Source organism: Pararhizobium sp. PWRC1-1, assembly GCF_049897905.1.
Classification (GTDB): Bacteria; Pseudomonadota; Alphaproteobacteria; order Rhizobiales; family Rhizobiaceae; genus Pararhizobium.
In genome coordinates, this window is record NZ_JAFCXE010000007.1 from 168,429 (window position 1) to 225,045 (window position 56,617).

The window sequence follows — 56,617 nt, forward strand, 5'->3', positions numbered from 1 at the left end:
CTGCTTCGCCCAGGCCGAAAACGACCAGTAGGGCATGCCGAGACGGCGGCGAATGGCCGCCAGCCCGATATTGATGACGATCGCCATGTCGTAGGCCCAATCGCCGAGATAGGCGAGCAGGCGGGCATTGCGCACCACAACGTCGAACTCGTCGCCATGCAGCACCAGATATTTACGCCCGTCGGCAGCCTCGTGCATGTGGCGCTGGGCAACCTCGATACCGCCGAAATGCACGCCCGGGAAATCGCGCATGAACTCGTCGTGGTTGCCGGGGATGTATATGATACGGCTGCCCTTGCGTGCCTTGCGCAACAGTTTCTGGACGACGTCGTTGCAGGATTGCGGCCAGTACCAGCTGCGTTTCAGCCGCCATCCGTCGATGATATCGCCGACCAGGATGATCGTCTCCGCCTCGGTGACACGCAGGAAATCGAGGAGATAATCGGTCTTGGCGGCTTTTGATCCCAGATGAACGTCGGAAATGAACAGGGTCCTGAAACGCCGGGGTTCTTGCTCTTTCTCGGTCATGCTGCCTCGCAACGGTCTATCGTGCCTCTCTTATGAGCCTTCAAAAACAGACTCTTGTTTCAGGAGAATGACAGCCTGTGGAACCAGCCGTAACACCGGAGAAACACCTGTTCCCGAAAAGCGGTGATAAACGCCCGTTTCGAAACTGTACGGAGCCGCCGTTTCATGCAAAAAGAGCCGCGACGAATAGGTAGGGAATGAGAATATGAGCACCGGCGACAAGGCCAAGACCCCAGCGGCTCCTGCAAGCGGCGACCTCGATGAACAGGCACTGTTCTTCCACCGCTATCCACGCCCAGGAAAGCTCGAGATCCAGCCGACCAAGCCGCTTGGCAACCAGCGCGATCTGGCGCTCGCCTATTCCCCAGGCGTTGCCGCCCCCTGCCTTGCCATCCGCGACGATCCCTCGACCGCCGCCGACTATACCGCGCGCGCCAATCTGGTCGCGGTGGTCTCGAACGGCACGGCGGTCCTCGGCCTTGGCAATATCGGTCCGCTCGCCTCCAAGCCGGTGATGGAAGGAAAGGCCGTCCTGTTCAAGAAATTTGCCGGTATCGACGTCTTCGATATCGAGATCGATGCGCCTGAGATCGACCAGATGGTCAATGTCATCTCGGCCCTGGAGCCCACCTTCGGCGGCATCAACCTGGAAGACATCAAGGCGCCGGAATGTTTCGAGGTCGAACGCCGGTTGCGTGAGAAGATGGATATTCCGGTCTTCCATGACGATCAGCACGGCACCGCGATCATCGTTGCCGCAGCCATCCTCAACGGCCTCGAATTGGCCGGCAAGGACATTTCCAAGGCCAAGATCGTCACGTCCGGTGCCGGTGCTGCAGCGCTCGCCTGCCTCAATCTCCTCGTGACGCTCGGCGCCCAGCGCGAAAACATCTGGGTGCACGATCTCGAAGGCCTCGTCTATGTAGGCCGCGAAGTGCTGATGGACGAGTGGAAGTCGATCTACGCGCAGGACAGCACAAACCGCGTTCTGGCCGACAGCATTGCCGGTGCCGACGTCTTCCTCGGTCTTTCGGCCGCAGGCGTATTAAAGCCGGAACTGCTGGTCCAGATGGCGGAAAAGCCGCTGATCATGGCGCTGGCCAACCCCAATCCCGAAATCATGCCGGAAGTGGCGCGCGCAGCCCGCCCCGACGCGATGATCTGCACCGGCCGGTCGGACTTCCCCAACCAGGTCAACAACGTCCTGTGCTTCCCCTATATCTTCCGCGGCGCGCTCGATTGCGGTGCCCGCACGATCAACGAGGAAATGAAGATGGCGGCCGTGCGCGCCATCGCAGCCCTTGCCCGCGAAGAACCGTCCGACGTTGCCGCCCGGGCCTATTCCGGCGAAACGCCGGTGTTCGGCCCGGATTACCTGATCCCCTCGCCGTTCGATCAGCGCCTGATCCTGCGCATCGCGCCGGCCGTCGCCAAGGCAGCCGACGACAGCGGCGTCGCCAACCGGCCGATTGCCGATTTCGACGCCTATCTCGACCAGCTCAACCGCTTCGTCTTCCGCTCCGGCTTCATCATGAAACCGATCTTCGCCGCCGCCAAGAATGCCCAGAAGAACCGGGTGATCTTTTCCGAAGGTGAGGACGAGCGCGTCCTGCGCGCCGCCCAGGTGCTGCTCGAAGACGGTACGGCCCGCCCGATCCTGATCGGCCGCCCGCATATCATCGAGACCCGCCTGAAACGCTATGGCCTGCGCATCCGCCCGGACGTCGATTTCGAGGTGGTCAATCCGGAAGGCGATCCGCGCTTCCGCGACTATGTCGATGACTATTTCGCGCTGGTCGGCCGCCTCGGCGTCATTCCGGAAGCAGCCCGGACCATCGTCCGGACCAACCAGACCGTCATTGGTGCCTTGGCTGTCCGCCGCGGTGAAGCCGATGCCCTGATCTGCGGTGTCGAAGGACGCTATAGCGCCCATCTTCGCGCCGTGTCCCAGATCATCGGCAAGCGCGAAGGCGTATTGGATTTCTCGGCGCTCAGCTTGCTGATCTCGCAGCGCGGCGCCACTTTCCTCACCGACACCTACGTGACCTTTGATCCGACGGCCGAGGAAATCGCCCAGAAGACGGTCATGGCTGCCCAGGAAATCCGCCGCTTCGGCATTACCCCGCGCGCAGCTCTCGTATCGCACTCCAATTTCGGCTCGCGGGATTCGGAAAGCGCCTTCAAGATGCGCAAGGCGATGCAGATCGTCAGGGAGCTCGCCCCCGATCTGGAAGCCGACGGCGAAATGCATGGCGATTCCGCCATTTCGGAAACCTTGCGCCGCCGCGTCATGCCCAATAGCACGCTCGCTGGCGAAGCCAACCTGCTGGTCTTCCCCAATCTCGACGCCGCCAACATTACGCTCGGCGTCGTCAAGACGATGACCGATAGCCTGCATGTCGGACCGATTCTTTTGGGAACGGCTCTTCCGGCACATATCCTGTCGCCATCCGTCACCTCCCGCGGCGTCGTCAATATGGCGGCACTCGCGGTTGTCGAAGCCTCCTATCCAGCCTGATTGAAATCGATTGAGCCGGTGCTGAAACCGGCTCAATCGAAATGCAAATCCAGATAAAAATACAATTTCTAGTTTAGTGTATCAAAATAATACATTTAACTAAAGATTGCACTGGACATAGGCATAAAGCGTTATCATGCTGAAACCCACAAAATAACAGGGTATTGCAGCATGGCTGACCAACAGGCATTCTTTGACCTGCTGGACATTATGGAAAACGAGAAACTCGTTGAACCTAAACGATTTTTCGACCTGATGCGCAGCACGTTCAGCATTGCAAATCTGCTATATCTGGACGTCGACGTCCTGACGGCAGGTTTTGTTATCCACAGGCTGCACCACACTTTCAGCGCACGTAGCCTCAGAACCTATATGGACAAGCGCTACCAGCGTATCGATCCGATCCTGCGAATGACAATAGGTGGTGTGAGGCCTGTGGATTGGGCCACCGCCCGCAAACTTCATCCGGATAGTGAGCCTCTTTTCTCTGCAGCAACGCAACTCGGCCTTGGCCTCGAAGGGATTACCCTGCCTCTCGCCACACCGACCCGGCGGCTGGCCTTTCTGGCGATCCAGGCCGATGTTCCGGCTGGCGAATGGCCGGCCTACAGGCGTTGCCATCTGCGCGATTTTCAGCTTCTGGCCAATCTCTTTCATGCCTCACTGCTTGAAAGTGACCATGAAATGCAACTCCCCGAGGAGTGCGCCAAGGCTTTGACGCATCGGGAAACAGAAGTGCTCGGCTGGGCGGCGGCCGGCAAGAGCTATTGGGAAATTGGAACAATACTCGGCATTTCCGAACGTACCGTCCGGTTTTTCATGACCAATGCCCGGCGCAAGCTCAACGTCGTCTCCAACACGCAGGCCGTTGCGCAGGCCGTCCGGCGCGACCTCATCCCGGCTTTTTGATCTTTTTCGCTGCCGCCTAGCGGTAGCCCCGCCGCCCCTCTTTCCCATGAATGCAACGAAATGCGTGCGTCCAAAAGGACGCACGCATTTCGTTGCATATCGGCGTGCATTAGAAACCTGTCACTACCGACAGTTATGCCCGCTGCCGATACCTGACAGCATTTGCTCTCCGCATTCATACACAGGAGCAAATGATGATCAGAATTTTCAACCGCAACACCGGCAAGCAAAATCCAGGTGATCTCGATGCCATGTTCCAGCTGCGCAAACGCGTCTTTCACGATTTGCTGAAATGGGACGTATCGGTTCGCGGCAATTGGGAAATCGACGACTACGACGACGCCAACCCGCTCTACGTCCTGTCCTATTCGGACGAGACCGGCCATTTGCGCGGCTCGCTGCGCCTCCTGCCGACGCTCGGGCCGAACATGCTGGATGATACATTTCCGATCCTGCTCGGTGATAATCCGCAGGTGCGCAGCGCCTCCGTCTGGGAGTCCAGCCGGTTCTGCATCGATCCGACCATCTCGCAGGATCGCGGCTCGAACCAGGTGACGATCGCAGCGGCAGAGTTGATGTGCGGCGTCGGCGAACTGGGGTTGTCCTCCGGACTCAGCCATATCGTCACTGTCACCGATGTCTTCCTCGAGCGGATGTTCCGGCGGATGGGATGCCCCGGCGAACGGATAGGCGAGCCGCAGCGGATCGGCTCTGTCTATGCCGTCGCCGTTGCCTGGGAAGTCACGACTGACCTTTTGGACAGGATGAAGACCGTCGCCGAAATCGGCGGATCCGTGCTGGAGCGGCCGATGTCGCTTGAAATGGCCAGGGCCGCTTGAAATGGTCTCTCTGGCACAAGAGCCGACGATTGTGGCTCTTCCGCCGCGCCCGGTTCATTTCGTACCGGCATCGTTAACGCTGGTGAGCGGACTGCGTTGCAGCCCCCTCGAATGGCGGTATGATAGGCAAAAGTCAGAGTGTGCGGGATGTTCCCGTGCACCCGGCAGAACGCCGGCATGCTCAGGCGAGAGAAATACGTGGTTTTCCGTTCGGTATCCTTCGCAGCGCGTATTGCGCCGCTCCTTCTGGTCATGGCAGCCACCGCCAATGCCTCGACGGTGTGCGAACGCCTGAATGCCGACCTTGCCAGCCTGCCGAAGATCGTCGCCTCCAACGCCAATCTGCGTGATTATACCGGAGCAATCTCACGCCAGAACCTTGATTTGCGCCAGGCCCGCAGCGATCTCCGGCGGATGGGATGCAGTTCCGGAAGCATGATCGTTGTCGGGGGCCCAAACGAGGATGCCTGCCAGAGCTTGGCTGAAGAAATCTCGCAAATGGAAATGGACCTCGAAACGCTCAAAGCCCGCAGGCAAAATCTCCTGGAGGGCGGCGCCAGCGAGATGACCCGGCGGCGCATCCATGCAGCGCTCGCTGTCAATCGCTGTGACGAGGAACAGGACGAAGTCTTGAGGGCTGCGGTCGAGGAACCCGAAACCCATCGCAATATCCTTGAGGACCTGCCGCCGGTCAGCGAAGACTACCGGGACCAGCAGGGGGCTGATGTCACCGATTTCAGGATGCAGCCCGATAGTTTTGGGCCGCATGACAATTTCGGGCCGTATGACGGATTTGGGCCGGGCGCGGACTATCCCGGCAGCCTGCGGACACTTTGCGTGCGCACCTGTGACGGGGCGTTCTTCCCGATCTCGTCGAATTCATCGCCCGCCGATTTCGCGCGCGATGCCGAAACCTGCCAGCGGCGTTGCCCCGGAACGGAAACAACGCTCTACTATCATGCGCTGACGACGGAAGAGACGGATCAGATGGTCTCCGCCGCGACCGGCGAGCCCTATGCCGAACTGCCGACAGCTTTCGCTTACAAGACCCGCGATCTCAGCCAACCCGGCCAATGCGGCTGCCGTCCGGTGGGACAAACCGCCATCCAGCAGAGTACACCCGGCAACGGCAAGGGCGTCGTCGATCTTCGCGCTAAAAAGGCGGATGGCACGCAGGCAAAGAGCACCGTCGCCGACCGGCCCTACAATCCGCAGGATAACAAGGTTCGCGTCGTCGGTCCAAGCTTCCTGCCCTCGCAGGAAACCTCGATCGACCTCAGGCATCCCGCTGGCCCAGGCTACCAGCAGCAGCAGACCAACTGATCATTCGCTTTGTCTGACGCCCCAGGCGTCCTCGAATACCAGATCGTCAAGGGACAACCGCTGTCGCCAGCCTTTGACGGCCAGTTCCGGCTCTGAATACAGCCTATCGACGTAACCGAGGCACAGCCAGGCGATGATCTCGATATGATCGGGAATGCCGAGAACGTCCTTGATATCGTGCTCGTGGAAAATGCTGACCCAGCCGACGCCGACACCTTCGGCGCGCGCGGCAAGCCACAGGTTCTGCACGGCGCAGACGGTGGAAAACGCATCCATGCGCGGATTGTGCGTCCGGCCAAGAACGACCTTTCCTGCACGGGTCGGATCACAGGTCACACAGATGCTGACAGGCGCCTTGCGGATACCTTCGAGCTTCAGCGACCGGTATTTGTCCTGCGCCTCGCCCTCAAACATCAGCGCGGCTTCCTCGTTGGCCCGCTGAAAGGCCTTGAAGACACGGGCGCGGCGGTCCTCGTCACGGACGACAATGAAGTTCCATGGCTGCATGAAACCGACAGAAGGCGCGCTGTGGGCGGCGGCAAGCAGCCGCGCGATCACGTCGCCCGGCAAAGGCTGCGGCAGGAACTGGTCGCGCACGTCGCGGCGGGTTTCGATGGCGCGGTAGACGGCGGCGCGCTCGTCCGATGAAAATGCGTCCGCCCTCACAAGGCGGTCTTGCGGTTCAATCTGCATCGTTTGATCCCCAACAATGCGAAACCTCCCGCCGTCCGCGCAGGTTTGGTCTATCTCGTCAGGCCGGTCTTCTGACTGCGGATCAACCGGCTTTGCAACCTTCCCGGATCAGATGAAGATCCAGTGGCATAATCCTGAAAAATCTCAAGATTCATCTATGCAAAGCCGTCCCCGTTACAGCGCTGGGCACGTCCCGGATTTTCACCGGATTCCCGATTCTCCCGCTAACGCAGGCACCTGAACGAGACGATATGGACATGGTGGGCCGCCAAATGCAAGGCGGCCCACCATGATCTCATCACATGGCCGCGACCGGATGCGGCGAACCGTCATAGGCGCCCCAGATCGACTGATCGAAGCAGATCACCGAGCCGGTCATCAGACCGGATTCACCGGAAGCCAGATAGGCGCAGGCACGCGCCACCTCGGCCGGATCGACCAGACGGCCGAAGGGCTGGCTTGCCGCTGCCTTCTCCAGCCAGTCGCTGGCCGCACCATGATATTCGCGCTGGATACGATCCTCGCCTTCCGACGCCATCCAGCCGATGTTGAGGCCATTGACGCGGATCCGGTTACGCAGCACAGCGTAGGCGGTGTTCTTGGTCAGCGTTTCCAAAGCCCCCTTGGAGGCGCAATAGGCTGCAATGAACGGCTGGCCGGCCTTGGCCGACATCGAGCCGATATTGACGATGGTTCCCTCGATCTTCTCCCGGCGCATGACGTTGATCGCCTCCTGCATCAGGAAAAATGGTGCGCGCACATTGACGGCGAACATCCGGTCGAACAGTTCCGGGCTGGTATCGAGGATCGTGCCGCGGTCGGTGATCGCCGCGGCATTCACCAGCGCATCGACCCGGCCGAATTCCGTGTCGCAGGCGGCCACCACCTTGCGCGCATCCTCCACCCGTTCGAGATCGGCCTGCACATAGACGACCTTGGTGCCGGTGGCCTTGCCGATTTCGGCGGCCTTGGCCTCGCCCTTGGCGGCATTGCGGCCACAAATCACGATGCCTGCCGCGCCGCGCTCGGCAAACAGCGTCGCGATCGCCGCCCCCAGCCCTTGCGTACCACCGGTCACGATCGCGATCTTGCCGTCCAGGCGGCCATAGTCATTGCTCATTGTTTTTCCTCCGTTTTTGATGTCGCCGATGCCAAAAAACTCCCGCCCGGCATTCGGGCAGGAGTTCAAATTGTAGGATATGGTTCCGTTAGCTGAGCTTCTTCTCCGACTGAGCTGCAAGCGCCGCGCTAAAGGCGGCCTCCTCCCAGCCACCCGACAGCGCTTCATGCATCAGCTGCGCCTGCGTCTTCGGGGCAAGCCCGCCAACGGGCGGGTCCCGGTCGAGATTGGTCGGGAAGGAATAGCCCTCGGCACAGGATGCGATGGCGCAAGCGGCTTCACCGCCAGACAGCCGGCCGTCCGCAAGCATTGCCTTCAAGGCCGGATAGAGCACGGCGCTCATGCGCTCCCGATTGACGGTTTCCATGGCCCGGCCGAACGCGGAGGAAACCTGCAAAAGGTTTGCAACACGCTTGATACCCTCGGAACGGTTGGTTCCGGCCGCATGGAAGAGTGCCGGATTGAAGAAGACCAGATCCCCCTTCGACAGGGGCAGCTGCACATGGTTGCGATTGAAATAGTCGCGAAACTCCTGGCGCTTCAGCGCCAGATAGCCCGGAACATAGGTCTGGCTGTAGGGCAGGAACAAAGTCGGCCCGCTTTCGAGCGGCATGTCGCAATGAGCAACCGCACCCTGCAGCGTCAGGACCGGCGACAGGCGATGGACATGCGCCGGAAACTGCTCGATCACCGATGATGTCTGAAAGCCGAGATGGTAATCCCGATGCGCCGATTGTGCCGCTCCGCCCGGATTGACCCTGTTGACCTGCGCGGTCATCTGGTAGTTTGGCCCGAGCCAGGCTTCGCTGACCAAGGCGATCAGCGCATTGCCATAGTAGGCGGCAAAATTCTGCGGGTCGCGCAGGCAGTGCTTTTCCAGCGAATTCCAGATCCGGTCATTGGCGCCCGGCTTGGCAAAATGGTCGCCGCCGCCGCTATTGGTCCGATGCTGCTCGTTGATGATATCGTCAAAAATGCGGCTTGCCGCATCGATGACGGCCGCGTCCTCAAACGCCCGCTTCAGCACCATGACACCAGGCCCTGTCGCAAATGCCTCGCAAATTTCGGCCAGCACCGCCCAGCGCCCCTCGCCCGAAACCGCGGCCTTCAGCACACTGGCGCTGTCGTAGATCAAAACGTTCTTCTCGACGGCCGCCGCATGCGGATAGTCGGCAAGCTGCGTCGTGCGCTCCACCTCGGCGCGGAAATCGTCAAGGTCGCAGGCGACTTCCGTCAGCCAGACCCGGTCCGCACGCTGCGTCAACATATTGTCGGTCTTCATCCCATTTCCTCCCGCCGGATGTCTGTCGTTGACCGCACTATACGCTGAGGAAAAAGCTGATATAGAGCAGAAATACCTCAAAAAACCATCAGAATGGAGCGACGGTGGCCCACGAATTTCTGGTCAAGGACATCGCTTTTCAGGCCGGCCTCAGCATCGCCACCGTCGATCGCGTCCTCAACGGGCGCCCTGGTGTGCGCAAACAGACAGAACTGCGCATCCACGCCGCAATCCGCGAGTTGGAGAAGCAACAGGCCGGCATCGAGGTCCAAGGCCGCAAATTCGGCATCGACATCATCATGGAAGCGCCGGATCGGTTCACTGACACCGTCCGAGACGCGTTCGAAAGCGAAAGCCTGACATTTCTGCCGACGATCTTCCGGTCGCGCTTTCATTTTGCCGAAACCATGCGCCCGCAGGAGATCGTCCAGTTGCTCGACCGGGTGCGCCTGCGCGGCACTGACGGGGTTGTCCTGAAGGCACCGGATGTGCCCGAGATCAGCGCCGCCGTGGCGCGGCTCGAACAATCCGGCATTCCCGTCGTCACGCTGGTGACCGACCTGCCCAATGCGCCACGCACCGCCTATGCCGGAGCCGACAACAGGGCTGCCGGCGAAACAGCTGCCTACCTGATCGGCGAACGCTTTTCCGGGGAGCCGGCGATCGTCCTTGCTACCCTGTCGAGCAGCCGGTTCCGCGGCGAAGAAGAACGGGAAATCGGCTTCCGCCGCACCTTGCGCAACCGTTATCCGTCGATCGGCATCGTTGAAATCAGCGAGGGGTTTGGCCGCGACGAAGCAACCGGCGCACTGACGGCCGAAGCGCTGTCAAACCATCCGGGCATCAACGCCGTCTATTCGATCGGCGGCGGCAATCGTGCAGTACTGGCGGCCTTTGCCGCAGCAGACCGGACCTGCGCCATCTACGTGGCACACGATCTCGACGCCGGAAATCTCGACCTACTCCGGGCGGGAAAAATCCATTTCGTCCTGCATCATGATTTGAAAGCGGACGTGCGCACCGTCTTCCGGGCGATCATCAGCCGCCGTGGCGCTCTGGCCGCACCGGGCGGCGCGCGTCTGTCAGCCGTCGAAGTCATAACACCCTACAACATCCCGCTATCTCTGCGATAAGTTACGCGGCCTGTTCGGTTTGCGCGGAACGCTCTGCATGGATCAGGTCATCGGCGGTCTGGACGCGATTGCGGCCGCGATTCTTGGCCAGATACAGCGCCTGATCGGCCAGCGGCACGATTTCACGGGCGATTTTCCCGTGTTCGGGAGCAAAGGCCAACCCAATGCTGCTGCCGACGCGCAGCAACCGTCCCTCGAACGGCACCGGCAGCTGCGCATCGACGATCAGCGCGTTGGCAAGCGTCATCACGTCGGCGCGCGAAACCGCGTGATTGACAATGATAGTGAACTCGTCGCCGCCGAGCCGCGCAACGACGCCGCGATCCGCGACACGATCGGCAAAACGCACGGCAAGTGCCTTCAACACCGCATCGCCGGCCGGATGGCCATAGGTGTCGTTGACCACCTTGAACTTGTCGAGGTCGAGGCAAAGCAGCGAGAACGGGCGATCCTTGACCTTGGCAAGCGAGGCGTGCAGGACATCGTCGAAACCGCTGCGGTTCAAAAGGCCCGTCAGCCGGTCATGCTTGGCAAGGTGACGGTTTTCCGCCTCGCTGTTCTGCAGAGCAGAAAACACCGCGCCGAACCGGGCTGCGATGAAAGCCATGATCAAGGCTGCCAGCATCGCAATGACGATCACGCTCGGCAGTGTTTCGGAGCGAACGAAGCTGCCGGGCGCGCGGGGCGTCCAGGCCGCAACCATGCAAGCGGGCTGCGAGCAATCGCTGACCGCGACGTGAATTGAGCCTTTCGGTACCTGGCGCAGCGGCGAAAAACCGAGATTGGATATACCGAGCCGGTCCTCCATGTCGCGGATCATGCGTTCGCTGAACGGCTTGATGGTGATCATCAACACCGGCTTGCGGCGGCCGGCTGGAATGCCCATTGTCTTGGGAACAACGGCCTGAACGACGACGATGCTCATCTTGCCTTCGATCATCCGCAGATCCGCGGCATGAATGTTTGGCAAGGGCGCGATCAGAGCATCCTTGTCGCTTTCGGCCGATTGCAGCGACCAGCCCCCGCCCTTGGCAACCAGTGCCGCCTCGTAGAGATCGTTCGCCTTCTCGATGAGATCATCAACCCATTTCAGCGTGCGCCCGCCCACCTCAGTATCCACTTTGCGGCCGTTTTCCACGGCCAGCAATGTCCGGTCGGAAGCGTCGGCAAAGATCATCCAGGAAAAACCGAAATCCCGCCACAGCCAGTCGGTCAGCTCTTGCTTGACGAAAGCATCGGTGAAAGTGCGGTCGGCAAGCTCTGCGAAGCTCTTGTCCCAATAGGACAGTTCGGCCTGGTACTGCACGACCGCATCGACCTGATGCTGCATCTCGCTTTCGACCAGTTTTCGCTCTGCGGTCAGACCGAACCGGTCCGCCTCGGTGACGGAACGGTTGAGCACGAAGGCAAGGCTGGCGACAATCAGCAAGGCGACCAGCGTGCAGGCCGTATGAATACCCAGAACTGCCCTGCTCGAATTTCGCTTTTTCGCCCCAAATGCCATGCCCGCCTCACCGGTCCTATTCACCAAACCTGCCCCCAGGTTTCATGCGTTTATTGAGACGGAGCCTAGGAAGTGTGGACTCTTAGGATTCCCAAATTAGCGCAGATATGATTCAAGGCTGTCTTTTGGAGACCGTCATGGGTGTTCTCGACCGTTTGATTCTTCGTGATGATCAATGGGAGCGGATGTCGCGACACATTATCGGTGACGATCGCACACGCGGTTCTTCAGGCCGTGACAATCGCATGTTCGTTGAAGCGGTGCTGTGGATCGTGCGAACAGGCTCGCCCTGGCGTGATCTTCCGGATGTGTTCGGTGATTGGAACAGCGTCTTTCGCCGCTTCAGCCGCTGGAGCCAAAAGGGGGTCTGGTGGCGTCTCTTCGAGGCGATGTCGGATGATACCGACTTCGAATACCTGATCGTCGATAGCACTATCATTCGCGCTCACCAACACGCCTCCGGTGCAAAAAAGGGGCTGAAGATCAGGCCCTTGGCCGCTCTCGCGGTGGCCTGAGCACCAAAATCCATCTGGCGGTGCGTGGTCTGGGATGCCCTGTGCGCTTCGTGCTCACCGCTGCTCAGAAAGGCGATGCACCGCAAGCCGATGCCTTGATCGAAGAGCTTCCAGCCGAGGTCGTCATGGCCGATACAGCCTACGACAGTGACCGGTTCCGCAAGACGATCACCGGCAAAGGCGCGAAAGCCGTCATCCCAAACAATCCGTCTCGCGCCCGGAAATATCCGCTCGATAAACAGCTCTACGCCCAGCGGCATCTGATCGAGTGCTGCTTCGCCAAGCTCAAACAATTTCGGCGCATAGCCACCCGATACGAGAAAACCGCCCGAAACTATCGAGCGATGATCGCTCTGGCAGCAACAATACTATGGCTCAAATAACTGTCCACACTTCCTAGCAAGAAAAGCGGAAGTTTCATTTAAACAAGCTGGTTGGAAATCCGTTAATTCCCAGGCGCCGGCTCATAGCGCACGAAGGCGAACTCCTTACCATCGGGAGACCAGTTGGGAACATTGATCGTGCCCTGCCCGCCAAACAGGTCAAACAACACACGCGCATTGCCGCCATCCGGATCCATCAGCCGCAGCCGCACGTCGAGATCGCGCGGATGATCGAAGACGTCACCGTCATAGGAGATGACCAGCAGGTGCTTGCCGTCCGGCGACGGATGCGGGAACCAGTCGCCGTAGTCGCAGTCGGTAATGCGTGTGACATCCGAACCATCGGGACGGACGCGCCAGATCTGCATCCGGCCGGTGCGGCTGGAGTTGAAATAGATCCATTTTCCGTCGGGGCTGTAGTCAGGCCCGTCATTGCGCCCCTCGCCAAAGGTCAGCCGTGTCTCTTCGCCGCCTTCAACCGGTATGGTGTAGATATCGAAGACCTGATCGCGGATGCCGCAATAGGCAAGCATCTTTCCATCCGGCGACCAGCCATGCCAGTAGGACGGCCGGTTCTGCGTCACCTGTCTTGGCAGGCCACCATCTGCCGGAAGCGTGTAGATCGTTGAAGCGCCATACTCGGTCTTGTCGCTGATGACGATGGTCTTACCATCCGGCGATATGCCGTGATCGTTGTTGCAGGTGCGCGCAAAACCTGTGTCGATCAATTGCGGCTCGCCGCCGGAAAGCGGCAAGCGATAGAGCAAGCCGTCGCCGTTGATCACCAGCGACTGGCCGTCAGGCGACCAGTTCGGAGCCTCGACCAGCTGCTCCGTCTGCCAGACCACGCGGGATTCACCGCTGGCAATCGTATAGATCTCGACCGAACTGCGCATAGCGTGGCCTCCAATGACGGGTCTAGCGGTCGCGGAACCGGTTGGTGATCGGGTAACGGCGGTCGCGGCCAAAATTCTTCTTGGTGATCTTCACGCCCGGTGCCGACTGGCGCCGCTTGTACTCGGCGATGTAGAGCAGATGCTCGATCCGGTGCACCGTCGCCTCGTCATGGCCGCGTGCAACGATCTCCTCGGTGCCCATTTCCTTCTCGACCAGGCATTCGAGGATATCGTCGAGCACCGGATAGGGCGGCAGCGAATCCTGGTCCGTCTGGTTCGGGCGAAGCTCGGCCGAGGGCGCCTTGTCGATGATATTTTTCGGGATGACCTCGCCGGACGGCCCGAGCGCGCCGGGCGGCACCGTGGTGTTGCGCCAGCGCGAAAGCCCGTAGACCTGCATCTTGTAGAGGTCCTTGATCGGATTGAAGCCACCGTTCATGTCGCCGTAGAGCGTCGCATAGCCGACCGACATTTCCGACTTGTTGCCGGTGGTCACCACCATCGAGCCGAACTTGTTGGACAGCGCCATCAGGATGGTGCCGCGCGTGCGACTTTGCAGGTTTTCCTCGGTGATGCCCGATTCGGTTCCTTCGAACATCTCGGACAGCGCGCTCAAAAAGCCCTGCACCGGTTCTTCGATCGGCACGATATCGTAGCGGCAGCCGAGCGCCTTGGCGCAGTCCTCAGCATCCTTGAAGGAACCCGACGACGTATAGCGATAGGGCAGCATCACCGTGCGGACGCGTTCTTCGCCCAGCGCATCGACGGCAAGCGCCGCACAGATCGCCGAATCGATACCGCCGGAAAGGCCAAGCACGACATTCTTGAAGCCGTTCTTGTTGACGTAATCGCGAAAGCCCAGCATGCAAGCGCGGTAGTCGGCTTCTTCCTGCTGCGGTAGCCTCGACATCATGCCCGGCTGACAAACCCATCCTTCACCGTTCTTGCGCCATTCGGAGACGGAAATGCTTTCTTCGAACTGGCTCATCTGAAAGGCGATGCTCTTGTCCGCATTGAAGGCGAAGCTTGCACCGTCGAAAACCAGCTCGTCCTGGCCACCAAGCTGGTTGGCAAAAATCATCGGCAGGCCGGTCTCGATCACCTGGCGAAGCACCACCTGGTGGCGCACATCGATCTTGCCGCGATAATAGGGCGAGCCGTTCGGCACCAGCAGGATCTCGGCGCCACTTTCGGCCAACGTCTCGCAAACGCCAAGGTCGTTCCAGATTTCCTCGCAGATGGGGATGCCGAGCCGAACCCCGCGGAAATTGACCGGACCGGGCATCGCGCCTTCGGTAAAGACACGTTTCTCGTCGAACTCACCGTAATTCGGCAGATCGACCTTGTCGCGAACGACCAGAATCTGGCCGCCCTCCAGAACGGCAACGGAATTATGGCGTCCTGCTTCGCCCTGCCGCGGATAGCCGACGACGACACCTGGACCGCCATCGGCGGTATCGGCTGCCAGCGCATCGACAGCCTTCTGGCAGGCTTTCAGAAATGCCGGCTTCAGGACCAGATCCTCCGGCGGATAACCGGAAATGAACAATTCTGTCAGGAGAAGCAGGTCGGCGCCGCTGCGCGCCGCGTCAGCGCGAGCTTCGCGTGCCTTGGCAAGATTGCCGGCGACATCGCCGACCGTGGGATTGAGCTGGGCAACAGCGATACGGAACGTCGTGGAAATGGTCTTTTGCGCGGTCATGAACAGGCCTGTGCTTGATCTTGCTATCGCGGATGTGAGGCATCCGCGGAGCTGTTTATCGCATTCCGCACCAAAATACCCCGTGCTTGCGGCCAAGTCAGAAAAAAATCCGCTCTAACCCGGAGATGGGTTGCTCATTGCGGCTCGCAACCCCGCCGTTCAGGCCGTGGCCGATTAGCAATAAGAGCCGAAAAAGTCAGTGGAGAACACCACTTGAATTATTCATCCTCCGTTCAAGATGACGTCTGTATGACATTAGGACGACAGTTTTATGAAATCGGAGACGGCCTTGGCCATTTTTGAATCGGCAGCAATCGCTGCCACCGCTTCCAGGGCCTATGGTCCGCAAATCGGTTTCGGCGCCCGCCATGCCAAGGCACTGTCGATTGCACGGCATCTTTCGCTGTCATTGCTTCTGTCTATCACATTGATTTTCTGCGTTGAATGGATTGCGCGCAATTCCGCGACGGAAGCGGCACTGTTCTTCCTCGACCCGGCGCGCCCGGCATGGACGACCGCCGGCGTGTTCTTTCTGCTGTTCCTAGCACTCGATGCCCTCTTCGCGCGCGAAAATTTCGGGGCCATCCTGATCGCGCCGCTGGCACTGGTCCCTGCGCTCGTCAGCCGGCAGAAGCAGATCTTTTTGTCCGACCCGCTTTATCCGACGGATTTCCTGTTCGGCCGCCAGATCATGGAGCTCATGCCCGTTCTCGTCCGCGACCGTCCCTGGACGGCTGTCGGGATCGTCGTCGGCCTGATTGTCGCGATTATTGCCCTCGCCTGGCTTGTCCGTTTCGCCTGGCGCCGTTTTCCGGCACTCACCCGGCGCCAGCGCCTGGCGCGGTTTGCCGTCGCCCTGCCACTGCTTGGCGCTTTCTACCACATGATGGACTACAACAATTTCTCCTGGGTGCGCGACCGCCTGCAGGTCATCCCGATCATGTGGGACCAGACCGAAAACTACCGTCACAACGGCTTCACCATGGCGTTTGCGCTCAACCTTCCGATGGCCAACGTCACGGCGCCTGCGGGCTACATGTCCGATGCGATTGATAAGATTGCGACCCAGCCGGTGCCGGCCGGCACATCCCATCGCGGCAAGCCCGACGTCATCGTTCTGATGAGCGAATCCTTCTGGGACCCGACCCGCCTGCCCAACGTCAAGCTGTCGCCCGATCCGATGCCGACCATCCGCGAGATGCAGTCCGGCAATGTCTTCTCGCCGGAATTCGGCGGCATGACAGCCAATGTCGAATTCGAAGCCTTGACCGGCTTCTCGAATGCCTTCCTGCCCTATGGCAGCATTCCGTATCAACAGTATATCCGCAACCCGATCCCGTCGCTGGCCACCTTCTTCCGTGGCGAGGGCTACGTGTCGCGCGCCGTACACCCGTTCCAGAAATGGTTCTGGAACCGCAGCGCTGTCTACAAGGCGTTCGGCTTCGAGCAGTTCAGGTCGGAGGAGAACCTGCCGGTGATGCAGAAGCGCGGCATCTTCGCCTCGGACGAATCGCTGACCAAGGAGATCATCCGCCAGGCCGACCAGCTGCGCGACCCGTTCTTCTTCTTCACTGTCACCCTGCAGGGCCATGGTCCCTATGAGGCCAACCGTTACGCCAAGAACACCATCAAGGTCGAAGGCAATCTTCCCGCTGCCGACAAGCAGGTGCTTGAAACCTATGCGCAAGGCATCAAGGAGGCCGACGACAGCCTGAAGATGCTGATGGACTGGGCCAAGGAGCGCGACCGCGAAACCATCATCGTCCTGTTCGGCGATCACCTGCCGCCGCTCAACACCGTCTATCCGAACACCGGATTCATGAACGACGTTACCGCCTCGCGCAAAGGCTCGCTGGAGCAGATGAAGGCACAGCATGAAACGCCGCTGGTCGTCTGGTCGAACAAGACCGGTCCGGTCAAGGATATCGGCACGATCAGCCCGGCCTTCCTGTCCTACCAGATCCTCAAGCAGGGTGGTTTCGAGCATCCCTATTACACCGAGTTCCTCGGCAATATCTTCGACAAGTACCGGATCATCGACCGCTACATGCTCGTCGATGCCGCCGGTAAGGAAACAGCCTCCTGGGGACGCCAGAAGACCATCCCGCCCCTCATCCGCGATTATCGTTTCCTGCAGCACGACATGATGTTCGGCCAGCGCTACGGCACGGACCGGTTCTTCCAGTCGCATGCCGATCTGTTTGCGAACGCAATGTAAAAAGAAGCGGGGACGCCGGGCCTTCGGCGTTTCCGCAAATCACCGTCATGGGCTAGAACAGGGCAACGTTTTCTGACGGAGCCAGCCCATGTCGCACCTTGACGAAATCTCCCACGTGCTTTTCGGCAAGCCGAGCAGCGAACTTGGCGATATCGAGCGCCGTGTTCTTCATCGCTCCAAAGAGCGCAAGATCGTGTCTCAGGATACTAACGCCGCCTTCGTTGCCGGACAGGGCTTCGGCGACAGGATGGCCGATAGCATTGCCCGTATCGGCGGCTCCTGGGGTTTCATCATCGCTTTCCTGATCTTCCTCGCCGTATGGGCCGTGGCCAATACGATACTGCTGACACGGGATGCATTCGACCCCTACCCGTTCATTTTCCTCAACCTGCTCTTGTCGATGATTGCTGCCCTGCAGGCGCCGATCATCATGATGTCGCAGAACCGGCAGGCGATGAAGGATCGTTTCGACGCTTCGAAGGACTATGAGGTCAATCTCAAATCCGAGGTCGAACTGATTTCGCTGCACCACAAGATCGATACCGTTCTGCTGCGCGAAATCGCCGAGCTTCGCGCCGATGTCGGCCACCTGCAGGAACAGCTTGCGCAATACAGGGATACCGGCAACCCGCAAGCCTAAGCTGCCCGGCCATCCTCCTTGTTCACCTTTCCCCTGTCTCATTTTGCTCCTGATATCCTCCGGGAGGGCTCTATCGAACGAAAATGGCACAACCCTTAATATGTAAATTGCAATAAATAAGAGCGGAACACTAAAAGACGCTTTATTAGCGCGAAAGAAAATTAACGAATGAAGCACACTATATAAGTGTAAAACGATCAGAATTCGGATCGTGCATAAACCTGGGAGTGCGTTTGATGTCTCTCATAAAGGCAATGCGCAAAGATAAAAGAGGCGCCGCTGCGCTCGAATTTGCGATCATCGCGCCGCTGTTTTTCATGACTATTTTCACCATGATCGGCTACGGCATCTATCTCAGTGCCAGCCATGCGATCCAGCAGATCGCCGCGGATGCGGCGCGAACAGCTGTCGCGGGGCTATCGGAAACCGAGAGAAAGAGCCTTGCCAATACATTCATCCAATCGGCCACGTTGGACTATGCCTTCATCAACAAGAAGAAGCTGACGATCGACGTTGAGGACGATGTCCATAACCTCAATCAGTTCACCGTCACGATCGCTTATGATGCCAGTGACTTGCCAATCTGGAAGCTGTTTTCGTTTGCAATGCCCGATGAACAGATCAAGCGCTACGCGACCATCAGGTTAGGAGGAATCTGACATGGCTTATACCCTACTCAAACACGGCGGCATCTTCACGAACACATCCGGCAACATCGGTATATCCAGTGCCCTCGTTCTCCCCCTGCTAGTCCTGTCCCTCGGACTTGGCGTCGACTACGGCTATCTCACGCTGCAGAAACGGGAGATACAGGGCATTGCAGATCTGACCGCCATCGTCGCCGCCTCCGATCTGTCAAACGTCGAAAGTGCAGCCCTCGATCATTTCAAGACCAATGGGCTCAACCTGGCACTTGAAACCAAGGGCGGATTGATCCGCGCCGATGGAAAAGTGATCCCCGACGACCTGAGCGCTCTCAAAAACGGCATCGTCACCATTGTGAAGGGACGCTACGTTCCCGACCCAGCACTTTCAACCGGCCAGCGCTTCATCCCCAACGCCTCCCCCTCGGATGCAGCCCAGGTCTTGATCGAAAAGCAAGGGACCCTTCATCTTGCCGCCATGTTCAGCGCCCCGCCAACGATGAGCGCGATGGGCACCGCTGCCAGTACCAAGCTCGCCGCCTTCTCGATCGGCTCGCGGCTCGCGAGCTTAAATGGCGGCATCCTCAATCAGCTGCTCGGGCAGATGCTCGGCACGACGATTTCCCTCAAGGTCATGGATTACCAGGCACTCGTGGATGCGGATATCAATGTCCAGCCCTTCCTGAAGAGCGTCGCCACCCGTCTGAACCTGACTGCGGCAACCTATGATGATGTATTGAAGGCCAATCTGACCATGCCGCAGCTCCTTGCCTCGATGCAAGCCGTCCAGGGGCTTGCCAGTACGGCAACATCAGCCTTGAAGGCTCTGGAAACGGCCAGCCACAACAACAAGAAGACCTTCACTCTGTCGCAGATCCTCAACATCGATCCGAAAAAAGGACTGAAAGTCGATGCCGGATCAAACTGGCAGATGAAGATCAGCGCACTCGACATCGTCTCGACGGCAGCAGCACTTGCCAACGGCAAGAACCAGATCTCGCTTGCAGCCATAGCGGGCCTCCCCGGCATCGCCTCCGCCAGCGTCAAGCTCGCCATCGGCGAGCCGCCGGTCACGACGCCGGCGCACCGGCTTGGTGCTCCGGGCTCCGCCGTGCGCACCGCGCAGACCCGGCTTGCCATCGAGGTCAACATCGATGGGCTATCACTCCTGGCCGGCTTGAAGATCAAACTACCGATCTATGTCGAAGTCGCCTATGCGGAAGGTAAGCTGGCCGATATCCGTTGTTATGGCGGCTCCAATACAAATGCCAGCGTCTCCATCGATGTTGTTCCGGGCGTCGCGGAAGTGGCGATCGGTACGGTCGACCCGTCGGTGCTGTCGGACTTCAGCGACGACGCCCGGGTCGAAAAGGCCCGGATCGTCGACTCTGCGCTGCTCAAAATCGACGGTATCGCACATCTGGAGACCAAGAATATGCAGCCGCAGCGGTTGACTTTCAGCCCATCCGAAGTCGCTGCAAATGCCGTCAAGACTGTCTCGACCAAAGACATCCTGACCTCGGCAACGCAGACCCTGCTCAATAACCTCGATGTCGATATCCAGGTGCTGTTCCTGACACTGGGCAGCCCCAAACTTGTACAGGCGGCACTTGCACAGACATTGGGCGCCGTCACTCCAGCAATCGATACGCTTCTGTACAACGTACTCCTCGCCGTCGGCGTCCGCGTCGGCGAAGCAGACGTCCGTGTGACCGGCGTCAACTGCCTGCAGCCGGTTCTGGTCCAGTAAACGTCACACTCTGGTTTCTCTTCCTCCTGACCGGACGGTAACTTTGCCATCCGGTCTTTTTTTTGAATAAAATACGTCGAAGAGCCGTTCTGTCTTTTGACTTCCTTGCTGAAACTAACGATGGACTTGAAACGTTTTGCGAGTGACATATGCCCATAATACGGCCCTGGTCGATTCCCGGCCCGACACAATACCTCAAGGGACGTGCACGAAAATCATGACCGGCATACAGCCATCAACGATCGACAATCCTGATCCAGGTTCTGCCACCGGCTTAGACGCATTTGCAGCGAACCCTGCATTGCTTCCGGTGCTGCAGCAGGGTGCGCGGCATCTGATCGAGCTGTATGATCATTTTCCAAGGATTGCCCGGCTGGTCGCCTCACAGCAGAAATGGCTGCTTACCCAGGCAGCATACGCCTTGCATCTGCAACGCGATCCGGCTGACCCGCTATCCGGCATCACCGCCTCAAGGCTTCTCGACAATGTCGTTGAATTTGGTGCCGCAAGCCGAAACACCGCAACCGCTTTTCTGGCCGAACTGCTGGCTTACAAACTCATCCGCGACGTAGCGGTTTCGACCAGCAAGCGCAGCCGCCCGATGGAACCGACGGAGACCAGCCATGAGGCTATGGGCCTGTGGTTTCGCGGCCAGATGCGAAGCCTTGACCTGCTCGACGGAGGGGACCGTGTGGTGCAACTTGCGGCCACGCCGGAGATTTTCCACAAAGCGCAGCCGCTGGCAGCAAAATGGCTGATCGCCGACAGGGAATGGCGCGAACCGCCTGTCAGTATTTCGACCTTTGTCTGGACGGAATATGGCGGCCTCATCCTCGACGACTTTGTCGCACGCATCATCAATCCGGAGCCTGTGGATGGGCTTTACTGGGTCGAAGACCTGCGCTTTGCCGAACTCTCCAGCCATTATTCCCTGTCACGCACCCATGTCCGCCGCCTGTTTGCCCGTGCGGAAGCCCTGGGATCGCTGGGCTGGCAGGATCGCAGCGCCACCAGAAACAGGATATGGGCAACGGCAGCCTTCATCGAAGACTACAAGCGCTGGCAATCCATCAAGTTCTGCGCGCTGGACCGCGCCTATCACGAAGCCTTGCGCCTGATCAAAACGGCTGCCCAGCCTCCAGACAGACGCTGATCCGTCATCAACAAATCAGATGCGGGATTGGGCGAATTTCGGCAGATCGTCGGTGATTTCATAAAAATCGCCCTTGTCGGCGCAGAAGATATGGTAGCCGATGGACAAGTTCGTCGGCTCATCGAAGACCCCCGCCATGATCGACGAATAATCATCGCCATCCCTCTTCCAGAACAATGCCGAGCCGCAGGTCCTGCAAAAACCGCGGCGGGCATCCGGGCTAGAACGATACCAGGTGACGTTTTCAGCGCCCTCAAGCTGCAAATCACTATCGGCGATATTGGTGGCGGCATAATAAAGCCCCGTCTGCCTACGGCATTGGGAACAATGACAGGCGATCACTTCGCGCAGCGTCCCGCGTGTCCGGAAACGCACGGCGCCGCAATTGCATGATCCGGTATTCTCTTCTGTCATGTCCAAACCCTTGAAATCCTGTATTGGCCCGCCCCCGCGGCCATGAAAAAACCGGGTCAGCTTCGTCAGCCAACCCGGTTCTGTCAATTTCAATTCGCTCAAGCAGCAATCAGCAGCGCTGATCAGCCGTTGACGACCATCCGCTTTTCGTCGCGGCCGCCCTTCATGCGCTCGGCAAGCAGGAAGGCCAGTTCGAGCGCCTGGTCGGCGTTGAGACGCGGGTCGCAATGGGTGTGGTACCGATCACCAAGGTCGGCGCCCGACAACGCACGGGCGCCGCCGGTGCATTCCGTCACGTCATTGCCGGTCATCTCGATATGGATGCCGCCCGGATGCGTACCCTCGGCGCGGTGGATCTGGAAGAAGCTTTCGACTTCCGACAGGATGCGCTCGAACGGACGGGTCTTGTAGTTGTTGAGCGTGATCGTGTTGCCGTGCATCGGATCGCACGACCAGACGACCTTGCGGCCTTCCTTCTCGACCGCGCGGATCAGGCGCGGCAGGTTTTCTGCAACCTTGTCGTGGCCAAAGCGGCAGATCAGCGTCAGACGGCCGGCTTCGTTCTGCGGGTTGAGCAGGTCGATCAATTCGATCAAGCCGTCAGCCGTCAGCGACGGACCACACTTGAGCCCGAGCGGGTTCTTGATGCCGCGGCAATATTCGATATGCGCGTGGTCGGCCTGGCGCGTGCGGTCGCCGATCCAGATCATGTGGCCCGACGTGGCATACCAGTCGCCCGAGGTCGAATCGACACGGGTGAGCGCCTGCTCGTAACCAAGCAGCAGTGCCTCATGGCTGGTGAAGAAATCGGTCTCGCGCAGGTTCGGATTGGTTTCCGGCGTGATGCCGATCGCCTTCATGAAATCCATGGTTTCGGAGATCCGGTCGGCGAGCTTGCGGTAGCGCTCGGCCTGCGGGCTTTCCTTGACAAAACCGAGCATCCACTGGTGCACGTTGTCGAGATTGGCATAGCCCCCCATCGCGAAGGCGCGCAAAAGGTTGAGCGTCGCAGCCGACTGGCGGTAAGCCATGATCTGGCGCTCAGGATCCGGAATACGGGCCTTCTCGGAGAATTCGATACCATTGATGATATCGCCGCGATAGCTCGGCAGCTCAATATCGCCCTGCTTCTCGATATTGGAGGAGCGCGGCTTGGCGAACTGACCGGCAATGCGGCCGACCTTGACGACCGGCTGCTGGGCACCAAACGTCAGCACGACGGCCATCTGCAGGAACGCGCGGAAGAAGTCGCGGATGGTGTCCGCGCCATGTTCGGCAAAGCTCTCGGCGCAATCGCCGCCCTGCAGGAGGAAACCCTTGCCTTCCGAGACATTGGCTAGCTGGCTCTTCAGACGGCGCGCCTCACCGGCAAAAACCAGCGGCGGATAGGTCGCGAGCTGCGCTTCGGCGGCGGCAAGCACTGCCATATCCGGGAAGTCCGGCACCTGCTGGATGGGCTTCTGCCGCCAGCTGTTCGGGGTCCAATTCTGTACCATGATACTCACCTGTTCATCAACCGGTCTTCTTCGCCGGCATGGTCTCCGAAAGTCCGGGGCTTATAGACCTTGTCAGGCTGCTTGTATAGCCTTGCGAGCAGGCTGGTGCCCCTGCCACGCACCATGTCAGAAATCGGGAAATCCAATCGAGCCGCGCCCACTCGTCCCGCTCCAACGGGTCCGCCAACGGATCGGTTTTCGTCCGTGTGATACGCCTCGTTTCCGCGTCGGCGGCCATCATCCATTCCGGGTTCATTACGATCCTCCTTGTCCGCTTGCGATGCCCGACAGGTAATCGTTTGTGGCAGGCGACCGTAGAAGCACGGCTGAAACATGCGTTTCACGCGTGTTGGATGCCATGCCCCGTCGTCTGCGCTATACTGCCCGTAAAAGGAGCCATCCATCTTGAACGAAGTCGATTGGAACGATCTGAAGCTCTTCTTTCACGTGGCGTCGGAAGGCGGGCTCGCCGGGGCTGCGGCTTTGGCCGGATTAAGCGCGCCGACGATCGGCAGACGCATGCTGGCGCTTGAGCGCACCATGGGACGCACATTGTTCATTCGCAGCCAGCAGGGTTACCGTCTGGCGCCCGACGGCGAGGTGCTGATTCTGCATGTCGAGACCCTGCGCAAGACGGTGTCCGAAATTACGCGCTGGCACGGCGATGCCTTCTCGCTTCCGATCGTGTCCATCGGCGGGGACATCTGGCTCGGCGGGTTCGTGGCCTCACGCTCGATGGAGCTTCGTGGAAAAGCGGACGGCTTTCGCCTGTGCTGCAAGCGGCTGTTGCCGGAAGAGGATCTCACCTTCCGCCACGGCATGATCGCGATGTTTTACGAACAGCCGCGCAGCGGCAACTTTGCCGTCAGAAAGTCGGTCAATGTTGCCTACAGCGTCTACCGCTCAAAAGAAGAGCGGTGGAACGGTGATCTCCCATGGATATCGATGGGGACGGAAGTTGCAGCGTCAGCGGCCGAGAAATGGGTATTCCGCCACCATGAACAGAACATCCATAGCTGGACTAATGCACCGGAGCTTTTGCTAAAACTCATCGGCGCTGGAGCCGGGCGCGGTGTTCTCCCCCTGTTTTTAGGCGATGCCCTGCCCGGCCTGATCCGCGACGGCGAGCCGATAGAAGAGCTGACGCATCCCGTCTGGCTCACCGTCAATGACGATGACCGGCAACGGCCGGAGGTGCGCCTGACGCTCGACCGACTGGCCGATTTGCTTAAGCGCAACGCCGCGCTGTTTTCCGGCCAGGACACCACGGCACCCCGACAGCAAAACGCCCTTACTGCCGTTCCCCGTTCCTGATCCGGTAGCTCGGATTGTACATCGTCACCAATTCTTCCGACGCTGTCGGGTGCACGGCCATGGTGCGATCGAAATCGTCCTTGGTGCAACCGGCTTTCAGCGTAATTGCAAGCAATTGCGCCATTTCGCCAGCCTCGTGGCCGAGAATGTGAGCGCCGAGAACCTTGCGGTCAGTTGCATTGACGATCAGCTTCATGATCGTCTTTTCGCTGCGCGCCGAAAGCGTCGCCTTCATCGGCCGGAATTCCGCCCGGTAGATTTCCAGGTCGTCGAATTTCTTCGCGGCCGCGTCTTCCGACAGCCCGACCGTACCGATTTCCGGCTGCGAGAACACCGCAGTAGCGATCAGATCATGATCAGGGGATGTCGGATTGCCCTTGTACTCCGTTTCGATGAAGCACATCGCCTCATGGATCGCCACAGGCGTCAGCTGAACGCGGTCGGTCACATCACCCAGCGCATAGACGCCAGGTGCGCTGGTGCGCGAAAACGCGTCGATGATGATCGCGCCGCGCTCGTTGACCGCAACGCCCGCCGCCTCAAGGCCAAGCCCCTTTGTGTTCGGCACGCGCCCGAGCGCCAGCATCACCTGATCCGCGGTCAATGCGCCGTGCTTCATCGTCTCGGCCACCAGCCTGCCGTCGGCATTCCTGGTGACGGACTGGATCAGGTCCTCGCACAGGATACGGATACCCTTCTGTTCCATCGCCGCATGCAGGCCGCGCCGCATGTCCTGGTCGAAGCGTGACAGGATTTCCTTGCCGCGATAGATCAGCGTCGTCTCGACACCGAGACCATGGAAGATATTGGCGAATTCGACAGCGATGTAGCCGCCGCCGGCAATGACGATCGATTTCGGCAGCTCCGGCAGATCGAAGGCTTCGTTCGAGCTGATGCAGAGTTCGTTGCCCGGCAGCGCATCGTGCGGCGTCGGATGACCGCCGACGGCGATGACGATCCTCTCGGCCGTCACCGTTCTGCCGCTGTCCAGCAGCTTGATCGTGTTCGGTCCGGTCAGCTCAGCCCTGGTGTGCAGGATTTCGGCTCCGGCATTGGCCAGCCCCTTCTGGTAGAGCCCCTCCAGCCGGGTGATTTCCTTGTCCTTGGCGGCAACCAGCTTTTTCCAGTCGAACGTGCTTTCGCCGACGGCCCAGCCAAACCCTTCGGCATCCTCGAAATGCTCGGCAAACTGCGAGGCATAGACGTAGAGCTTCTTTGGAACGCAGCCACGGATGACGCAGGTGCCGCCATAACGGAATTCCTCGGCAATCGCCACCTTCTTGCCCATCGCTGCGGCAAGCCTGCCGCTGCGCACGCCGCCGGAACCGCCGCCAATAACGAAGAGGTCATAATCGAAAGAAGCCATGATGAAATACTCCCGGCAGGGTCATATGCGAAGGAAGGCGGGCACGGGTAAGGCGGCGGTCGCGAAGGACGGATACGGCGCCTCACCGGCGATTCCGCCGTGTGATGGTGATATAGGGTGGCTGGATACAAAATGAAAAGCCCGGAATGACCCGGGCTTAAGCAATTCGACATGAGGCACGCGACCGGTCAACCGGCAGCCGTTCCTTACTGCGCAGGCGTCACCGGAGCCGTGCCATCGATCGGCTGCTGACCGGCGGTCAGGGTCGCGCTCAGATCCTTGGTTGCAGCCGCGTTCAGATCGCGGGAGATGCCGGCAGCCCAGATGTCGGCAGCCTTGACCATTTCGCGCGAAGCGATCGGGCCGTCGTTCAAAAGCTTCTTGCCGGCATCGGACGTGTAGAATGTCGCGATCGCGTTCAGCTGCTCGACGGTAAAGGTCTTGGCATAGATCGTTGCCGCTTCACGCTCCAGATCGGCGCGGCGGGCAGCCAGCTCAAGCGCCTTGGCGTCGACCGTCTTGGAAATCAGGTCTTCGTAGTTCGGCGAGGACTGGATGAGCGTCGTCTTCAGGCGTTCAGCCAGGTTCGGCAGGATGTTGTCAAAACCGTTGGTGGCGTTGATGGCAGCGATTGCGGCCCGTGCGGCCTTGATCTGCTCATCGGTTACATCCTGCGCCCGCAGGGTCGGAACCATGACGGCGGAAAAGATGATGGCCGTTGCAGCCATTGTACGGCCGAGACCTGCGAAATTGATCATGTCTGTAACGCTCCTGTCAGTTGATGCCGGGTTGCGCGCGCGCCTTGCATCCGCGAACCCCTGCATAATCCAATTTTAAAGCTGTCGCCACAATAACGGGCACTCCCGATCGGCGGCGACGCTGATAACAATCCTGCGCGGCCAAGTCGGCCGCAACCGGTCAAGCCGTCATCACCCTCGCCCCCGCCGGACCGGCGATGATGGCAAGAGAGGCGATGCCGATGAAAAGCCCATGTTCGACCACGCCGGGAATGGCGTTCAGTTCGCGTGCAAGCGCATCTGCATCAGGAATGCGGCCAAAAGATGCGTCCAGTATCAGATGTCCACCGTCGGTCATGAACGGCCCATCGCCGGAAGCGCGGACATCGATTTCGCCGGAAAGTCCGATCCGTGCGGCAAGTTTTTCAACGGCGATACGCGTGGCGCCCAGCCCGAAGGCATTGACTTCGATCGGCAGCTTGAAAGCACCGAGCGTCTCCACGACTTTGGTTTCGTCGGCGATCACGATCATCCGTGCGGATGCGCAGGCAACGATCTTTTCGCGCAGAAGTGCGCCGCCGCCGCCCTTGATCAGCCGCAGCATCGGATCCACCTCGTCCGCGCCGTCAATGGTCAGGTCGAGCTCGGGAAGGTCCTCGAGCGACTTCAGCGGCACGCCGAGTTCAAGGCAAAGCCGCGCCGTGCGCTCCGATGTCGGCACCCCCTCGACCCGAAAACCACCAGCTACTTTTTCGGCCAGCAGCCGGACGAATTCCTCCGCCGTCGAGCCGGTTCCGATACCAAGCCTCATGCCGTCTTCGACATAGTCGAGTGCTGCCGCTGCAGCCTTGATCTTCATTTGACGGGCGTCCATGCGCCACAATCTCCTCAAAACGCACCGATAGGCCACCGAAAAACCCGGTGCCGATCATTCCGCTGAGACGTTTACACGGCTGCAACGGCAAACAAAAGCCCCAATAGCAGCCAGAATGCAAAAGCAAACCAGGCGCTGTGACGTAAAGTTGCGATTGCTTTTCTCCCCCGCTTCCCCTACCCGGATGACAACATTTCCCCCAAGTTTCAAGAGGTTCCAGTGTCCGCATCCGTTGTCGTGTTTGATCTTGATGGAACCCTCGTCGATACTGCGCCCGATCTGGTCGCCAGCCTCAACCATGCGGTGACGCAGGCCGGCCTTGCGCCGGTGACCTATGACGACCTGACGCATCTCGTCGGCCACGGCGCCAGGGCGATGATCGAGCGCACCTTCACGCTGCGCGGCCAGACGCTTTCCAGCCAAGACCTCGACTGGCAGATGAAGGAATTCATCGACTTCTATCATGGCTCGATGCCGGGCGATTCTTTCCCCTATCCCGGCGTCGTCACCGCCATGGACCGCCTGTCTGCCGCCGGCTACACCCTTGCCGTCTGCACCAACAAGCTGGAAATGCTGGCCAGAAGCCTGCTGGAGGGACTTGGCCTGACATCCCGCTTCGCCGCCATTACCGGCGGCGACACCTTTCCGGTGCGCAAGCCCGATCCCGAACACCTGCTGTCGACCATCCGTCTTGCCGGCGGTTCACCGGAGAAATCGGTGATGGTCGGCGACAGCCTCAACGACATTTTGGTGGCGAAAAACGCATCCGTTCGCTCGATCGGCGTTCCCTTCGGCTATTCCGACGTTCCGATCGAAAGCCTGCAGCCGGACATCATCGTCCGGCATTTCGATGAACTGACCCCCGACCTGATCGGGCGCCTGATCGCGCGGGCGTAATGATCGCCGGGACACAAAAAAGGCGGCTCGAAGCCGCCTTTTTTGATGGACTGATCCGATGGACCGTTGTCAGCCTTCGGCACGGCGTGCCTGACGGGTGGCTTCGAGGGCGCGTTCCATATACATGTCGCGATCGTAGACATCGTGGAAATATTCGACCGCTCCGTCCTTGTTCGGCCACGCCGTGAAATAGGCGACATAGACCGGAATCCTCTCCGGTACGGACACGCCCTTGTTGCGGCCGCCGGCGATCTGCTTGCCGATATCCTCGACAGACGTTCCGAGCACGGCAGCGGCCATCCGGCGCGGATCGGCCAGACGCACGCAACCGTGGCTGAGCGCCCGGTCGTCCTTCTTGAAGAAGCTCTTCGACGGCGTGTCGTGCATGTAGATCGCATGCGTATTAGGAAACAGGATCTTCAGTTCGCCCAGCGCATTGTCGCTGCTTGGCGGCTGGCGCACGGCGACACCGGCCGTCGAGCCGTTCCAGTTGACATCATAGGACGACACCGGACGCCCCTTGAGTTCCACCTGATAGCCAAGACGATCGAGATAACCCGGATCGTTGCGCAGTTTGGGCAGCATCTCGTTGATGATGATCGACTGCGGCACGCCCCAATAGGGGTTGAACTCGACGGTCTGGATTTCGTCTTCAAAGAAGAATGTCTGATGCGCCTTGGAACCGACGACAACCCGCATCGAGAACTGCTCGGCGCCCTGATCGTGATAATAGACCATGTAGGCGGGCTGATTGATGAAGACGTAGCGGTTGCCGAGATCGGCGGGCAGCCAGCGGGCCTGCTCCATGGCAATCCGAACTTTCGCGGCCTTGCTTTCGGTCGTGTCCCCACCCGTCAGGATGCGGATCGACGCCTTGCCGACGACGCCGTCCGGCGTCAGGCCGTGCTCCTTCTGGAAGCCCTCGACCAGCGCCACCAGTTCCGGCGTATAGTCCGGCGTTCCCTGATAAGCGGAGAGGGTCAGCGAATGTTCGACCTTCAGCGCATCGGAGCCCTTGACACGGATGGCAGCGACGACATTGGCCAATTCCGGATTGCTGATACCCGGCTTCAACAAAGTGCCCGGCGCGATCGTGATCCGTGGTGCATCGCCGGTCTGTGCCTGCAGCGTCGCCAGTTCCCGCTTCAGCGCCAGGAATTCAACGCCGGAAGGCGTCTGGGAATTGAGGTAGGCAGCGACATCGTGGCTTCTGGCGATATTTTCCAGCTTGCCCTTCAGGTTGACGTCCTTGCGCTTAAAATCGTGATAGCCGGAAATCTTGTTCGGATCGATGCGGCCACGTACCGTGTCGGCGATATAGGTGAGTGTTGCGGCGGACAGCTGGATCTCGAACTCGACCAGCGCCTTTTCCCGCGATGCCATGTCGTTGCGGTCGAATGTATCGGAGGGCGCATTGATGGCATAATCCTGGGGATCAAGACCGACGCTTGCCGCCTGCCCCAAGACGGTCAGTGCTGCCTTGGCGGCTGTGTTTGGCGCTTCGCCGTCAATCCAGACAAACCCATCGCGGCCGGCATAAAAATTCTCGATTGCCTTGGCGACGTCGGCCGGAGCGTAGGCGGTGACTTCGGGAAGAAACTGGCGGGCATCGGCGAGCGCGGCAGTCGGCGCCGGCGGCAGGACGTCGCTACGGACGGAGCCAGTCACCACCGGATCGACGAGCTTTGCCGTGGCGATGCGGCGCAGCGGCTCGGCCTTGTAGGTGTAGTATTGTGGCGAGGTCACCTTCGGCAACGGACGCGCGGCCTGTTTCTGCACGGGCTGCATCTGCTCGACGCCCGGCAGGGGCTGATACTCTTCGACAACGGGCTTTTTCTTCCGGAAGAGATCCAGAAGATTCAATGCCTCGGCGCGCTGGACACCGAGAGAGGCGAACGCACACCCGGTCATCAGTGTCACGATCGCAGCGGTCTTCATCAATTTCATAGGTTCACTCGTCCCCGTATCGCATTGCCGCCACCAGCGGTTCGCGCCTGATGCACCGTCATGTCACCAGGCTTTCGTACTTATAAGAAAGGATGGTGAATGAAAAGGAAACGCGCGCCTTGGAAAGCCTCTGCAGACCGTCACAAATGTGTGAGGGCGGCTGCATGAAGAAGACGGATCAGGACATCCAAAAATTTGAATTCCCTGCATTATTTCTTCACGGCGAAAGAAAATCCGCGCGCTGCACAAAAACTGCGGAAAACGCTGGCTAAACTATCCGCCCGCTTGTGTCTGAAAAGGCACATGCTGACCGGCGCCCGGACGTGCGAACGGTCATCGCAGCGAGCAATCGCAGGAAACATCCAACGGACGGTATTTTAAACGATTGTAGCGTGGCACCCGCCCCTGCAACCTCTTTACAAGCACCGGCCAACTGGGCCAGAGAGAACCGCATCACAGCTTCGGACCGCCGCACCCGGCGGCCAAATCCACCTTCCGGTGTCGCCGCCCGGCCTTGAAACCGCCCCGGTCCTACACCGCATGACGAAAGCAGGGATTACGATGACATCAACGCGCACGGAAACAGATACGTTCGGCCCGATCGAAGTCGCCAGCGACCGCTACTGGGGCGCGCAGGCACAACGCTCGCTCGGCAATTTCAAGATCGGCTGGGAAAAGCAGCCGCTGTCGATCGTGCGTGCGCTCGGCATCGTCAAGCAGGCCGCCGCCCGCGCCAACATGGAACTGCAAGGGCTGGACCCGACCGTCGGCAAGGCAATCATCGAAGCCGCTCAGGAAGTCATCGACGGCAAGCTCAACGATCACTTCCCGCTCGTGGTCTGGCAAACCGGTTCCGGCACGCAGTCGAACATGAACGCCAATGAAGTCATCTCCAATCGGGCGATTGAAATGCTCGGCGGCGTCATGGGCTCGAAGAAGCCGGTGCATCCGAACGACCACGTCAACATGAGCCAGTCGTCGAACGACACCTATCCGACGGCCATGCATATCGCTTGCGCCGAGCGCGTCGTCCACGACCTCCTGCCGGCGCTGAAGCACCTGCATGCGGCGCTCGTCGCCAAGGTGAAGGCATTCGACCACATCATCAAGATCGGCCGCACCCATACGCAGGACGCCACCCCGCTGACGCTCGGCCAGGAATTTTCCGGTTACGCCGCCCAGGTCGCCTCCTCGATCAAGCGCATCGAAATGACCCTGCCTGGCCTCTGCGAACTCGCCCAGGGCGGCACGGCCGTCGGAACAGGCCTCAACGCGCCGATCGGCTTTACCGAAAAGGTTGCCGAGGAAATCGCTGAGATTACCGGCATCGCCTTCGTCACCGCACCCAACAAGTTCGAGGCGCTGGCCGCTCATGATTCGATGGTGTTCAGCCACGGCGCCATCAACTCGGCTGCCGCTGCCCTGTTCAAGATTGCCAACGACATCCGCTTCCTCGGCTCCGGTCCTCGTTCGGGCCTTGGCGAACTTTCGCTGCCTGAAAACGAGCCAGGCTCGTCAATCATGCCAGGCAAGGTCAATCCGACCCAGTGCGAAGCCCTGACGCAGGTCTGCGTCCAGGTCTTCGGCAACAACGCAGCGCTGACCTTTGCCGGCAGCCAGGGCCATTTCGAACTCAACGTCTACAATCCGTTGATGGCCTATAACTTCCTACAGTCGGTACAGCTCCTGTCCGACGCCGTGGTCTCCTTCACCGACAATTGCGTTGTCGGCATCGAAGCCCGCGAAGACAACATCAAGGCGGCACTTGACCGCTCGTTGATGCTGGTGACGGCACTGGCCCCGAAGATCGGCTATGACAATGCCGCCAAGATCGCCAAGACCGCCCACAAGAACGGCACGACCCTGCGCGAAGAAGCGGTTGGCGGCGGTTACGTCACAGACGCCGAGTTCGACGCGGCGGTTCGCCCCGAAACGATGATCAGCCCGTCCTGAGACAACACCGACGCAATCTGAGGTAGATTATTCGGGCAGCCATTTCGGCTGCCCGTTTTCATTTGGCAACCCGGCAGGCTTTATCTACGTGCAATCTAATTGACCAAATTCGCCAAACGTTAAGCCTTCCAAAATCTTTAACCCCTAAAACTAGCGGCTGGAGACAACAAAACAGGAGCTTGCCATGCAAGCGGCTTCGAACAAGGCCCAAATACCCGACATCGCAGCGCAGGTAACCTATGCGATGCGCATCATGGGTATCTCGCCGCTACCACGCAACTATGAGCTTTATTACGAAGCCTATATCGGATCCAATCCCAAATTGACCAAGGAACTGGCAGCGCTCGGAAGCCGTGCAACCCAGGAAGAACTGGACGAGATCGGCGCCCGCTACTTCGCGCATTTTCATCACGCCGCCGGTATCGATCGGGCCCACAATCACCTGGCCAGCGAACTCGGCGATCTTCTCAAGCTGCTCAGAGACGAACAGTTCGCGCTCGAGAACTATAACAAGCTGCTGGACGAGACTTACCAGAACATCACCGGTAAAAGCAGTTCCAGCGCGGAAATCCTGCGCCAATGCGTCAGCCTTTTGACCGAGGCGACGGCGGACACGATGAGCCAGGGCAAGGAACGAGCCGAAAACGTGTCGATGAAGTCCTTCGAGATGGAGGTCATCCGCCAGGAACTCGACGAATACAAGCGAATCGCCAATACGGATTCGCTGACCCGCCTTGCCAACCGCCGGGCGTTCGACGAGAAACTGGCCTCGATCTATAATTCCGAACAACAGCGCAGCTTTACTGGCCTTTTGATTGCCGACATCGACCATTTCAAGAAGGTCAACGACAGCTACGGTCACCCGGTCGGCGACAAGATTCTGGCTACCGTCGGCACGGTCATCCGCGCCAACCTGCGCCGCGACGCCTTTGTGGCGCGCACCGGCGGCGAGGAGTTTGCCATCATTCTGGCGGACAGCAGTCTTGAGGAGAGCCTGCAGGTGGCCGAGCGCATTCGCAATGCGCTGGCGACCACGCCCTTCAAGAATTCCAAGACCGGCGTCAATTACGGCCCGATCACACTGTCCGTCGGTGTCTGCCAGGCATCGCATGCCGACGACCCGACCGATCTCTACAACAAGGCCGACATCGCGCTCTATTGCGCCAAGAACGCCGGCCGCAACAGGACGATCCTGTTTGAAGAGGGCATGAAGAAGGATACCGGCAAGAACTGGCTGATCTACCGCAAATAGGCGGCAATGCCATTGTTGGACCGGGGCGCCCAAGTGGCGCCCTTTGTTATGCCCCCAGGAAACAGCTAACTACCGGCAGGCCGAAACACCGGCCGCCTTGGCGATGGCGATCAGTTCTGGGCGGTATTCGAAATGCATGGTGTCGTAGTGATACCAGCGCCCGCCCCAGATAAAGCCGTGCCGCTCGAAGGCATCGACGATGACAATCGGATATTTGTTGCTGTACCGCGCTACCCTGCCCGGCTTGCCGCCTGACCAGATCCAGTAATCCGCATATTTGGTGTTGATATCGATCGCCGCGCCAAAACTGTGAACCGACATGTTCGATGCGCCTGACACCTTGCGCCAGTTGAAGGTACCGGCCGACGGCGCCAGAAACGCCTTCATGCCCGGTATGGCCTTCAACTCATCCCGCACTTTTTCAAGCGCCGCGGCAGCCCCCTGCCGTTTGGTGACGCGCAGTGTTTTGCCGAACCAGTCGACCGGCACCAGCGATGCCTCTACCTCGCTTGCCGATTTGCCGTAAAGCCGCATCATCAGCGCGTCGCCGCGAATGCGGCCCGGATCGACATTGACGGCAGGTTTGGTCTCGCACGGACCTGCCGGATAAAGCTGAGATAGGCTGTCTTCGATATCGCCCGTCGCCAGTTTTTCCGCATGGTTTTTGACCTTGCCGTCATCGACCGGCAGCAAGCGACCGTCGCGAAAACGGATCGCTCCGTCTTCATGCTTTGCAAGTGAGCCGGGATAGGCAGAGACCAGCAAATCCAGTTTCTGAGCAAGCGTCAGATCGGCAGCCGCCAATGGAAACGCTGAAGCCAGCATGGCTGCAAATGTCAGGCTGGCGAGCGTCCGGTCAATCGACCGTGACATTGATATAGTCGCCGTCGGCACCCCGGAAAATCTGCACGTTGATGACGGAGCCGCCCCGCAACAGCGCACGGGCAGCACGGCTCTCGATCGTGCCGTATTCGATCATGCGTTCGGCCTTTTCGCGGTTCTTGGCCGAGGCAAAGAAACTGTCGCCTTCATCGCCGGGCTGGCTGACGCCGTAGCGGTGATAATTCGCCCGGTCCTGCCGGATGACCTGCCATGGCTCGGTGAGTGCCTCGCCATTGGAATTATAGAGGTCTTCGTCGCCGATATAGGCGTTGTATTGCTCGACGAGCCTATCGGCCCTGGCAGCACCTGCAGAAAGGCCGATCGCCATTACGGTTGTCAGAAAAGCGGTCCTGTATTTCATGTGTGTCCCCCAACAGACGGTAACTGTGCTCCGCATCCATCTAACGAAACAGGATGCCCGTTGCTGAAAAAACGTTTCGCCGCAGCGTTTTATTCGACCGGTCTTGCTCCGCTACCACATGGTTTTTGCGGCGCGCTCCGGCCATTCGCGGTCATAGGTCTCCTTGTCGAAATCCGCTTTGGCAGCTTTGAGCAGCGTCCCCGGCGTCGGCAGGGACTGCGGATCGACAAAACGCTCGGGATTCCAGATCTGCGATCGGATCAGCGCCCGGGCGCATTGAAAATAGACCTCACCGATGGTGACAACGATGACGCTGCGCGGATGTTTGCCATCGACCTCGAACGAACCGGTCAGCTCTGGATCGACGCTGACCACGGCCGTGCCGTTGATCCGCATCGTCGTGTTGGAGCCGGGGATGAGGAACATGAGTGCAACGCGCGGATCGCGGACGATATTGGCGAGCGAATCGACCCGGTTATTGCCGCGCCAGTCCGGCATCAACACGGTCTTGTCGTCGGCGATCCGAACGACGCAGGCATCGTCGCCGCGCGGCGAACAGTCGAGCCCTTCCGGTCCGACCGTGGCGAGCGCTGCAAACGGGGCCGCCTCGATCATGCTGGCATAGTCAGGCGTCAGCCCGCTGGTCACCTTGACCAGCGATGCCTCGCTGGTGCTGCCGTAAAGTGCTGTCAGTTCCTCGACCGTGCGAATGATCGTCATGCCGTTCTCCATCGAACCCGTCTCCACCAGCCCTCTTCATGAAGCCGTGGCGATCCTTTCGACCGATAGCATGACGCCTTTATGACAGCACTTACGAAATTCGCTCAGGCAGCCTTTCTACGATCGGTCGCTCCCGCATGAATGAAGGCATTGATCCGCGCGATCACCGGGTCCGCAGAGACGATCCGGCGGTGGCCGAGGCCGTTTGCCCAATCAAGCTCGACATTGTCGCCTGCCGCCGCATAACGGCGCGCATGATCGGCGGAAACTTCCTTGTCATCCTCAGCATGAACAACCAGCACCGGCGTGGTCAGCATGCCGAGAATGCGGGCTGCATCGAACTCTTCCAGCCTGCGGCCGGAAAGCCGGACCACCATATCTTCCAGTGCCGCCTGGGACTTCGCAGACAATTGAAGATATCGTCCAAACCCTTTGAAAAGCCAGGTCATCTCGCTGGGTGCGCCGACCAGCACCATTCTCCTGGCAACATGGGAGGGCACATCGCACACGAGACCGCCCGCAGCACAAGCGAGACTGGCGCCGCCGAACGAATGGCCGACGGCGACGTCAAAGCCGCCGAACTGCCGCCATGCCGCGTCAATCGCTCGCACGGCGGCCGGCATGGTCAAGGTCCGCCCCGGCGAGGCGCCATGTCCCGGCCAATCCAGGGCGACTACCTCGGCGCCGCCGGCCGTCAATCCGCCGATCATGGGTGCCAGATAGTCGCTGCGCGATCCCCATCCATGCACCAGCAGGATGCGTCTGGTCGCGATGCCAGTGGACTGCGCTTCGAAATGCTTTGCCATCACCCAGCCGCCGGCAAAGGACAGCGTGACCAGCCGCGCTCTGGCCATGACGGGTTCTGCCGCCGCCAATGCTGCTTTTTCCTTGCCGCTCTTCGGTTTTCGCGACGGCGTGATGCTGAACAGGCGAAATGCCAGCCGCCCCGCCAACTCGGGTGAGAGCGCCGCAACGGTTTTGAGCGCAAGGCGGGTGACCTTGATCGCAAACGATGCCATAGTGGGATTCCCTTTAAATGTTCAATGATGAACATTATTGTACAACGATGAACAAAAAGCAAGAGACGATCGAACATCATCATTTTCCCTGGGATCATCCGCGTTTCCGCAGTTGGATCGCCGTCGCCCGCGCCTGCCAGCTGATGCAGCAGACGCTGACGCGCAAGCTCGCCGAGCTCGACATCAAGCCGCCGCATCTGGATATCCTGATCAACCTCTATCGTTTCGAAGGCATCTCGCAGCAGGAGCTGGCGCGAAAGCTGCTGGTCGGCCGCTCCAACATGAGCATGCTTCTACCCCAGCTTGAAAAGCGCGGCCTGATTGAGCGGCGCGGCGATGAAAAGGACAAGCGCGTGCTGCGGCTGTCGCTGACGGCAAACGGCCGCCTCCTGACCGAGCAGGCGATGGAGATCCAGACCGCGCTGATCGACAAGTCGCTGGAGAGCGAACCAATCGAGGAGTGCCTGATGGTCGCCCAATCGATGGAGCGGCTGATCCAGCGGCTTTTGAAAGAAGAAGTCGATCTCGACTAGGCAGCGAGATTAACGCGGCTTTTCCGCCTTGTCCCGGGTCATGCCCTTGTCGGCCAGATCCTGTTCGTAAGCCGCAAACAGCGTCTCGCCGGTGGCACCCAGTTCGCGCAGATAATTCCAGGTGAAGATGCCGGTATCGTGGCCATCGTCAAAGCCGATGCGCACGGCATAGTTTCCGGTCGGCGTCATCGAGATGATCGAGACATTGCGCTTGCCGGGCACGGTCAGGCCCTGCCCCGGTCCATGGCCCTGGACTTCTGCCGAAGGCGACAGGACGCGCAGCATTTCCGCCGAAAGATCGAAGGATGTGTCGTCGTTGAAGGCAACCGTCAGTCGGTGGCGGTCCTTCGACACACGCAGTTCAGTCGGCCAGATATCGCTCATGCCATGCAGTCTCCATTGATGCGGAGAGCACTAGCGCAGTTTCCGGCCGGATGGAATTGTTTGCGCGCGTGCGCGTACTTCCTCTGATCATAAGCCCGCACTTCCTCCGATCATAAGAAAGTGTTTCGCGCCTGTTTTGTCATGGTTTTGACCGCTTTAGCCTTGACGCAGGCGGTTTTGGTCACGACATTGAAGGAACAGGGAGAATTGTGTTGAATACCGTCACCATCGACAGGATCGGCGCCCACACGCTGCTCGATGCCAAAACACCGATGATCGACCCGTTCGGGCGGGCCGTCACCTATCTCAGGGTTTCGGTGACGGACCGGTGCGACTTCCGCTGCACCTATTGCATGGCCGAAAACATGACCTTCCTGCCGAAGAAGGACCTGTTGACGCTGGAGGAACTGAACCGGCTCTGTTCCGCCTTCATCGCCAAGGGCGTGCGAAAGCTGCGGCTGACCGGCGGCGAACCCTTGGTGCGCAAGAACGTCATGTTCCTGGTACGCGAACTCGGCAAGCATGTTCATTCGGGCAAGCTTGACGAACTGACGCTGACCACCAACGGCTCGCAACTGTCGAAATTCGCCGCCGAGCTTGCCGATTGCGGCGTGCGGCGCATCAACGTCTCGCTCGATACACTCGATCCTGAAAAATTCAAGCAGATCACCCGTTGGGGTGAATTGTCGAAGGTCATGGAAGGCATCGATGCCGCGCAGGCCGCCGGCATCCACGTCAAGATCAACGCCGTGGCGCTCAAGGGCTTCAACGACGCGGAAATCCCCGGCATGATGCGCTGGGTGCATGGGCGCGGTATGGACCTGACGCTGATCGAAACCATGCCGATGGGCGAGATCGACGAGGATCGCACTGACCACTACCTGCCTCTGTCGGAGATGCGCGACCGCCTTGCCGAACAGTTCAGCCTGTCGGACATCGCCTACAAGACCGGCGGCCCTGCGCGTTATCTGCAGGTCGCCGAAACCGGCGGCCGGCTTGGCCTGATCACGCCGATGACCCATAATTTCTGCGAGAGCTGCAACCGCGTCCGCCTGACCTGCACCGGCACGCTCTACATGTGCCTCGGCCAGAACGATGCCGCCGACCTGCGCACGGCACTACGCGCCTCCGATGACGACGCCTACCTGTCGAGCGTCATCGACGAGGCCATCACCCGCAAGCCCAAAGGCCACGACTTCATCATCGACCGCACCCGCAACAAGCCCGCCGTCGCTCGCCACATGAGCGTTACCGGCGGCTAAAAGACAAACGTGTTCAGGATAGGCGCGGGATATCGATGTCGGTCACAAGGATGCATCACGACGAGCTTGATATTAACAAGCCGCTCGTAAACCGCCTGATCGCGGAACAGTTTCCGGCCTGGACCGGCCTTCCTCTTGAACCCGTCCTGTCGGCCGGCACGGACAACGCCATCTACCGGCTGGGAGATGACATGGCCGTGCGTCTGCCCCGTCTTAGCGGCGCTGCCCTGCAGGTGGAGAAGGAAAGCCTCTGGCTCCCTCGCCTTGCCCCGCATCTGCCGCTCGCAATTCCGGTTCCGCTGGCGCTCGGCATCCCCGCTGCCGGTTATCCCTTCCATTGGTCGGTCTGCCGCTGGCTGGCAGGCAAAGACGCTGTTGTCAGCCCGATCGCTGATCTGCACGAGGCCGCCGCCAGCCTTTCCGAGTTCATCTGCGCCCTGCAGAAAATGGACATCGCCGGCGGCCCGCCACCCGGCGCGCACAATTTTTTCCGCGGTGCTTCTCTGGCAAGCCGGGACGCGCAGACACGCGCCGCAATCGAAAGCCTGAACGGCATCCGCTCTGGAGATCGAGCCGTGGGACAAGCCACCCGTCTGGCTTCATGGAGATATTCACGCGGGGAACCTGCTTGTCCAGAAAGGCCGCCTCACTGCCGTCATCGACTTCGGCGGTCTCGGCGTCGGCGATCCCGCATGCGATCTGATGGTCGGCTGGAACCTGCTTTCCGCCGAGACCCGCGCCACCTTCCGCCTGGGGCTCACTGTTGACGACGCAACATGGGAGAGAGCCAAAGGTTGGGCACTATCCGTCGCAGTTGTCGCCTTGCCCTACTATCTCCATACAAACCCGATCCTTGTCGAGATATCGCGCCACGCTATCAGACAGGTACTTGCCGATCATTCGGACGTATTGAACGATTGAACCGTCGCAACGAAAAGCCGCTCGTTTTAAGTCGGGCGGCCTGAAACATCGTCAGCGTTTTTGCTACGCAAGCAGCACAGCTTCCGCCGTATGCTGCTGCACCCCACCGCCAGAAACAGAGCGGCTGGTGCCCATCGTGAAGTGCTCGATCTTCTCGTCGCTTGCTCACACCACGTGCAGTGATCGCGTGAGATCGAAATATTTGCCACCGCAAAGCGAAATTTTCGCTTGAGCCGGACCATGCGTCATACCGTATTGAAGATTCGAAAGGAGTTTCGGATGGATAGACGCATGCAAGACGAGATTTCATTGACTGCTCTGGAGTGCTCCCAACGCATCGGCCTCAGCGTTCGTGCGTTGCGCCTTTATGAGCAGCATGGCCTGATCTCTCCCCTGAGAACAGCCAAGCGCTGGCGGCTTTACGGCAGCAGGGAAATCGCGCGTCTGAATGAAATACTGGCGCTCAAAGCGCTGGGGCTGAGCCTTTCCAGCATCGCCAAAATCCCCTGCGGCCATCCGGTCGATCTCACCCGAACCCTCGCCCTGCAGCATAGCGCGCTTGAGGAGGCGAGAAGCCGCGCCGAACAGGGACTGCGCGTCATCGAAAAACTGCAACAGAAGCTCGCCTCCGGTGCAAGCGCATCGATCGACGATCTCATGAAGCTAGCAAAGCACACCAACATGACCGAACCGCTGAAGGATACAGTCGCCTGGCGCCGCTACGAGCAGATGCGGCCACGCGAGGAAATTTCGATCGATCCCGTAATCTACGATACCTATGTCGGTGCCTATGAGCTTGAAGAAGGACCGTTCTGCATCGTGTCCCGCCGCGACAGTCGGTTGTTCTACCGGATCGTCGGCCAAACGGACATCGAGATTTTCCCCGAGACCGAAACCCAGTTCTTTATGAAGCCTCTTCCGGTTCAGATAACATTTATCCGGGCTCTAGATGGGAGCGTGCACGGCCTCATTCACCATCAGGATGGTTTCGAGCAGAAGGCAATCCGGGTGAATTCCGAGCGTATCAAGGCTGAGGAAGAAGCGTTGAAACTGCGCGTCAGCCAGAAGATCGCCGTGCAGGACAGCAAAAGCATACTGCTGCGCGTCATTTCCGAACATGCGCGCGGCGAACCCGACTTCGATGGCATGACGCCACCGTTGGCCCAACTGGCGAGAGAACAGCGGGAGTTCATAAAGGGAGAAATGGATAGGGCCGGGCCGCTCAAAAGCCTCTTGTTCCTGGGCGTTTCACAGGAAGGCGCGGACATCTACAACGCGCATTTCGAAAACGCCAACATGGAATGGGGGTTTGCGCTCGCCTCGAGCGGCAAGCTCGCCATGCTCTATCTCCGGCCGACGCCGTAACCGCGATGTTCGGACGGACGGCGGCCGGTTAGCCTTGAAGATTAACCGGCCGATCGCCTTACGCAGCGTAGCTTCTGCCATAAGCTTGCACCCGGCCACCCGACACCGAACGGCTGGTGCCGGTCTTGAAGCGCTCGATCTTCTCGTTGAGGATATCGACCTGATGGCGCAGGCCGTGGATTTCAGCGGTGTTTTCCTCGACCATCGCCGCGTTCTGCTGGGTGATCAGCTCAACCTCGCGCACCGCCTCATTGACCTCGTTGAGGCCGCGATACTGGTCGGCAGCGGCCGATTCGATATTGCTCACCAGCTGGTGGATGGTCGAGATATGCTCGTTTATGACGGTCAGTGCCTTGCCGGTTTCCTGCACCAGTTCGACACCGCCGCGCACCTGCACGGAGCTTTCCGAAATCAGCCCCTTGATCTCGCGGGCTGCACCCGCACAGCGCTGGGCAAGCTCGCGCACTTCCTGTGCGACAACGGCAAAGCCGCGGCCGGCGTCGCCGGCACGAGCCGCTTCCACGCCAGCGTTCAGCGCCAGAAGGTTGGTCTGGAAGGCGATCTCGTCGATGACGCCGATGATCGTCGAAATCTTGTCGGACGATTTGTTGATCGCCGCCATCGCATCGATCGCCTTGGCGACGACTTCGCCGGAATGCTTGGCATAGCTGTGGGTCTGATCGACGGAGACGGTGGTCTTGCGCGCGCTTTCGGCCGTCGAGCGGACGATCTCTGTCAGCTGGCCAAGGGCACGCGAACTCTGCTCCAGGGCTGCGGCCTGCTGCTCGGTGCGGCGGGCAAGGTCGTCGGCCGAGGATGCAAGGTTGCCGGTACCGCTGGTGATTTCGTCGGTCACTGACCGGACATCGATCAGCGTCGCACGCAGCGCCTCGACGGCGTTGTTGTAGGTGCGGGCCATGACGATGTAATCTTCGGAAAGATCTTCCGCCATGCCCTCTTCCAGATTGCCGTCGGCGAGCTTCGCCAGCACATCCGACAGCGCCGTCAGCGCTTCCATCTGATCGGCCTCGATCCGGGCGCGCTCGCGGCGGCGAAGGGCTTCCTCCTCGGCTGAGAGCGTGCGGGCGGCTTCCGCCTCCTGTCCGAGACGGACGTTTTCGACGGCATTGTCGCGGAAGACGGCAACCGAGCGCACCATGTCGCCGATCTCGTCGCCGCGATTGCGGCCTTCGATGGCGACTTCGAGATCGCCATTGGCGAGACGCGTCATTGTCTCCGTCACCCGCTTCAGGGGACCGCGCAGGGTCTCGATCAGCATCAGGCCGCCGACGATGGCGAGCAGCGTGCCGGCAACCATGGCGATGATCGACACATCGGCGGAACGCTGGCTGTCCTTCTTGCCGGCCTCCTGGGCGCTGCTGACGAAATTCTCCAGTGTCTGGCTGGCGTCTGCCACCAGCGCTGCGGCTTCGGTCTTCGCCGCCTGCCAGCGGGCGCCGACATCGATCAACTGGGCTGTGCCGGTGTCGATCTGCTCAAGCGACGGTGCCAGCTTGCCGGCAAGATCGCGCAGTGCCGCATTCTTTCCGCCAAGTTCCGATAGCTTCGTCACGCTCTCGCGGACGGCGGCGATATCGGTCATCACATTGTCGCGGCTCGCCGTATCGAGCTTGCGGTGCAGTTCGCTGATATGCAGGCGTGTATCGTCGAGCCCCTTGAAGGTCTCGTTCATCAGGCCGATCAGCGTCTTCAGGGTGGAGATTTCGCTGTCCATGCCCACAAAACGCTTGGCTGCCGTGTCCGAATTGGTGACGGCTTCCTTGGCGAAATCGGATTCGTATTTCGAAAACTTGATCATTGCCGAACTCAGCTGCGTCTTCTTGACGTCGTTCGGATCGCTGTTGGCCAAAATATCCTGGATCGTCTGGGTATCGGCCTTCACCTCGGCGATCTTCTTCAGGACCTTGTCGGATGCGATCTTTTCGGCCTCGGCAATCTGCTTCAACAGATGCGGCATCAGCGTCGTAGCCTGCTGAACCTTGGCATCCGGCGCGATCGCCATGGTGACTGGCAGCCGGAATTTCTTGATGCGTTCGGCAAGCCCTTGATAGGCGGCGGCATCAAACAAAAGTGCCTTGGCAAAGGATTCCTTTTCGCCTGATTCCTTGCGCAGGATATCGATCTGCTTGAAAGCGGTGTTGCCCTGCGCCGTCATGTCGGCAAGGGCCGCATCGAGCGACGCAGTGACAGTGTCGCGCTCGGTCTTGATCGACCAGAGTTTGTCCTCTTGACCGCGCATGGCTTGGCCGAGCGAAATGACCGAGTGAACCTTAGCCTTGTCTTCGCCGGCAGTCAGCAGGCCATCCAGCGTACGGATACCCTTTTCCTGCTCGTCGATGCGGCTCGCAAGCGTCGAGCGCGTCTCTTCGGTGGGGTTATCGGAAAAGCTCTGCAGCCCGCTGCGCAACGATTGGAAATCGGAGAGATTGTTGATCGTTTCGCGCGTCACGGTCATGTGCCCGTTCAACGTGCTTGCGGTGAAGTATCCGACAAGGCCAATACCGGCGATCAGCGCCACCAGCGGCACGACGAACAGCAAAACCTTGGTGACAATGCGCAGACGCTGCAAAGAACGATCGATCAGGGACATTCCGCACTCCAGATGTTGAGCAAATCGGACATTTCCGCCAGATTGCTCTCTGGTTGAGAACGAACGAACCGGGGCGCAGCCATAGCGCTTGTCGGAATGTCATCCGGTTGAGGCGAACGGAAATACTTGCCGTAACGTCAACCTTATTCGCATCATGCGAAGGGCAGCGGAATTCAGGCACGATAGGCAGTGAAACTTAATATTTCGCCAAAACTCCCGGGGTTTAATCTTGCGCTTAAAAAATCGGTAAGGCCATATTTCACGGTTCTACAACGCTGACAGAAATGGTTATTCTGGCATTTCTGCGATCAATTCAAACAAGTGAAGGATCGCAGTTGCATAAAAGAAATGCCGATGCTTTAGAGATAGGCAAGACCAGCAGCGCAGACTTCGAGCCCGCCGCATCGCTGATTTGTAAAAACCGGGCAGCGATGAGAACGGATTTGTAAAAAGAATGCAACCTACCGCCAATTTCCGCGGCGCCATTTTCATGTGTCTGGCCATGGCAGGCTTCACCTGCAACGACGCGTTGATCAAATCCGTCACGGGCGTCATGAATGCCGGCCAGATCATGCTGGTGCGCGGCTTCTTCACATCGGTCCTCGTTCTGCTGCTTGCGCGCCATTTCGGTGCGCTGCGCTCGTTCCGGCTGATGCGCTCGCCGGTCATTACGCTACGGATCGCCGCTGAAGTCGGCGCCTCCATCTCCTATATCTATGCGCTGGGCCAGATCCCGCTCGCCAATGCATCGGCCATCCTCCAGGCCCTGCCGCTGGCAGTAACCCTGGGCGCAGCGTTGTTCCTCGCAGAACCCGTCGGCTGGCGGCGCTGGCTGGCGATTCTCATCGGTTTTGCCGGCGTGCTGATCATACTCAGACCCGGTCCAGACGGATTTACCGGCGCAGCGCTCAGCGTCGTCGCCTCTGTCATCTTCGCAGCGATCAGGGACCTGTGCACCCGGCGTATAGATCCCGCCGTGCCGTCCCTGTTCATCTCGGTCATTACCGCCATCGTCATCACCATGACCGGGGCGGTTCTGATCGTACCGCTCGGCGGCTGGCAACCGATGACCATGACCTCGATCGGCATTCTCGCCGGCGCCAGCCTGCTGCTTCTTGTCGGCTACCAGTGTATCGTGCTGGCCATGCGCAACGGCGAAATCGCTATTGTCGCCCCCTTCCGCTATACCAGCCTGATCTGGTCGATCAGCATCGGCATCCTGTTCTTTTCGGAAGAACCGGATGTCTGGATGGTCACCGGCGTGGCGATCATCATCGCGTCCGGGCTTTATACATTCGCCCGTGAAAACAAGCGGCGAACGGTCTTGGCGCAGCAATCCGAACCGGGTTCGCCGAAATGAATGGATTGAAAGGCAGGACAGTTCGATGAGCGTATCGGCAAGCCCGTTGGCAAATCTCCCGCGCGGCGTCGTCCTGGCCGGCGGCTTGTCCTCGCGCATGGGCCAGGACAAGGCGGCGGTGATGCTTGGCGGCAAACCGCTTGTTCACCGGGTCATCGAGCGCCTCGCCCCCCAGACGGCCGGCCTCAGCGTCAACAGCAACATGAGCACCGGTTTGGACCTTGCTCCCGCCATCGCCGTTTTTGGTGATACCGTTCCAGGCCATGTCGGCCCCATGGCAGGCGTGCTCTCGGGGATGCGCCATGCGGCAAGGCATTTTCCCGTCGCCAGCCACATAGCGACAGTTCCGACCGACACGCCGTTCTTTCCAGCCGACCTCGTTGCCCGCCTTCAGGCGGCGATCACAGAGCCCGGCCAGATCGCCGTCGCCTATTCGGCCGGCATCATGCACCCCGTCTTCGCCCTCTGGCCTGTCGCCATCGCCGATGAGCTTGAACATTGGCTACTGACCGACGACAAGCGGCGGGTGCGCGGGTTCATCGAACGTCATCCGGTGGCGAAGGTCGATTTTGCCATGATCGAAACGGTGGACGGACCGATCGACCCGTTCTTCAATATCAATACACCGGACGACCTTGAAATGGCCGAAAGATGGCTGCTGTTTATCGAGGGAATTGAAAGATGACACCGTCAGAAACCGCCGGCCCGAAAATCTTTGGAATCGCCGGCTGGAAGAATTCCGGCAAGACAGGCCTTGCCGTCCGGCTGGTTACCGAACTGACACAGCGCGGCTACCGGGTCTCGACGATCAAGCACGCCCACCATGATTTCGATATCGACAAGGTCGGCGCCGACAGCTTTCGCCATCGCGAGGCCGGCGCCCATGAAGTGACCATCGTATCAGGCACGCGCTATGCCATCATGCATGAATTGCGCGGCGCGCCCGAGCCGAGCTTTCCGGACATTCTCGCGCGCCTGGCGCCATGCGATCTGGTGCTGATAGAAGGTTACAAGCGCGAACCGATCCCGAAGATCGAGGCCCGGCGGCTGGAAGCGCAGAACCGCGAGCCGCTCGCCCCGACCGATCCGCACATAGTCGCGATTGCCGCCGATCACCCGGTCGAGGACAGCGGGCTTGTTCTGTTTGATTTGAACGACACGACCGCGATCGCCGATTTCATCGAACGCATCACCGGGCTGGCAAAACAGCCGGGCTGACCTGCGCATCAGTTGGTGGTTTCGTCGCTGCCATCTTCCGTCGCATCATTCAGACGGACGAAGGCATAACCCTTGGCCTTCAAGTCCAGGATACCCCTGACGACACCAGAACCGGCGGCATGGGTCGGCTGGTTGATATGGGCAATGATCACGTCGCCATCCCTGGCGGACGAAAACCGCTTTTGCGCAGCCGCAGCCCCCAGCAGCGAACCGCCGTCGCCGTTCACCGAGTATCCGGCAACCCGAAATCCCATCTGCCGGATTTGCCCGATCGACGACAGGGTGTATTTCGCCGTTGCGCCACGAAACCAGTGCGGCTGCAGTCCCTGCGCCACGATCGCGGTAGCGCCACCCGCAACTTCCGCTTCGACAGCCTGCGGACTACCTGCAGCGGCAATGCCGTAGATCGACACCGGATGATCGACGGCCGGAACGTGCATCGCCCCGTGGTTCTCGATCTCGAACAGATCCGGATTCGCCTTGAAGACGGCCATTGTTGCAGCATTGCGCTTCAGCCAGCGGGTCGTCACGAAGATGGTGGCGGGGATACGGTTGTCGACCAGCGTCGCCAGAATCCGCGCGTCCGTCTTGCCGCTGCAGGCATCGAAGGTCAGGGTGACGCGCGGAGGCGCACCTTTCTCCTGGTTTTCAAGTCGCAGTTGTGGCTCCACCAGCCGGGTTGCGGCGAGGCAGGCTTGGCCGGCCGAAACGCTGATCAGAAGTGCGGCGACAAGGGTTTTCATCAAAAACTCACAATGCGATCCGGCAGCAATACCGGAGGATACGTAAAGACCATGCAAAACGGCCCGGCGCTTGCGCACCGGGCCGTCCTCCAGCGGCATCTCCATCAGAGAGACCGGACTATGGCTATTTCTGGGCTACCGGACGGACCAGCGGCGTCACGCGACGGATTGTCACGCGGCGGTTCTGCTGTTCGGCAACCTGGGTTTTCACCTTCAGAAACCGTTCGCCATAGCCCTGCGTCACCAGATTTTCCGGAGGAATCCCATAAACGTCGGTCAGGAGCTCGGCAACCGCTTCAGCGCGCTGATCGGACAGAACCAGATTGGGCTGATCCTTGCCGACGGCATCGGTATGGCCCTCGATCAGGAAGGTCTCGCCCTGGTCCTTTTGAAGCACCTCGCTGATGGCGTTGGCCACCTTGCGCAGGGTCTTTGCCTGGGCTAGCGGTACTTCCGAACTGCCGGTGGCAAAGGTGATCGTATCCAGGTCGATGCGGCGAACCTTGTCGCGGAGACGGGCCGAATACTTGACCTCGTCAATCGAGTAGACACGCTCAACCCGTTCGACCGGTGGTTCGGCCAGGAAGTCGTAGTAGTCGCGGTCCGGCTCGCTCGATGTATCGATGATGTAATCGCGAACCGGAATGCTCAGGCGCATCGGCGGCAATTCGTAGCCGATGTCGCGGATGCGGGGCGGACGGTCCGCTTCCGGCTCCGGCGCATAGACCATCAGATACTCCTCGCCGTCGCGGTTGATGCGCGAGCGCTGGATAATGTCACCATAGCGGTCATAAACCGTCACCAGCCGTGAGCCATTCGGACGGACAATCGTTTCGCGAACGCGGCCACGTGAAAGCTCCTCGTAGAAACTCTCTTCGGAGTCGCGGCGCAGACGCGGACGGTCGTCGTTACGGATGATGATCTGATTGTCGACGCTCAGAACAGTCCGGTTATCGATCTGCTGCTGCACAACGACATTGGTGACATTGTTCGTCACGTTGTTGTTGGTAATCGTATTGTTGACGGTGTTGCTGGTCACGTTGTTGTTGACCGTATTGTTCTCGACATTGATCACACCGGGCGTAACGAAGACCGGCGCGGCGTCAAGCTTTTGGCCTTCCTCGGTGATCCCAGCCTGAATGGCTTCCGATTCGACCTTGGTGATCTTCGCCTGGGCGTCGGCATCGTTGGTTGGGGCCACGACAGCTTCCTGCTCGGCACGCTGGCTTTCCCGCAGCTTCTTGCGTTCATCGCGCGCCGTCTGGCCACCGGCATTGTCGGCGTCCTTGTCGCTGTCGAGAACGGCAGCACCGCCTTCGATGGGCAGAACGATCGTATCATCCGTCTTGGCCGGATCGGCAGCGATTTCCTGCTTCTGCTCCGGGGTCGTCGTATCGACGATCTCAGGCACGACAACGGGCTGAGCCGGTGTCTCAGTCGTCTGCTGCGGCTGCTCTACGGCAGGATCGGTCTGCGGCTGCTCTGCCGTTGCGGGCTGGCCTTCAGTCACCGGCTGCTGCCCATCGACAGCAGGCTGCTCGGTGGTGGCAGGCTGTTCCGCGGTGGCCGGCTGCTCCTCAGCCGGAGCAGCTTGCTGTTCCTGGGCTTTTTGCGCGTCTTCGGCGGCTTTCTGTTCAGCGGCCTTCTGCTCATCAGCCAGACGCTGCTGTTCTGCAGCAGCGGCAGCATCGTCAGTCGCCTTCTGATCGGTAGCCTGTTTGCCGGCTGCGGTTGCCGCGGCCGCGGCATCCTCGGCTGCTTTCTGCTCGGCAGCCTGCTTCTCGGCTGCGGCCGTAGCGGCGGCATCGTCCGCGGCCTTTTGCTCAGTGGCCTGCTGTTCGGCTGCAGCCGCAGCGGCAGCGTCCTCGGCAGCTTTCTGCTCGGCCGCAGAAGCGGCCGCCGCGTCTTCGGCAGCCTTCTGCTCCGCCGCCTGCTGTTCAGCGGCAGCGGCATCTTCAGCAGCTTTCTGCTCGGCCGCCTGTTGTGCAGCAGCAGCTGCTGCCGCATCCTCCGCTGCTTTTTGCTCGGCAGCCTGCCGTTCGGCAGCCGCCGCCGCGGCAGCGGCGTCCTCGGCAGCTTTCTGCTCGGCCGCCTGCTGTTCCTGCAACTGGCGCTGCTGTTCGGCTTCCTGCGCAGCCTGCTGTTCCGCTGCCTGTTGTTCTGCTGCGGCCCTTGCTGCCTCCTCGGCTTGCTGTTGCTTCAGCCGCAACAGTTCCTCTTCGTTCGACTGTCCTTCGCCCTGCGGCGCTTCCTCGGCCTGCGCCACGTCGAAAGAGGCGGCGAGATTCTTCGCCATCACCGGGTGAACGACCATCGACGCCGCCAGCACGGGCATGGCGACCGTCGCGAAAAGTTTCGATCGAATACTCATATATTTCCTCCTTCAGAGGTCCCGTTTTGTTGCTTTCGACCGGAATCGCACCCGGCCTTCCACTTTCGTCCCCTTTGGGCAGATCCAAGCGGTAAAAAGAAGGCACACTGGCCCAAATCAATGAAAGACGATTACCGAAGCCTGCATTAACTCAGCATGAATGTTGCGTTCATCTTCGCCAGACATAGGCCTGCTTCTGCCGGGAACCAGTGCAAAGGCATGAAGATGTGCAGACTTTTCATCAAGCAACCAGTGCTTTCCTGTTGATTTTCTCATTTAAAGCGTAGGAGTATCGAGCCAGCCCGATCGCAACGACGGTCGGCATACCGGCGGCCGCGAAGAAAAAGAAACCGGCCGCTCGCCAACAGAGAGGATCACAATGCGTATTTCCAGACGTCTCGCCATGGCAGCTTCCGCTGCCGTTTTCGCGCTGATGGCAGGCACTGCCATGGCCGATGGCGAAAAAATCGTCATCGGTACGGAAGGCGCCTACCCGCCTTTCAACAATCTTGAAGCTGACGGCACCTTGACCGGCTTCGACGTCGACATTGCCAAGGCGCTCTGCGTCGAGATGAAGGCGGAATGTACCTTCGTCACCCAGGATTGGGACGGGATCATTCCGGCCCTGCTCGCCAAGAAGTTCGACGCCATCGTCGCATCGATGTCGATCACGCCCGAGCGCCTGGAAAAGGTCGATTTCTCCGACAAATATTACAACACCGGTCCGGCCATCGTCGTTCCTAAGGATTCGCCGATCACCGACGCGACACCTGAAGGTCTCGCCGGCAAGTCGCTCGGCGCCCAGTCGTCGACGACTCACTCCAACTACGCCGAATCCTACTTCAAGGATGCCGAACTGAAGCTTTATCCGACCCCGGATGAGTACAAGCTCGACGTCGCCAACGGCCGCGTCGATGCCGTCATCGATGACGTCGTCGTTCTGACCTCCTGGCTGAAGACCGAGGACGGAGCCTGCTGCAAGCTCCTGAAGGCATTGACGCCCGATCCGAAGATTCACGGCATCGGCGCCGGCGTTGCCGTGCGCAAGGGTGACACCGAGCTGAAGGACAAGTTGAACGCTGCCATCAAGGCAATCCGCGCCAACGGCAAATACAAGGAAATCAACGACAAATATTTCGAGTTCGACGTTTACGGCGGATAACTTTTACTTGCTTCTAAAATACGATGGCGGAAGGCTTGCCCTTCCGCCATTTTTACAAGACAACGACAATAACAATAAGCGCCATAAGGCCGTGTAGGGGAAATCAGACATATGCAGGCTGCTTTTGCTGCCCTCTCTTCCATTGTCTCGTGGTTCGCCAGCATTGTTGATCCGATATGCGGCCCGATCGGCGTCTTCCGGCTCTTTGCTCAAGATACGCTTCTGGCTTGCGGCGACACCGGCTGGGGCGACGAGATCGCCCATGGCTTCATGATTACAGTCAGTCTGGCGATCTGCACCTTGCCGATCGGGCTGCTCTTCGGGTTTTTCATCGCGCTCGCAAAGCAATCCGAGGAAAAGTCGCTGCGGCTTGCGGTCAATATCTATACGACCATTTTTCGAGGTCTTCCGGAGCTTTTGACACTATTTATAGTCTATTACGGCCTGCAGATCATTGCTCAGCAGGCAATGGCGGCTATCGGCTTCGAGGGCCCCGTCGAGATAAATGCTTTCGTTGCCGGCATGATCGCCCTAAGTCTTGTCTTCTCCGCCTATTGTTCGGAAGTTCTTCTGTCCGCCTTCAAGGCCATTCCACGCGGCCAATATGAGGCCGGCGACGCGCTGGGCTTTCACCGTGGCAAAACCATGGGCTTGATCATCCTGCCGCAATTGGTGCGCATTGCCCTGCCCGGCCTCGGCAATCTGTGGATGGCACTCCTGAAGGACACAGCACTCGTCTCGATCATCGGCCTATCAGATACCCTGCGCCAGACCGGCATTGCCGCACGGGTCACGAAGAATGCCTTCGAATTCTTCTCAATCGCCTGCCTGCTCTTCCTCATTCTGGCAATGCTCTCCTCGCTGGTGTTTTCCGCACTTGAGCGCTGGACCAAACGTTCGGAGGGTGCCCGATGAGCCACGCTGAAACCATGCTCCCGGCACTGCCGGCGCCGCCTGAAGCGCTGAAGCGTTACACGTTTTCCCGCCTGATCGGCCATGTCCTGCTCGGTGTGTGGCTGGCTGCATCCGTCGGCATCTTCCTATTCGCCGTCGAATCATGGAGCCCTGAGAAATTCACCAAATACGGCCCGAGTTTCCTGTCCGGCCTGCGCGTCACGCTGACGCTGGTGGCCATCTCCGTCGTGCTTGGCGGCATTCTTTCCCTGCCGATCGCCTATGGCCGGATGACCAAGAACAAGGTGCTCTCCTGGATCGCCTATGGCTACGTCTACTTCTTCCGTGGCACGCCGCTGATCACCCAGCTCTTCCTGGTTTATTACGGCCTCGGCAGTTTCCGTCCCTACCTTGAGGCCGTCGGACTGTGGTCGCTGTTCAAGGACGCCTGGTTCTGCGCACTCTTCACCTTCACCCTCAACACCGCCGCCTATCAGGCGGAAATCCTGCGCGGCGCCATCGAGAGCGTGCCGCGTGGCCAGCACGAAGGTGCGGCGGCCCTTGGCCTGCCAAAGAGTGTCGCCTTCTTCAAGATCATCCTGCCGCAGGCAATGATCGTCGCCCTTCGCCCCTATGGCAACGAGATCATCCTGATGATCAAGGGCTCGGCCATCGTCGCGATCGTCACCGTGTTCGACCTGATGGGCGAAACCCGCCGCGCCTTCTCGCGCACTTATGATTTCCAGATGTATCTCTGGGCCGCCGTGCTCTACCTGATCATGGTCGAGATGCTGCGCAATCTCTGGGCCTGGATCGAAACGCGCCTGACCCGCCACCTCAAGCGCTAAACCAAGGAGACGTTTGGCAGCACTCGATGCAACATGCTGCCAAACTCTTGTTTCTGAACATTATTTTGTTCATCCGTGATATATTGTTAATATCGGATTAACCAATTACGTGCTTCAATTGCAGGGACCATCATTGAACAAGATGAGGTCCGACATGACGAACGAAATGGAACTGCAGATCAAGGGTTACGGCCTGACCACGGCCCAGATCCTCTACCGCATGCCCGATCATCCGGCCTTCCTGCAGACCTATATCTGGCAGCACTACGACCTGGCGCCGGAATTTCCGGAAATGAAGAGTTTTCTTAAATTCTGGCAGGAAACACTGGAAGGACCGCTACATTCGGTACGCTACGTCCACCGCAAGTTGATCTCGGCGACGGACTGGCGGGCGCTCAAGGGCGAGTTCATCATCAACTGACGCCGGTTCTTCCCAATTTCGTTTTGTCCCGACGTGGCAAGCGATAGAATCCGGCGGCAAGAAGTTACTTTCCGGGCGCAAATGCCTGCGGATGCGGGTTTTCGCATTGCCAAACGTTCGTCCGCGCCTTAAAGACGCCGCCATGCAGAAGATCGATGAAGAAGCCCTCGCCGAAGCCTATAACCGCGCGCTTGCCCTGGAGAAATCCGGCGACGTCGAGGCGGCTGTCAAAGCCTATGAAGAAGTCCTGGCGATCGACCCCGACGATCACGGCGGCGCTTCCGTCCGCATCGCCTCGATGGGGCGCGGCGAGACGCCCGACAAGGCGCCGGACGCCTATGTCGCCACCCTCTTCGATCAGCATGCCGATGTCTTTGAAGACGTGCTTGTCGAGCAGCTCGATTACCACGTGCCGATGCTGGTGCGTCAGCGGCTGCAGGCGCTGAACCTCGGCCCGTTTGCCCGCGTGCTCGATCTCGGCTGCGGCACGGGCCTGACCGGTGGTGCGCTGCGCGACATGGCCGATGATATCACCGGCATCGACCTGTCAGAAAACATGGTCGAGATCGCCCATGAAAAGGACATCTACGAAACACTCTACGTCGCCGAAGTCGTCGATTTCCTCGAGGATAATGACGACGAGCCCTTCGATCTCATCACCGCGACCGACGTGCTACCCTATCTCGGCGCGCTTGAAGCCCTGATTTTCGGCGCCGCCGAAAACATGAATGCCGGTGGCCTGTTCATCTTCTCGAGCGAAACCCTGCCTGCGGAAACCTTTGCCGGCCGGACCTTCATGGTCGGTCCGAACCAGCGTTTTGCCCACGCCGAAAACTATGTCCGCGAGCGGCTCGATGCCATCGGCTTCGATGTCGTCGAACTGACGGATATCACGGTGCGCAAGGAAGAAGGCGAACCGATCGCCGGTCACCTGGTAATTGCAAAACTGCGCTGACAGCGGCGCTCAGGCGCCGTGAACCTCGGGCAGCTCGTACCAGTCGCCCTTGAACTCCGTCAGGATGTTCTTGACGATTTGCTTGCCGGTATCGCCGTCGATGACACCGGCCGAGACCATCAGCAGGTCGGTGCCGATATTGTCCTTGAAGAGCCGGCTGCCGCAGGTCGAACAGAAGCCGCGCCGGGCTTTGTCCGAATAGCCGTACCATTGCAAGGTGCCATCCGCCTCGAACCGCACGTCGCCGCGCGGTGCGCCGATCACCGCCATGTAATTGCCATGCGCCTTGCGGCAATCGCCACAGTGGCAGCAGAACACCCCGGCGGACTCCACCGGAATTGAAAATTTGACGCCGCCGCAGCGGCACGAAGCGTTCAGTCGATCGGCCATGGATATTGTCCTCCGGATTGCAGACAGGCTGTTGCAACTGCCGGTGCACGGCAGTCTTGAACAAGACATACAGCGCAAGACCGGTGCTTCAAGCAGTGCCGCGGAACTATCCGGCAGCCGGCTCGATACGGGGATCATCAAGCCGGAATGGAAAACGGCGCTGAAGCCCGAATGGCTGCGCGCCGTTGCCGATACGTGGGTCTCGCCTTAGCTCGCCCGCCCTTTCCAGACGATGTCGCTGACCGTCAATTGTTTCGGGATGATCTGCAGCTTGAAGAACTCGTCGGCCAGCGCCTGCTGGTAGGCAACCGCGTCCGGCCCGAGCGTGGCAACATCCGCAAGGCTGAAATCCTTGCGCGTCAGCGCGACCCGCTGGATATCTTCCGGCACGCCGTTAATCTTCGACAGCGCCGCTATCGTGCCGTCGAGATCGTTTTGCGCTGCGGCCCCGACCTTCGCCAGCTCGTCAAGGATTTCGCCCAGCACGTCGCCGTGCGCGGCGGTAAAGTCGCCATTGCTGAGGAAGTAACTTCAGGATTCGACGATCCCCTCGGCGGTGGTCAGCACGCGCGTGGTCGCTTCCTTCTCGGCGACGGCAAAATACGGATCCCAGATTGACCAGGCGTCGATCTGGTTGCTGGCAAAAGCCGCCGCCGCATCCGATGGCGACAGGTCGGCCGCCTCGATATCGGTGATGCCGAGGCCGGCCTTGCGCAGCGCCTTGACGGTAAAATTATGGGCGCTCGATCCGCGCTTGAAGGCGACGCGCTTGCCCTTGAGGTCGCCGACCGTCTGGAACGGCGAATCCTTGTGCACCAAAATGGCCGAACCTGCCGAGGATCCCCGGTAGGTGCCGGCATAGAGCAGGTTGCCGCCTGCCGCTTGGGCAAACAGCGGCGGCACGTCACCGGTCGGACCGAAATCGATAGCACCGGCGCCGAGTGCCTCAAGCAGCGGTGGGCCGGAGGAAAATTCTGCCCAGGTGATCGAGATGCCGCGATCGGCAAAGCGCTTTTCCAGCGCGCCCGTTCCCTTGGCCAGCGCCAGAACGCCATTCTTCTGCCAGCCGAGGCGCAGCTCCGTGAGCGGTTCGGATGCTAAGGCGCTGCGTGTCGTGGGCAGGACCGCCACCGCCGCGGCCGCGCCCAAAAGCGACAATGTCTGTCTGCGGGTCAACATATGCTTCACCTCTCGCTTGATGCGCCCGGCTGTCCAGCAGGGCCTCCGCAAACAAGGATGAATAAATCCACAAATTCTATCGACATTATAATTATCTAAAATGAAGAGATTACGGCAAAATTTGCCGCGTGAACGTCAGCTTGGCAGGAAAACGGTTTCGAAACCGGTTTTGGCTGGATACGATCATCACAGGCCTTCCCCGCCCCATCCGCATCGGCTAAGTCTCGGCACAATGAAATTTCGGGAGTTTTCGAATGGCTAAAGTCGCGTTCATTGGTCTTGGCGTCATGGGATATCCGATGGCCGGGCACCTGAAGGTCAAGGGTAGTCACGACCTGACCGTCTATAACCGCACGGCCGCGAAAGCTGAAAAATGGGCAGCCCAGTTTGGCGGACGCGCGGCAGCAACGCCGGCTGAAGCAGCCGACGGTGCCGACTTCATCTTCTGCTGCGTCGGCAATGACGATGACCTGCGCTCGGTAACGACAGGCAAGGGCGGCGCCTTCGAAACCCTGAAAACCGGCGCCATCTTCATCGACAACACCACAGCCTCGGCCGAAGTCGCCCGCGAACTCGATGCGGCGGCAACAGCCCGCGGCGCCCACTTCATCGACGCGCCGGTCTCCGGCGGCCAGGCCGGTGCTGAAAACGGCGTGCTGACGGTGATGTGCGGCGGCGATCCACAGGTATTCGAGCGCGCGAAACCGGTCATCGACGCCTATGCCCGCATGGTTGGGCTAATGGGCCCGGCCGGGTCCGGCCAGCTGACCAAGATGGTCAACCAGATCTGCATCGCCGGTCTCGTGCAGGGGCTTGCCGAAGGTATTCACTTTGGCAAAAAGGCCGGTCTCGACATCGAAAAGGTCATTGAGGTGATTTCAAAGGGTGCCGCCGGTTCCTGGCAGATGGAAAACCGCCACAAGACCATGAATGCCGGCAAATACGATTTCGGCTTCGCCGTCGACTGGATGCGCAAGGATCTCGACATCGTGCTCACCGAAGCCCGCAGCAATGGCGC

Annotated in this window: 49 protein-coding genes, 3 pseudogenes and 1 riboswitch (2 of these 53 only partly in view); of the genes and pseudogenes, 29 read left to right on the forward strand and 23 right to left on the reverse strand. The window is 59.8% G+C overall.

Translation table 11 applies throughout. The features are described 5' to 3' along the window. On the reverse strand, window positions 1-528 hold the 5' portion of the coding sequence (locus tag ACP7E0_RS13515; RefSeq protein WP_426125538.1) for a UDP-2,3-diacylglucosamine diphosphatase. Its footprint begins 306 nt before the window's first position; only the first 528 of its 834 coding nucleotides appear in the window; the start codon lies at window positions 526-528; the stop codon falls past the left edge of the window. Window positions 529-733: 205 nt separating this feature from the next. Here ACP7E0_RS13515 and ACP7E0_RS13520 point away from each other — a divergent pair, with 205 nt between their 5' ends. The 4 genes from ACP7E0_RS13520 to ACP7E0_RS13535 all read left to right on the forward strand — a co-directional run bounded on the left by ACP7E0_RS13520 (window position 734) and on the right by ACP7E0_RS13535 (window position 6,117). Further along, complete coding sequence (locus ACP7E0_RS13520; RefSeq protein WP_426125539.1) at window positions 734-3,046, forward strand: NADP-dependent malic enzyme; 2,313 nt, start codon at window positions 734-736, stop codon at window positions 3,044-3,046. A gap of 171 nt (window positions 3,047-3,217) precedes the next feature. Beyond that, a complete protein-coding gene (locus ACP7E0_RS13525; RefSeq protein ID WP_426125541.1) occupies window positions 3,218-3,955 on the forward strand; it encodes a LuxR C-terminal-related transcriptional regulator in 738 nt (245 codons plus the stop codon). A gap of 194 nt (window positions 3,956-4,149) precedes the next feature. Beyond that, complete coding sequence (locus ACP7E0_RS13530; protein ID WP_426125638.1) at window positions 4,150-4,794, forward strand: acyl-homoserine-lactone synthase; 645 nt, start codon at window positions 4,150-4,152, stop codon at window positions 4,792-4,794. 177 nt (window positions 4,795-4,971) lie between these two features. Next, window positions 4,972-6,117, forward strand: a complete 1,146-nt coding sequence (locus tag ACP7E0_RS13535) for a DUF2865 domain-containing protein (RefSeq protein WP_426125543.1) — start codon at window positions 4,972-4,974, stop codon at window positions 6,115-6,117. Here the strand turns inward: ACP7E0_RS13535 and bluB are convergent, their stop codons facing one another. The 3 genes from bluB to ACP7E0_RS13550 form a co-directional block, all read right to left on the reverse strand. Next, window positions 6,118-6,810, reverse strand: coding sequence for a 5,6-dimethylbenzimidazole synthase (bluB, locus tag ACP7E0_RS13540; protein WP_426125544.1), 693 nt, complete (start codon window positions 6,808-6,810; stop codon window positions 6,118-6,120). It lies immediately after the preceding gene. Window positions 6,811-6,854: 44 nt separating this feature from the next. Continuing rightward, a riboswitch (cobalamin riboswitch) is annotated at window positions 6,855-7,065 on the reverse strand. A gap of 43 nt (window positions 7,066-7,108) precedes the next feature. Next, window positions 7,109-7,930 carry an SDR family oxidoreductase gene (locus ACP7E0_RS13545; RefSeq protein ID WP_426125545.1) on the reverse strand — a complete coding sequence of 274 codons (822 nt, stop codon included), beginning with the start codon at window positions 7,928-7,930 and terminating at the stop codon, window positions 7,109-7,111. 88 nt (window positions 7,931-8,018) lie between these two features. Further along, window positions 8,019-9,212 carry a phytanoyl-CoA dioxygenase family protein gene (locus ACP7E0_RS13550; protein ID WP_426125546.1) on the reverse strand — a complete coding sequence of 398 codons (1,194 nt, stop codon included), beginning with the start codon at window positions 9,210-9,212 and terminating at the stop codon, window positions 8,019-8,021. A 104-nt stretch (window positions 9,213-9,316) separates the two neighbouring features. Between ACP7E0_RS13550 and ACP7E0_RS13555 the strand changes: the two genes are divergently transcribed. Further along, window positions 9,317-10,345, forward strand: a complete 1,029-nt coding sequence (locus ACP7E0_RS13555) for a LacI family DNA-binding transcriptional regulator (RefSeq protein ID WP_426125547.1) — start codon at window positions 9,317-9,319, stop codon at window positions 10,343-10,345. A gap of 1 nt (window position 10,346) precedes the next feature. On the opposite strand, the gene ACP7E0_RS13560 is transcribed toward ACP7E0_RS13555, so the two are convergent. After that, window positions 10,347-11,849 (reverse strand): diguanylate cyclase domain-containing protein, encoded by a 1,503-nt coding sequence (locus tag ACP7E0_RS13560; RefSeq protein WP_426125548.1) that lies wholly within the window; start codon window positions 11,847-11,849, stop codon window positions 10,347-10,349. A 137-nt stretch (window positions 11,850-11,986) separates the two neighbouring features. Between ACP7E0_RS13560 and ACP7E0_RS13565 the strand changes: the two genes are divergently transcribed. Beyond that, a protein-coding gene (locus ACP7E0_RS13565) for an IS5 family transposase (RefSeq protein WP_426125549.1) occupies window positions 11,987-12,747 on the forward strand; the annotation gives its coding sequence in 2 pieces (ribosomal slippage) (window positions 11,987-12,314 and window positions 12,314-12,747; 762 coding nt in all). 62 nt (window positions 12,748-12,809) lie between these two features. On the opposite strand, the gene ACP7E0_RS13570 is transcribed toward ACP7E0_RS13565, so the two are convergent. Both ACP7E0_RS13570 and ACP7E0_RS13575 read right to left on the reverse strand, forming a co-directional pair. Beyond that, complete coding sequence (locus ACP7E0_RS13570; RefSeq protein ID WP_426125550.1) at window positions 12,810-13,643, reverse strand: TolB family protein; 834 nt, start codon at window positions 13,641-13,643, stop codon at window positions 12,810-12,812. 22 nt (window positions 13,644-13,665) lie between these two features. Continuing rightward, window positions 13,666-15,345, reverse strand: a complete 1,680-nt coding sequence (locus ACP7E0_RS13575; protein WP_426125551.1) for an NAD+ synthase — start codon at window positions 15,343-15,345, stop codon at window positions 13,666-13,668. A gap of 271 nt (window positions 15,346-15,616) precedes the next feature. Between ACP7E0_RS13575 and ACP7E0_RS13580 the strand changes: the two genes are divergently transcribed. The 5 genes from ACP7E0_RS13580 to ACP7E0_RS13600 all read left to right on the forward strand — a co-directional run bounded on the left by ACP7E0_RS13580 (window position 15,617) and on the right by ACP7E0_RS13600 (window position 21,750). Then, entirely contained in the window at window positions 15,617-17,563 is a 1,947-nt protein-coding gene (locus tag ACP7E0_RS13580; RefSeq protein WP_426125552.1) for an LTA synthase family protein, read from the forward strand. 88 nt (window positions 17,564-17,651) lie between these two features. After that, window positions 17,652-18,203 carry a DUF1003 domain-containing protein gene (locus ACP7E0_RS13585; RefSeq protein WP_426125553.1) on the forward strand — a complete coding sequence of 184 codons (552 nt, stop codon included), beginning with the start codon at window positions 17,652-17,654 and terminating at the stop codon, window positions 18,201-18,203. A 236-nt stretch (window positions 18,204-18,439) separates the two neighbouring features. Next, entirely contained in the window at window positions 18,440-18,862 is a 423-nt protein-coding gene (locus ACP7E0_RS13590; protein WP_426125554.1) for a TadE/TadG family type IV pilus assembly protein, read from the forward strand. A gap of 1 nt (window position 18,863) precedes the next feature. Then, on the forward strand, window positions 18,864-20,597 hold the full coding sequence (locus ACP7E0_RS13595) for a pilus assembly protein TadG-related protein (protein ID WP_426125555.1): 1,734 nt from the start codon (window positions 18,864-18,866) through the stop codon (window positions 20,595-20,597). Window positions 20,598-20,814: 217 nt separating this feature from the next. Then, on the forward strand, window positions 20,815-21,750 hold the full coding sequence (locus ACP7E0_RS13600) for a hypothetical protein (protein WP_426125556.1): 936 nt from the start codon (window positions 20,815-20,817) through the stop codon (window positions 21,748-21,750). A 15-nt stretch (window positions 21,751-21,765) separates the two neighbouring features. Here the strand turns inward: ACP7E0_RS13600 and ACP7E0_RS13605 are convergent, their stop codons facing one another. Next, the gene (locus ACP7E0_RS13605; protein WP_426125557.1) at window positions 21,766-22,164 is read right to left on the reverse strand and encodes a GFA family protein; all 399 of its coding nucleotides are present in this window, start codon (window positions 22,162-22,164) and stop codon (window positions 21,766-21,768) included. Window positions 22,165-22,286: 122 nt separating this feature from the next. Then, window positions 22,287-23,660 (reverse strand): class II 3-deoxy-7-phosphoheptulonate synthase, encoded by a 1,374-nt coding sequence (locus tag ACP7E0_RS13610; protein WP_426125558.1) that lies wholly within the window; start codon window positions 23,658-23,660, stop codon window positions 22,287-22,289. Between the two features lie 405 nt (window positions 23,661-24,065). Here ACP7E0_RS13610 and ACP7E0_RS13615 point away from each other — a divergent pair, with 405 nt between their 5' ends. Continuing rightward, complete coding sequence (locus ACP7E0_RS13615; protein WP_426125559.1) at window positions 24,066-24,974, forward strand: LysR family transcriptional regulator; 909 nt, start codon at window positions 24,066-24,068, stop codon at window positions 24,972-24,974. Here the strand turns inward: ACP7E0_RS13615 and gor are convergent. The 3 genes from gor to rpiA form a co-directional block, all read right to left on the reverse strand. Next, window positions 24,952-26,340, reverse strand: coding sequence for a glutathione-disulfide reductase (gor, locus tag ACP7E0_RS13620; protein WP_426125560.1), 1,389 nt, complete (start codon window positions 26,338-26,340; stop codon window positions 24,952-24,954). The genes ACP7E0_RS13615 and gor overlap by 23 nt on opposite strands. Before the next feature lie 206 nt (window positions 26,341-26,546). Beyond that, window positions 26,547-27,098: a DUF2059 domain-containing protein gene (locus ACP7E0_RS13625; RefSeq protein ID WP_426125561.1), complete on the reverse strand. Its 552-nt coding sequence runs from the start codon at window positions 27,096-27,098 to the stop codon at window positions 26,547-26,549. A gap of 160 nt (window positions 27,099-27,258) precedes the next feature. Then, on the reverse strand, window positions 27,259-27,951 hold the full coding sequence (gene rpiA, locus ACP7E0_RS13630; protein ID WP_426125562.1) for a ribose-5-phosphate isomerase RpiA: 693 nt from the start codon (window positions 27,949-27,951) through the stop codon (window positions 27,259-27,261). 219 nt (window positions 27,952-28,170) lie between these two features. Between rpiA and gph the strand changes: the two genes are divergently transcribed. Continuing rightward, window positions 28,171-28,848, forward strand: a complete 678-nt coding sequence (gene gph / locus ACP7E0_RS13635; RefSeq protein WP_426125563.1) for a phosphoglycolate phosphatase — start codon at window positions 28,171-28,173, stop codon at window positions 28,846-28,848. 69 nt (window positions 28,849-28,917) lie between these two features. Here gph and ACP7E0_RS13640 read toward each other — a convergent pair whose 3' ends face one another. Further along, entirely contained in the window at window positions 28,918-30,795 is a 1,878-nt protein-coding gene (locus tag ACP7E0_RS13640; RefSeq protein ID WP_426125564.1) for a L,D-transpeptidase family protein, read from the reverse strand. Window positions 30,796-31,335: 540 nt separating this feature from the next. On the opposite strand from ACP7E0_RS13640, the gene fumC reads away from it, so the two are divergent. Both fumC and ACP7E0_RS13650 read left to right on the forward strand, forming a co-directional pair. Continuing rightward, the gene (fumC, locus tag ACP7E0_RS13645) at window positions 31,336-32,748 is read left to right on the forward strand and encodes a class II fumarate hydratase (RefSeq protein ID WP_426125565.1); all 1,413 of its coding nucleotides are present in this window, start codon (window positions 31,336-31,338) and stop codon (window positions 32,746-32,748) included. 184 nt (window positions 32,749-32,932) lie between these two features. After that, entirely contained in the window at window positions 32,933-34,000 is a 1,068-nt protein-coding gene (locus tag ACP7E0_RS13650; RefSeq protein WP_426125566.1) for a GGDEF domain-containing protein, read from the forward strand. Window positions 34,001-34,069: 69 nt separating this feature from the next. Here ACP7E0_RS13650 and ACP7E0_RS13655 read toward each other — a convergent pair whose 3' ends face one another. From ACP7E0_RS13655 to ACP7E0_RS13670, 4 genes are all read right to left on the reverse strand, one after another. Continuing rightward, window positions 34,070-34,873 carry a M15 family metallopeptidase gene (locus tag ACP7E0_RS13655; protein ID WP_426125567.1) on the reverse strand — a complete coding sequence of 268 codons (804 nt, stop codon included), beginning with the start codon at window positions 34,871-34,873 and terminating at the stop codon, window positions 34,070-34,072. Further along, window positions 34,857-35,243 (reverse strand): hypothetical protein, encoded by a 387-nt coding sequence (locus tag ACP7E0_RS13660; RefSeq protein WP_426125568.1) that lies wholly within the window; start codon window positions 35,241-35,243, stop codon window positions 34,857-34,859. The genes ACP7E0_RS13655 and ACP7E0_RS13660 overlap by 17 nt, the downstream gene beginning before the upstream one ends. A 111-nt stretch (window positions 35,244-35,354) precedes the next feature. Then, window positions 35,355-35,963 carry a pyridoxamine 5'-phosphate oxidase family protein gene (locus tag ACP7E0_RS13665; protein WP_426125569.1) on the reverse strand — a complete coding sequence of 203 codons (609 nt, stop codon included), beginning with the start codon at window positions 35,961-35,963 and terminating at the stop codon, window positions 35,355-35,357. A 104-nt stretch (window positions 35,964-36,067) separates the two neighbouring features. Beyond that, a complete protein-coding gene (locus tag ACP7E0_RS13670; RefSeq protein WP_426125570.1) occupies window positions 36,068-36,982 on the reverse strand; it encodes an alpha/beta hydrolase in 915 nt (304 codons plus the stop codon). A gap of 47 nt (window positions 36,983-37,029) precedes the next feature. Between ACP7E0_RS13670 and ACP7E0_RS13675 the strand changes: the two genes are divergently transcribed. Further along, window positions 37,030-37,515 (forward strand): MarR family winged helix-turn-helix transcriptional regulator, encoded by a 486-nt coding sequence (locus ACP7E0_RS13675; RefSeq protein ID WP_426125572.1) that lies wholly within the window; start codon window positions 37,030-37,032, stop codon window positions 37,513-37,515. 9 nt (window positions 37,516-37,524) lie between these two features. On the opposite strand, the gene ACP7E0_RS13680 is transcribed toward ACP7E0_RS13675, so the two are convergent. After that, window positions 37,525-37,899: a gamma-butyrobetaine hydroxylase-like domain-containing protein gene (locus ACP7E0_RS13680; RefSeq protein WP_426125573.1), complete on the reverse strand. Its 375-nt coding sequence runs from the start codon at window positions 37,897-37,899 to the stop codon at window positions 37,525-37,527. A 272-nt stretch (window positions 37,900-38,171) separates the two neighbouring features. Between ACP7E0_RS13680 and moaA the strand changes: the two genes are divergently transcribed. The 3 genes and pseudogenes from moaA (at window position 38,172) to ACP7E0_RS13695 (ending at window position 41,447) form a co-directional block, all read left to right on the forward strand. Further along, window positions 38,172-39,161, forward strand: coding sequence for a GTP 3',8-cyclase MoaA (gene moaA / locus ACP7E0_RS13685; protein WP_426125639.1), 990 nt, complete (start codon window positions 38,172-38,174; stop codon window positions 39,159-39,161). A gap of 50 nt (window positions 39,162-39,211) precedes the next feature. Next, window positions 39,212-40,082: pseudogene (locus ACP7E0_RS13690) on the forward strand (aminoglycoside phosphotransferase family protein). A gap of 279 nt (window positions 40,083-40,361) precedes the next feature. Beyond that, complete coding sequence (locus ACP7E0_RS13695) at window positions 40,362-41,447, forward strand: MerR family transcriptional regulator (RefSeq protein ID WP_426125575.1); 1,086 nt, start codon at window positions 40,362-40,364, stop codon at window positions 41,445-41,447. Between the two features lie 58 nt (window positions 41,448-41,505). Here the strand turns inward: ACP7E0_RS13695 and ACP7E0_RS13700 are convergent, their stop codons facing one another. Further along, the gene (locus ACP7E0_RS13700; RefSeq protein WP_426125576.1) at window positions 41,506-44,058 is read right to left on the reverse strand and encodes a methyl-accepting chemotaxis protein; all 2,553 of its coding nucleotides are present in this window, start codon (window positions 44,056-44,058) and stop codon (window positions 41,506-41,508) included. 454 nt (window positions 44,059-44,512) lie between these two features. Between ACP7E0_RS13700 and ACP7E0_RS13705 the strand changes: the two genes are divergently transcribed. Genes ACP7E0_RS13705 through mobB form a run of 3 tightly spaced genes read left to right on the forward strand, consistent with a single transcriptional unit; the run spans window position 44,513 to window position 46,636 of the window. Next, a complete protein-coding gene (locus ACP7E0_RS13705; protein ID WP_426125577.1) occupies window positions 44,513-45,418 on the forward strand; it encodes a DMT family transporter in 906 nt (301 codons plus the stop codon). A 25-nt stretch (window positions 45,419-45,443) separates the two neighbouring features. Continuing rightward, window positions 45,444-46,103 (forward strand): molybdenum cofactor guanylyltransferase MobA, encoded by a 660-nt coding sequence (gene mobA, locus ACP7E0_RS13710; protein WP_426125578.1) that lies wholly within the window; start codon window positions 45,444-45,446, stop codon window positions 46,101-46,103. Then, window positions 46,100-46,636, forward strand: coding sequence for a molybdopterin-guanine dinucleotide biosynthesis protein B (gene mobB, locus ACP7E0_RS13715; RefSeq protein WP_426125579.1), 537 nt, complete (start codon window positions 46,100-46,102; stop codon window positions 46,634-46,636). The genes mobA and mobB overlap by 4 nt, the downstream gene beginning before the upstream one ends. Before the next feature lie 8 nt (window positions 46,637-46,644). On the opposite strand, the gene ACP7E0_RS13720 is transcribed toward mobB, so the two are convergent. Together ACP7E0_RS13720 and ACP7E0_RS13725 are read right to left on the reverse strand one after the other, a co-directional pair. Further along, a complete protein-coding gene (locus ACP7E0_RS13720; RefSeq protein WP_426125581.1) occupies window positions 46,645-47,379 on the reverse strand; it encodes a polysaccharide deacetylase family protein in 735 nt (244 codons plus the stop codon). 124 nt (window positions 47,380-47,503) lie between these two features. Then, on the reverse strand, window positions 47,504-49,750 hold the full coding sequence (locus ACP7E0_RS13725; RefSeq protein ID WP_426125582.1) for an OmpA family protein: 2,247 nt from the start codon (window positions 49,748-49,750) through the stop codon (window positions 47,504-47,506). A 379-nt stretch (window positions 49,751-50,129) separates the two neighbouring features. On the opposite strand from ACP7E0_RS13725, the gene ACP7E0_RS13730 reads away from it, so the two are divergent. From ACP7E0_RS13730 to ACP7E0_RS13750, 5 genes are all read left to right on the forward strand, one after another. Then, the gene (locus tag ACP7E0_RS13730) at window positions 50,130-50,912 is read left to right on the forward strand and encodes an ABC transporter substrate-binding protein (protein WP_426125583.1); all 783 of its coding nucleotides are present in this window, start codon (window positions 50,130-50,132) and stop codon (window positions 50,910-50,912) included. Window positions 50,913-51,023: 111 nt separating this feature from the next. Beyond that, a complete protein-coding gene (locus ACP7E0_RS13735; RefSeq protein ID WP_426125584.1) occupies window positions 51,024-51,827 on the forward strand; it encodes an ABC transporter permease in 804 nt (267 codons plus the stop codon). Beyond that, window positions 51,824-52,654: an ABC transporter permease gene (locus tag ACP7E0_RS13740; RefSeq protein WP_426125585.1), complete on the forward strand. Its 831-nt coding sequence runs from the start codon at window positions 51,824-51,826 to the stop codon at window positions 52,652-52,654. Before ACP7E0_RS13735 ends, ACP7E0_RS13740 begins: the two co-directional genes overlap by 4 nt. A 154-nt stretch (window positions 52,655-52,808) precedes the next feature. After that, complete coding sequence (locus tag ACP7E0_RS13745) at window positions 52,809-53,075, forward strand: usg protein (RefSeq protein ID WP_426125586.1); 267 nt, start codon at window positions 52,809-52,811, stop codon at window positions 53,073-53,075. A gap of 142 nt (window positions 53,076-53,217) precedes the next feature. Continuing rightward, entirely contained in the window at window positions 53,218-54,030 is an 813-nt protein-coding gene (locus ACP7E0_RS13750; protein ID WP_426125588.1) for a methyltransferase, read from the forward strand. Between the two features lie 9 nt (window positions 54,031-54,039). Here ACP7E0_RS13750 and ACP7E0_RS13755 read toward each other — a convergent pair whose 3' ends face one another. Then, window positions 54,040-54,420, reverse strand: coding sequence for a GFA family protein (locus ACP7E0_RS13755; protein ID WP_426125589.1), 381 nt, complete (start codon window positions 54,418-54,420; stop codon window positions 54,040-54,042). On the opposite strand from ACP7E0_RS13755, the gene ACP7E0_RS13760 reads away from it, so the two are divergent. Further along, window positions 54,419-54,631 carry a hypothetical protein gene (locus tag ACP7E0_RS13760; RefSeq protein ID WP_426125590.1) on the forward strand — a complete coding sequence of 71 codons (213 nt, stop codon included), beginning with the start codon at window positions 54,419-54,421 and terminating at the stop codon, window positions 54,629-54,631. The two genes, ACP7E0_RS13755 and ACP7E0_RS13760, sit on opposite strands and share 2 nt — an antisense overlap. Here ACP7E0_RS13760 and ACP7E0_RS13765 read toward each other — a convergent pair. Next, a pseudogene (locus ACP7E0_RS13765) lies at window positions 54,628-55,599 on the reverse strand (aliphatic sulfonate ABC transporter substrate-binding protein). The gene ACP7E0_RS13760 and the pseudogene ACP7E0_RS13765 overlap by 4 nt on opposite strands. Before the next feature lie 251 nt (window positions 55,600-55,850). Between ACP7E0_RS13765 and ACP7E0_RS13770 the strand changes: the two are divergent. Beyond that, window positions 55,851-56,617, forward strand: a pseudogene (locus ACP7E0_RS13770) (NAD(P)-dependent oxidoreductase); its annotated part runs 106 nt beyond the window's last position; the annotation flags it as partial.

Coding starts and splice junctions, on each gene's coding strand:
- ACP7E0_RS13730 (WP_426125583.1), top strand. CDS start 50,130: ATGCGTATTTCCAGACGTCTCGCCATGGCAGCTTCCGCTGCCGTTTTC.
- ACP7E0_RS13655 (WP_426125567.1), bottom strand. CDS start 34,873: ATGTCACGGTCGATTGACCGGACGCTCGCCAGCCTGACATTTGCAGCC.
- ACP7E0_RS13680 (WP_426125573.1), bottom strand. CDS start 37,899: ATGAGCGATATCTGGCCGACTGAACTGCGTGTGTCGAAGGACCGCCAC.
- ACP7E0_RS13725 (WP_426125582.1), bottom strand. CDS start 49,750: ATGAGTATTCGATCGAAACTTTTCGCGACGGTCGCCATGCCCGTGCTG.
- ACP7E0_RS13755 (WP_426125589.1), bottom strand. CDS start 54,420: ATGGCCGATCGACTGAACGCTTCGTGCCGCTGCGGCGGCGTCAAATTT.
- moaA (WP_426125639.1), top strand. CDS start 38,172: ATGATCGACCCGTTCGGGCGGGCCGTCACCTATCTCAGGGTTTCGGTG.
- rpiA (WP_426125562.1), bottom strand. CDS start 27,951: ATGGACGCCCGTCAAATGAAGATCAAGGCTGCAGCGGCAGCACTCGAC.
- ACP7E0_RS13745 (WP_426125586.1), top strand. CDS start 52,809: ATGACGAACGAAATGGAACTGCAGATCAAGGGTTACGGCCTGACCACG.
- ACP7E0_RS13560 (WP_426125548.1), bottom strand. CDS start 11,849: ATGGCATTTGGGGCGAAAAAGCGAAATTCGAGCAGGGCAGTTCTGGGT.
- ACP7E0_RS13720 (WP_426125581.1), bottom strand. CDS start 47,379: ATGAAAACCCTTGTCGCCGCACTTCTGATCAGCGTTTCGGCCGGCCAA.
- ACP7E0_RS13675 (WP_426125572.1), top strand. CDS start 37,030: ATGAACAAAAAGCAAGAGACGATCGAACATCATCATTTTCCCTGGGAT.
- ACP7E0_RS13670 (WP_426125570.1), bottom strand. CDS start 36,982: ATGGCATCGTTTGCGATCAAGGTCACCCGCCTTGCGCTCAAAACCGTT.
- ACP7E0_RS13580 (WP_426125552.1), top strand. CDS start 15,617: ATGAAATCGGAGACGGCCTTGGCCATTTTTGAATCGGCAGCAATCGCT.
- ACP7E0_RS13605 (WP_426125557.1), bottom strand. CDS start 22,164: ATGACAGAAGAGAATACCGGATCATGCAATTGCGGCGCCGTGCGTTTC.
- ACP7E0_RS13735 (WP_426125584.1), top strand. CDS start 51,024: ATGCAGGCTGCTTTTGCTGCCCTCTCTTCCATTGTCTCGTGGTTCGCC.
- ACP7E0_RS13545 (WP_426125545.1), bottom strand. CDS start 7,930: ATGAGCAATGACTATGGCCGCCTGGACGGCAAGATCGCGATCGTGACC.
- gor (WP_426125560.1), bottom strand. CDS start 26,340: ATGGCTTCTTTCGATTATGACCTCTTCGTTATTGGCGGCGGTTCCGGC.
- ACP7E0_RS13650 (WP_426125566.1), top strand. CDS start 32,933: ATGCAAGCGGCTTCGAACAAGGCCCAAATACCCGACATCGCAGCGCAG.
- ACP7E0_RS13585 (WP_426125553.1), top strand. CDS start 17,652: ATGTCGCACCTTGACGAAATCTCCCACGTGCTTTTCGGCAAGCCGAGC.
- ACP7E0_RS13705 (WP_426125577.1), top strand. CDS start 44,513: ATGCAACCTACCGCCAATTTCCGCGGCGCCATTTTCATGTGTCTGGCC.
- ACP7E0_RS13740 (WP_426125585.1), top strand. CDS start 51,824: ATGAGCCACGCTGAAACCATGCTCCCGGCACTGCCGGCGCCGCCTGAA.
- ACP7E0_RS13575 (WP_426125551.1), bottom strand. CDS start 15,345: ATGACCGCGCAAAAGACCATTTCCACGACGTTCCGTATCGCTGTTGCC.
- ACP7E0_RS13530 (WP_426125638.1), top strand. CDS start 4,150: ATGATCAGAATTTTCAACCGCAACACCGGCAAGCAAAATCCAGGTGAT.
- ACP7E0_RS13550 (WP_426125546.1), bottom strand. CDS start 9,212: ATGAAGACCGACAATATGTTGACGCAGCGTGCGGACCGGGTCTGGCTG.
- ACP7E0_RS13665 (WP_426125569.1), bottom strand. CDS start 35,963: ATGACGATCATTCGCACGGTCGAGGAACTGACAGCACTTTACGGCAGC.
- mobA (WP_426125578.1), top strand. CDS start 45,444: ATGAGCGTATCGGCAAGCCCGTTGGCAAATCTCCCGCGCGGCGTCGTC.
- ACP7E0_RS13595 (WP_426125555.1), top strand. CDS start 18,864: ATGGCTTATACCCTACTCAAACACGGCGGCATCTTCACGAACACATCC.
- ACP7E0_RS13760 (WP_426125590.1), top strand. CDS start 54,419: ATGGATATTGTCCTCCGGATTGCAGACAGGCTGTTGCAACTGCCGGTG.
- ACP7E0_RS13535 (WP_426125543.1), top strand. CDS start 4,972: ATGCTCAGGCGAGAGAAATACGTGGTTTTCCGTTCGGTATCCTTCGCA.
- ACP7E0_RS13750 (WP_426125588.1), top strand. CDS start 53,218: ATGCAGAAGATCGATGAAGAAGCCCTCGCCGAAGCCTATAACCGCGCG.
- ACP7E0_RS13525 (WP_426125541.1), top strand. CDS start 3,218: ATGGCTGACCAACAGGCATTCTTTGACCTGCTGGACATTATGGAAAAC.
- ACP7E0_RS13640 (WP_426125564.1), bottom strand. CDS start 30,795: ATGAAATTGATGAAGACCGCTGCGATCGTGACACTGATGACCGGGTGT.
- ACP7E0_RS13695 (WP_426125575.1), top strand. CDS start 40,362: ATGGATAGACGCATGCAAGACGAGATTTCATTGACTGCTCTGGAGTGC.
- ACP7E0_RS13570 (WP_426125550.1), bottom strand. CDS start 13,643: ATGCGCAGTTCGGTCGAGATCTATACGATTGCCAGCGGTGAATCCCGC.
- fumC (WP_426125565.1), top strand. CDS start 31,336: ATGACGAAAGCAGGGATTACGATGACATCAACGCGCACGGAAACAGAT.
- ACP7E0_RS13610 (WP_426125558.1), bottom strand. CDS start 23,660: ATGGTACAGAATTGGACCCCGAACAGCTGGCGGCAGAAGCCCATCCAG.
- ACP7E0_RS13625 (WP_426125561.1), bottom strand. CDS start 27,098: ATGATCAATTTCGCAGGTCTCGGCCGTACAATGGCTGCAACGGCCATC.
- ACP7E0_RS13590 (WP_426125554.1), top strand. CDS start 18,440: ATGTCTCTCATAAAGGCAATGCGCAAAGATAAAAGAGGCGCCGCTGCG.
- bluB (WP_426125544.1), bottom strand. CDS start 6,810: ATGCAGATTGAACCGCAAGACCGCCTTGTGAGGGCGGACGCATTTTCA.
- ACP7E0_RS13700 (WP_426125576.1), bottom strand. CDS start 44,058: ATGTCCCTGATCGATCGTTCTTTGCAGCGTCTGCGCATTGTCACCAAG.
- ACP7E0_RS13520 (WP_426125539.1), top strand. CDS start 734: ATGAGCACCGGCGACAAGGCCAAGACCCCAGCGGCTCCTGCAAGCGGC.
- ACP7E0_RS13600 (WP_426125556.1), top strand. CDS start 20,815: ATGACCGGCATACAGCCATCAACGATCGACAATCCTGATCCAGGTTCT.
- mobB (WP_426125579.1), top strand. CDS start 46,100: ATGACACCGTCAGAAACCGCCGGCCCGAAAATCTTTGGAATCGCCGGC.
- ACP7E0_RS13660 (WP_426125568.1), bottom strand. CDS start 35,243: ATGAAATACAGGACCGCTTTTCTGACAACCGTAATGGCGATCGGCCTT.